50 protein-coding genes, 5 tRNA genes and 1 riboswitch (2 of these 56 running past the window's edge) are annotated in these 56,387 nt (G+C 67.5%); of the genes, 26 read left to right on the top strand and 29 right to left on the bottom strand.

The annotated features are described in order from the left end of the window. Both treS and ACT3S2_RS05135 read right to left on the bottom strand, forming a co-directional pair. Positions 1-1,735, bottom strand: the 5' portion of a protein-coding gene (gene treS / locus ACT3S2_RS05140) for a maltose alpha-D-glucosyltransferase (RefSeq protein ID WP_444554138.1). It extends 50 nt beyond the left edge of the window; 1,735 of the gene's 1,785 nt are visible here — the first part of the coding sequence; the start codon lies at positions 1,733-1,735; the stop codon falls past the left edge of the window. Then, the gene (locus ACT3S2_RS05135; protein ID WP_444561358.1) at positions 1,735-3,744 is read right to left on the bottom strand and encodes an alpha-1,4-glucan--maltose-1-phosphate maltosyltransferase; all 2,010 of its coding nucleotides are present in this window, start codon (positions 3,742-3,744) and stop codon (positions 1,735-1,737) included. The genes treS and ACT3S2_RS05135 overlap by 1 nt, the downstream gene beginning before the upstream one ends. Before the next feature lie 192 nt (positions 3,745-3,936). Between ACT3S2_RS05135 and glgP the strand changes: the two genes are divergently transcribed. Further along, positions 3,937-6,489, top strand: a complete 2,553-nt coding sequence (gene glgP, locus ACT3S2_RS05130; RefSeq protein ID WP_444554140.1) for an alpha-glucan family phosphorylase — start codon at positions 3,937-3,939, stop codon at positions 6,487-6,489. Here the strand turns inward: glgP and glgX are convergent. The 6 genes from glgX to ACT3S2_RS05100 form a co-directional block, all read right to left on the bottom strand. Then, positions 6,479-8,611, bottom strand: a complete 2,133-nt coding sequence (glgX, locus tag ACT3S2_RS05125; RefSeq protein WP_444554141.1) for a glycogen debranching protein GlgX — start codon at positions 8,609-8,611, stop codon at positions 6,479-6,481. The genes glgP and glgX overlap by 11 nt on opposite strands. A gap of 13 nt (positions 8,612-8,624) precedes the next feature. Beyond that, positions 8,625-9,614, bottom strand: coding sequence for a 23S rRNA (guanosine(2251)-2'-O)-methyltransferase RlmB (gene rlmB / locus ACT3S2_RS05120; protein ID WP_444554142.1), 990 nt, complete (start codon positions 9,612-9,614; stop codon positions 8,625-8,627). A 99-nt stretch (positions 9,615-9,713) separates the two neighbouring features. After that, entirely contained in the window at positions 9,714-11,177 is a 1,464-nt protein-coding gene (cysS, locus tag ACT3S2_RS05115) for a cysteine--tRNA ligase (RefSeq protein ID WP_444554143.1), read from the bottom strand. 9 nt (positions 11,178-11,186) lie between these two features. Further along, positions 11,187-11,684 carry a 2-C-methyl-D-erythritol 2,4-cyclodiphosphate synthase gene (gene ispF / locus ACT3S2_RS05110; RefSeq protein ID WP_444554144.1) on the bottom strand — a complete coding sequence of 166 codons (498 nt, stop codon included), beginning with the start codon at positions 11,682-11,684 and terminating at the stop codon, positions 11,187-11,189. Further along, positions 11,681-12,463 carry a 2-C-methyl-D-erythritol 4-phosphate cytidylyltransferase gene (gene ispD / locus ACT3S2_RS05105; RefSeq protein ID WP_444554145.1) on the bottom strand — a complete coding sequence of 261 codons (783 nt, stop codon included), beginning with the start codon at positions 12,461-12,463 and terminating at the stop codon, positions 11,681-11,683. The genes ispF and ispD overlap by 4 nt, the downstream gene beginning before the upstream one ends. Before the next feature lie 98 nt (positions 12,464-12,561). Next, a complete protein-coding gene (locus tag ACT3S2_RS05100) occupies positions 12,562-13,044 on the bottom strand; it encodes a CarD family transcriptional regulator (RefSeq protein WP_086995109.1) in 483 nt (160 codons plus the stop codon). A gap of 307 nt (positions 13,045-13,351) precedes the next feature. On the opposite strand from ACT3S2_RS05100, the gene ACT3S2_RS05095 reads away from it, so the two are divergent. Beyond that, a complete protein-coding gene (locus tag ACT3S2_RS05095; protein WP_444554146.1) occupies positions 13,352-13,885 on the top strand; it encodes a hypothetical protein in 534 nt (177 codons plus the stop codon). Positions 13,886-13,985: 100 nt separating this feature from the next. Here the strand turns inward: ACT3S2_RS05095 and ACT3S2_RS05090 are convergent, their stop codons facing one another. Together ACT3S2_RS05090 and ACT3S2_RS05085 are read right to left on the bottom strand one after the other, a co-directional pair. Beyond that, positions 13,986-14,666, bottom strand: a complete 681-nt coding sequence (locus tag ACT3S2_RS05090; RefSeq protein ID WP_444554147.1) for a response regulator — start codon at positions 14,664-14,666, stop codon at positions 13,986-13,988. Beyond that, positions 14,663-15,898: a sensor histidine kinase gene (locus ACT3S2_RS05085; protein ID WP_444554148.1), complete on the bottom strand. Its 1,236-nt coding sequence runs from the start codon at positions 15,896-15,898 to the stop codon at positions 14,663-14,665. Before ACT3S2_RS05085 ends, ACT3S2_RS05090 begins: the two co-directional genes overlap by 4 nt. Positions 15,899-16,076: 178 nt before the next feature. Here ACT3S2_RS05085 and phoU point away from each other — a divergent pair, with 178 nt between their 5' ends. Continuing rightward, positions 16,077-16,736, top strand: a complete 660-nt coding sequence (gene phoU, locus ACT3S2_RS05080) for a phosphate signaling complex protein PhoU (protein WP_444554149.1) — start codon at positions 16,077-16,079, stop codon at positions 16,734-16,736. 85 nt (positions 16,737-16,821) lie between these two features. Here the strand turns inward: phoU and ACT3S2_RS05075 are convergent, their stop codons facing one another. Then, complete coding sequence (locus ACT3S2_RS05075) at positions 16,822-17,568, bottom strand: phosphoglyceromutase (RefSeq protein ID WP_444554150.1); 747 nt, start codon at positions 17,566-17,568, stop codon at positions 16,822-16,824. 195 nt (positions 17,569-17,763) lie between these two features. On the opposite strand from ACT3S2_RS05075, the gene ACT3S2_RS05070 reads away from it, so the two are divergent. Beyond that, entirely contained in the window at positions 17,764-18,513 is a 750-nt protein-coding gene (locus ACT3S2_RS05070; RefSeq protein WP_444554151.1) for a class I SAM-dependent methyltransferase, read from the top strand. Here the strand turns inward: ACT3S2_RS05070 and ACT3S2_RS05065 are convergent. Beyond that, complete coding sequence (locus ACT3S2_RS05065; protein ID WP_444554152.1) at positions 18,510-18,821, bottom strand: DUF2516 family protein; 312 nt, start codon at positions 18,819-18,821, stop codon at positions 18,510-18,512. The genes ACT3S2_RS05070 and ACT3S2_RS05065 overlap by 4 nt on opposite strands. 36 nt (positions 18,822-18,857) lie before the next feature. Continuing rightward, positions 18,858-20,003 carry a trans-sulfuration enzyme family protein gene (locus ACT3S2_RS05060; RefSeq protein ID WP_444554153.1) on the bottom strand — a complete coding sequence of 382 codons (1,146 nt, stop codon included), beginning with the start codon at positions 20,001-20,003 and terminating at the stop codon, positions 18,858-18,860. 89 nt (positions 20,004-20,092) lie between these two features. Between ACT3S2_RS05060 and tmk the strand changes: the two genes are divergently transcribed. The 4 genes from tmk to ACT3S2_RS05040 all read left to right on the top strand — a co-directional run bounded on the left by tmk (position 20,093) and on the right by ACT3S2_RS05040 (position 23,613). Then, positions 20,093-20,746, top strand: coding sequence for a dTMP kinase (tmk, locus tag ACT3S2_RS05055; RefSeq protein ID WP_444554214.1), 654 nt, complete (start codon positions 20,093-20,095; stop codon positions 20,744-20,746). Next, positions 20,743-21,933 (top strand): DNA polymerase III subunit delta', encoded by a 1,191-nt coding sequence (locus tag ACT3S2_RS05050; protein WP_444554154.1) that lies wholly within the window; start codon positions 20,743-20,745, stop codon positions 21,931-21,933. Before tmk ends, ACT3S2_RS05050 begins: the two co-directional genes overlap by 4 nt. Further along, complete coding sequence (locus ACT3S2_RS05045; protein WP_444561354.1) at positions 21,930-23,453, top strand: alpha/beta hydrolase; 1,524 nt, start codon at positions 21,930-21,932, stop codon at positions 23,451-23,453. The genes ACT3S2_RS05050 and ACT3S2_RS05045 overlap by 4 nt, the downstream gene beginning before the upstream one ends. 84 nt (positions 23,454-23,537) lie before the next feature. Then, positions 23,538-23,613, top strand: a tRNA-Thr gene (locus ACT3S2_RS05040). A gap of 112 nt (positions 23,614-23,725) precedes the next feature. Here the strand turns inward: ACT3S2_RS05040 and ACT3S2_RS05035 are convergent. Both ACT3S2_RS05035 and ACT3S2_RS05030 read right to left on the bottom strand, forming a co-directional pair. Further along, complete coding sequence (locus ACT3S2_RS05035) at positions 23,726-23,950, bottom strand: hypothetical protein (RefSeq protein WP_444561353.1); 225 nt, start codon at positions 23,948-23,950, stop codon at positions 23,726-23,728. Between the two features lie 146 nt (positions 23,951-24,096). Then, positions 24,097-24,453: a GNAT family N-acetyltransferase gene (locus ACT3S2_RS05030; protein ID WP_444554157.1), complete on the bottom strand. Its 357-nt coding sequence runs from the start codon at positions 24,451-24,453 to the stop codon at positions 24,097-24,099. A gap of 340 nt (positions 24,454-24,793) precedes the next feature. Between ACT3S2_RS05030 and ACT3S2_RS05025 the strand changes: the two genes are divergently transcribed. Next, the gene (locus ACT3S2_RS05025) at positions 24,794-25,093 is read left to right on the top strand and encodes a DUF4193 family protein (RefSeq protein ID WP_444554158.1); all 300 of its coding nucleotides are present in this window, start codon (positions 24,794-24,796) and stop codon (positions 25,091-25,093) included. 89 nt (positions 25,094-25,182) lie between these two features. Here the strand turns inward: ACT3S2_RS05025 and ACT3S2_RS05020 are convergent, their stop codons facing one another. The 4 genes from ACT3S2_RS05020 to ACT3S2_RS05005 form a co-directional block, all read right to left on the bottom strand. Continuing rightward, the gene (locus ACT3S2_RS05020) at positions 25,183-26,028 is read right to left on the bottom strand and encodes an aldo/keto reductase (RefSeq protein WP_444561352.1); all 846 of its coding nucleotides are present in this window, start codon (positions 26,026-26,028) and stop codon (positions 25,183-25,185) included. A 75-nt stretch (positions 26,029-26,103) separates the two neighbouring features. Then, entirely contained in the window at positions 26,104-26,559 is a 456-nt protein-coding gene (locus tag ACT3S2_RS05015) for a hypothetical protein (protein ID WP_444554160.1), read from the bottom strand. Between the two features lie 2 nt (positions 26,560-26,561). Then, positions 26,562-27,137: a bacterial proteasome activator family protein gene (locus ACT3S2_RS05010; RefSeq protein ID WP_444554161.1), complete on the bottom strand. Its 576-nt coding sequence runs from the start codon at positions 27,135-27,137 to the stop codon at positions 26,562-26,564. Between the two features lie 52 nt (positions 27,138-27,189). After that, on the bottom strand, positions 27,190-28,167 hold the full coding sequence (locus tag ACT3S2_RS05005) for an NAD(P)H-quinone oxidoreductase (RefSeq protein ID WP_444561357.1): 978 nt from the start codon (positions 28,165-28,167) through the stop codon (positions 27,190-27,192). A gap of 132 nt (positions 28,168-28,299) precedes the next feature. On the opposite strand from ACT3S2_RS05005, the gene ACT3S2_RS05000 reads away from it, so the two are divergent. Next, a tRNA-Ser gene (locus tag ACT3S2_RS05000) sits at positions 28,300-28,387 on the top strand. A gap of 63 nt (positions 28,388-28,450) precedes the next feature. Here ACT3S2_RS05000 and ACT3S2_RS04995 read toward each other — a convergent pair. Then, the gene (locus tag ACT3S2_RS04995; protein ID WP_444554162.1) at positions 28,451-30,451 is read right to left on the bottom strand and encodes an FAD/NAD(P)-binding protein; all 2,001 of its coding nucleotides are present in this window, start codon (positions 30,449-30,451) and stop codon (positions 28,451-28,453) included. A 116-nt stretch (positions 30,452-30,567) separates the two neighbouring features. Between ACT3S2_RS04995 and ACT3S2_RS04990 the strand changes: the two genes are divergently transcribed. Further along, entirely contained in the window at positions 30,568-32,697 is a 2,130-nt protein-coding gene (locus ACT3S2_RS04990) for a prolyl oligopeptidase family serine peptidase (RefSeq protein ID WP_444554163.1), read from the top strand. A 49-nt stretch (positions 32,698-32,746) separates the two neighbouring features. After that, positions 32,747-32,835: transfer RNA gene (locus ACT3S2_RS04985), tRNA-Ser, on the top strand. Positions 32,836-32,872: 37 nt separating this feature from the next. Here the strand turns inward: ACT3S2_RS04985 and ACT3S2_RS04980 are convergent. Further along, positions 32,873-33,871, bottom strand: coding sequence for a hypothetical protein (locus ACT3S2_RS04980; RefSeq protein ID WP_444554164.1), 999 nt, complete (start codon positions 33,869-33,871; stop codon positions 32,873-32,875). A gap of 29 nt (positions 33,872-33,900) precedes the next feature. Then, a complete protein-coding gene (locus tag ACT3S2_RS04975) occupies positions 33,901-36,033 on the bottom strand; it encodes a RecQ family ATP-dependent DNA helicase (RefSeq protein WP_444561351.1) in 2,133 nt (710 codons plus the stop codon). A 98-nt stretch (positions 36,034-36,131) separates the two neighbouring features. On the opposite strand from ACT3S2_RS04975, the gene ACT3S2_RS04970 reads away from it, so the two are divergent. The 5 genes from ACT3S2_RS04970 (at position 36,132) to thiC (ending at position 41,753) form a co-directional block, all read left to right on the top strand. Next, positions 36,132-37,547: a phosphomannomutase/phosphoglucomutase gene (locus tag ACT3S2_RS04970; protein WP_444561350.1), complete on the top strand. Its 1,416-nt coding sequence runs from the start codon at positions 36,132-36,134 to the stop codon at positions 37,545-37,547. Beyond that, positions 37,544-38,026, top strand: a complete 483-nt coding sequence (locus ACT3S2_RS04965; RefSeq protein WP_444554167.1) for a hypothetical protein — start codon at positions 37,544-37,546, stop codon at positions 38,024-38,026. The genes ACT3S2_RS04970 and ACT3S2_RS04965 overlap by 4 nt, the downstream gene beginning before the upstream one ends. Before the next feature lie 25 nt (positions 38,027-38,051). Next, positions 38,052-38,492, top strand: coding sequence for an RrF2 family transcriptional regulator (locus ACT3S2_RS04960; protein WP_444561349.1), 441 nt, complete (start codon positions 38,052-38,054; stop codon positions 38,490-38,492). Positions 38,493-38,580: 88 nt separating this feature from the next. Then, the gene (locus ACT3S2_RS04955; RefSeq protein WP_444561348.1) at positions 38,581-39,762 is read left to right on the top strand and encodes a globin domain-containing protein; all 1,182 of its coding nucleotides are present in this window, start codon (positions 38,581-38,583) and stop codon (positions 39,760-39,762) included. 87 nt (positions 39,763-39,849) lie between these two features. Beyond that, positions 39,850-39,957: riboswitch (TPP riboswitch) on the top strand. Next, positions 39,954-41,753 (top strand): phosphomethylpyrimidine synthase ThiC, encoded by a 1,800-nt coding sequence (gene thiC, locus ACT3S2_RS04950; RefSeq protein WP_444561347.1) that lies wholly within the window; start codon positions 39,954-39,956, stop codon positions 41,751-41,753. It overlaps the preceding riboswitch by 4 nt. 218 nt (positions 41,754-41,971) lie before the next feature. On the opposite strand, the gene ACT3S2_RS04945 is transcribed toward thiC, so the two are convergent. From ACT3S2_RS04945 to ACT3S2_RS04935, 3 genes are all read right to left on the bottom strand, one after another. Continuing rightward, positions 41,972-42,847 (bottom strand): alpha/beta fold hydrolase, encoded by an 876-nt coding sequence (locus ACT3S2_RS04945; protein ID WP_444554171.1) that lies wholly within the window; start codon positions 42,845-42,847, stop codon positions 41,972-41,974. Further along, on the bottom strand, positions 42,844-43,371 hold the full coding sequence (locus ACT3S2_RS04940) for a PadR family transcriptional regulator (protein ID WP_444554172.1): 528 nt from the start codon (positions 43,369-43,371) through the stop codon (positions 42,844-42,846). Before ACT3S2_RS04940 ends, ACT3S2_RS04945 begins: the two co-directional genes overlap by 4 nt. Before the next feature lie 168 nt (positions 43,372-43,539). Beyond that, the gene (locus ACT3S2_RS04935; protein ID WP_444554173.1) at positions 43,540-45,384 is read right to left on the bottom strand and encodes a phosphoenolpyruvate carboxykinase (GTP); all 1,845 of its coding nucleotides are present in this window, start codon (positions 45,382-45,384) and stop codon (positions 43,540-43,542) included. A gap of 284 nt (positions 45,385-45,668) precedes the next feature. Here ACT3S2_RS04935 and ACT3S2_RS04930 point away from each other — a divergent pair. From ACT3S2_RS04930 to ACT3S2_RS04915, 4 genes are all read left to right on the top strand, one after another. Then, positions 45,669-45,745 (top strand) — tRNA-Arg (locus ACT3S2_RS04930). 109 nt (positions 45,746-45,854) lie between these two features. Next, complete coding sequence (locus tag ACT3S2_RS04925) at positions 45,855-46,502, top strand: ABC transporter ATP-binding protein (protein WP_444561346.1); 648 nt, start codon at positions 45,855-45,857, stop codon at positions 46,500-46,502. After that, a complete protein-coding gene (locus ACT3S2_RS04920; RefSeq protein ID WP_444554175.1) occupies positions 46,499-48,754 on the top strand; it encodes a YhgE/Pip family protein in 2,256 nt (751 codons plus the stop codon). The genes ACT3S2_RS04925 and ACT3S2_RS04920 overlap by 4 nt, the downstream gene beginning before the upstream one ends. Continuing rightward, positions 48,751-49,389: a TetR/AcrR family transcriptional regulator gene (locus ACT3S2_RS04915; protein WP_444554176.1), complete on the top strand. Its 639-nt coding sequence runs from the start codon at positions 48,751-48,753 to the stop codon at positions 49,387-49,389. Before ACT3S2_RS04920 ends, ACT3S2_RS04915 begins: the two co-directional genes overlap by 4 nt. Before the next feature lie 10 nt (positions 49,390-49,399). On the opposite strand, the gene ACT3S2_RS04910 is transcribed toward ACT3S2_RS04915, so the two are convergent. Then, positions 49,400-49,924: a SixA phosphatase family protein gene (locus ACT3S2_RS04910; RefSeq protein WP_444554177.1), complete on the bottom strand. Its 525-nt coding sequence runs from the start codon at positions 49,922-49,924 to the stop codon at positions 49,400-49,402. 80 nt (positions 49,925-50,004) lie between these two features. Next, a complete protein-coding gene (locus ACT3S2_RS04905; protein ID WP_444561345.1) occupies positions 50,005-50,817 on the bottom strand; it encodes a winged helix-turn-helix domain-containing protein in 813 nt (270 codons plus the stop codon). Between the two features lie 601 nt (positions 50,818-51,418). Here ACT3S2_RS04905 and ACT3S2_RS04900 point away from each other — a divergent pair. Both ACT3S2_RS04900 and ACT3S2_RS04895 read left to right on the top strand, forming a co-directional pair. Next, complete coding sequence (locus ACT3S2_RS04900) at positions 51,419-52,159, top strand: response regulator transcription factor (RefSeq protein WP_444554179.1); 741 nt, start codon at positions 51,419-51,421, stop codon at positions 52,157-52,159. Continuing rightward, on the top strand, positions 52,156-53,748 hold the full coding sequence (locus ACT3S2_RS04895) for a sensor histidine kinase (RefSeq protein WP_444561344.1): 1,593 nt from the start codon (positions 52,156-52,158) through the stop codon (positions 53,746-53,748). Before ACT3S2_RS04900 ends, ACT3S2_RS04895 begins: the two co-directional genes overlap by 4 nt. Before the next feature lie 25 nt (positions 53,749-53,773). Here the strand turns inward: ACT3S2_RS04895 and upp are convergent, their stop codons facing one another. After that, a complete protein-coding gene (gene upp / locus ACT3S2_RS04890) occupies positions 53,774-54,412 on the bottom strand; it encodes a uracil phosphoribosyltransferase (RefSeq protein WP_444554181.1) in 639 nt (212 codons plus the stop codon). Positions 54,413-54,459: 47 nt separating this feature from the next. Here upp and tadA point away from each other — a divergent pair, with 47 nt between their 5' ends. The 3 genes from tadA to ACT3S2_RS04875 all read left to right on the top strand — a co-directional run bounded on the left by tadA (position 54,460) and on the right by ACT3S2_RS04875 (position 56,004). After that, positions 54,460-54,942: a tRNA adenosine(34) deaminase TadA gene (gene tadA, locus ACT3S2_RS04885; RefSeq protein ID WP_444561343.1), complete on the top strand. Its 483-nt coding sequence runs from the start codon at positions 54,460-54,462 to the stop codon at positions 54,940-54,942. Between the two features lie 54 nt (positions 54,943-54,996). Then, positions 54,997-55,084, top strand: a tRNA-Ser gene (locus ACT3S2_RS04880). Positions 55,085-55,257: 173 nt separating this feature from the next. Then, positions 55,258-56,004 (top strand): Crp/Fnr family transcriptional regulator, encoded by a 747-nt coding sequence (locus ACT3S2_RS04875; RefSeq protein ID WP_444561342.1) that lies wholly within the window; start codon positions 55,258-55,260, stop codon positions 56,002-56,004. A 10-nt stretch (positions 56,005-56,014) separates the two neighbouring features. On the opposite strand, the gene ACT3S2_RS04870 is transcribed toward ACT3S2_RS04875, so the two are convergent. Further along, positions 56,015-56,387, bottom strand: partial view of a LuxR family transcriptional regulator gene (locus tag ACT3S2_RS04870; RefSeq protein WP_444561341.1) — the 3' portion only. It continues 89 nt past the right edge of the window; only the last 373 of its 462 coding nucleotides appear in the window; the start codon falls outside the window, past its right edge; the stop codon is at positions 56,015-56,017.

The following is a 56,387-nucleotide window of genomic DNA, read 5'->3' as shown; positions in this document are numbered from 1 at the left end:
CATTGACGTCCGAGCGCACCGAGCGCAACCGCAACCAGTAGAACCCCTGCGAGCCCAAGGCCAGTGACAACCGCCCTTCGGGGGACACCGGAGGGAAGGGGGAGCCGCCGAAGATGTCCCGCAGGCCGCGCCCCGCATAGTCGGGCAGTTCCAGTTCGGTGGCCACCGGGTGTTGGGACAGGTTGTAGACGCAGAGCAGCGTCTCCATCTCCTGATCGGTCTCCTCGGGGGTGGATTTGTGGCCCCCCAGGTCCTCGGGGAAGCGCAGGAAGGCCAGCACGCTGGGGCTGGAGGCCGGGACGTTGCGGTAGTCCCCCAGGCCGAAGACCGGATGTTCGCGGCGCACCCCCAGGATCTGCCGCACCCAGTGCAGGAAGGACCCGCTGTGCTCGAGTTGCTGTTCGACGTTGATGCTCGTGTACCCGTAGACCAGGGATTGGACCACCGGAAGATAGAGCTGGCCGGGGTCGGCGACGGAGAACCCGGCATTGCGGTCGGGGTTCCATTGCATGGGGGTGCGCGAGGCGTCGCGGTCATCGAGCCAGATGTTGTCCCCCATCCCGATTTCGTCCCCGTAGTACAGGAACGGGCTGCCGGGCAGACCAAAGAGCAGGGCATGGATCAGTTCGAGTTCGGACCGCGAATTATCCAGCAACGGGGTCAGTCGGCGGCGGATGCCCACGTTGGCGCGCATCCGCGGGTCCGGGGCATACCAGCCGAGCATGGCTTCGCGTTCGGTGGGGGTCACCATTTCGAGCGTCAACTCGTCGTGGTTGCGCAGGAAGGTCCCCCATTGGGTGCCGGACGGGATGTCGGGGGTCTGGCCCAGGGCCTCGATGATCGGGGCGGCGACCTGGTCGCGGAGGGCATAGAACAGCCGCGGCATGATCGGGAAGTGGAAGCACATATGGCATTCCGGTTCCTCGGTGGTGCCGAAGTATTCGACCACTTCCTGCGGTGCCTGGTTCGCCTCGGCGATGATGATGCGCCCGGGGTATTCGGAATCCACGAGCTGTCTGAGCCGGCGCAGGAAGTCGTGCGTCGCCGGCAGGTTCTCGCAGTTGGTCCCCTCCTCCTCGAACAGGTAGGGGATCGCGTCGGCACGGAATCCGTCCACCCCCAGATCAAGCCAGAACCTCACGACGTCGAACATGGCCTCGTGCACCCGGGGGTTCTCGAAGTTCAGGTCCGGCTGGTGGTCGAAGAAGCGGTGCCAGTAGAACTGGCGGCGCACCGGGTCGAAGGCCCAGTTCGATTCCTCGGTGTCCACGAAGATGATGCGGGCCTCGGAGTACTTCTCGTCGGTATCGGACCAGACGTAGAAATCCCCGTATTCGCCTTCCGGGTCCCGGCGGGAGGCCTGGAACCACGGGTGTTCATCGGAGGTGTGGTTCATCGGCAGGTCGATGATGATGCGCAGCCCGCGCTCGTGCGCTTCGGCGACCAGGCGGCGGAAATCGCCGATGGTGCCGAATTCGTCAAGCACGTCGTAGTAGTCGGAGATGTCGTAGCCGCCGTCACGCAGCGGGGATTCGTAGAACGGGGGAACCCAGAGGCAATCCACCCCCAACCATTGCAGGTAGTCGAGCTTGTCGATCAACCCGGCGAAATCCCCGCTCCCGTCGCCGTTGGCGTCGGAGAAGGCCCGGACCAGCACCTCGTAGAACACCGACTTGCGATGCCATTGCGGATCATGGGTCAGACCCGGAACGTTGAGCTGGTACGGGTTGGCCATCAGGTGCCCCGGCGGATGTGCAGGATATGGGCCGGTTCCTGGTGCGGATCCAGCCGGACGTAGTTATGGGCCGACCACTTCCAGCTTCCCCCGGTGAGCAGGTCGTCCACGGTGAACCTACCGTCCTCGTCCAGGTCCTGCTCTCGCAGGTCCAGCGCCTCCAGGTCCAGGCTCACGGTGCATTCGCGGGCGCCATGGGGGTCCGTATTGACCACGATGATGAGGGTGTCGATCTCCTGGCCCTCTTCCTGTGGGGGCTCGACCGGCGCTGCCGCGGAGGTCCCCGGGGCGGGCAGGCCCACGGGGTGGGTCCGTCGGGATTTGGAATAGGCGATGGTGGCGTCGTCGCTGGTGGGGTGGATCACGAGGTTCTGCAATTCGCCCAAGGCCGGGTGGTCGGCGCGGATGGCGTTGAGCCGACGCAGGTAAGGGGCCAGGGAACGGCCCTCGACCTCGGCGCTGTCGAAGTCGCGGATCTTGTATTGGAACTTCTCATTGTCGATGTACTCCTCGGCTCCGGGCCGGGCGACGTGTTCATAGAGTTCGTATCCCGCGTAGACCCCCCAGAGCGGGGACGCCGTCGCGGCGAGGGCGGCCCGGATCCTGAAGGCCGCAGGTCCCCCGAACTGCAGGTACTCGGTGAGGATGTCGGGGGTGTTCACGAAGAAGTTCGGACGGAAGAACGCCGAGGTCCCGGTGGAGACCTGCGGGAGGTACTCCTCCAGCTCCTCCTTCGTGTTCCGCCAGGTGAAATACGTGTAGGACTGCTGGAACCCGGCCCGCCCCAACGCATGCATCATGGCCGGCCGGGTGAACGCCTCGGCCAGGAACACGGTGCCTGGGTGATCCTCGGTGACCTCGGCGATGAGCCACTCCCAGAACCCGACGGGTTTGGTATGGGGGTTGTCCACCCGGAAGATCCGCACCCCGCGTTCGATCCACACGGTGACGATGCGCAGCACCTCGGCGCTGAGACCCTGCGGGTCGTTGTCGAAGTTCAGCGGGTAGATGTCCTGGTATTTCTTCGGCGGGTTCTCGGCGTAGGCGATGCTCCCGTCGGCCCGGGTGGTGAACCATTCGGGGTGCTCAGCCACCCAGGGATGATCGGGAGAGGCCTGCAGGGCCAGATCCAGGGCCACTTCCAGCCCCAGTGCCTCGGCGCGTTCCACGAACGCGGCGAAATCGGCTTCCGTGCCCAGATCCGGGTGGATGGCGTCGTGGCCGCCGGCGGCGGAACCGATGGCCCAGGGTGAACCGGGGTCGTGGTCCCCTGCGGTCAACGTGTTGTTCGGGCCCTTCCTGAAGGTCCTGCCGATCGGGTGGATCGGCGGCAGGTAGATGACGTCGAAGCCCATCCCGGCCACCGCTTCCAGCCGGTCGGCGGCCGTGGCGAAGGTCCCCGAGGTGTAGGTCCCCGTGGCAGGGTCGAAGCGGGCCCCCTCGGAGCGGGGGAAGAATTCGTACCAGGCGCCCCGGCCGGCCAGGACGCGTTCGACCAGCAACGGGAACCGGCCGCTGCCGGTGACCATGCGCCGCAGCGGACGCTGGAACAGTTCGGCGCGGACCTCCCCGCTGGAGGCGGCGGCCATCCGGGTGGCGTCGGGCAACGAGGTATCGGCCGCGGTGGCCGCGGCGGTTTCCAGTATCCGGGCGTTCGGGGATGCGGCGGCGGCCTCGCGCAACAGCAACACCCCTTCGGCGAACATCAGTTCGGTGTCGAGGCCCGCGGCGACCTTGATTCCGGCGTCGTGCCACCAGGTGCCCAGCGGGTCGTCCCAGGCTTCGACCTCGAAAGTCCAGTCGCCCTCGGTGGTGGGGCGCAGGCTGCCGAGCCATTCATCGAGCCCGGGGGCCCCGGGACGCATCCTCACGCGGTGGGCTTCGCGGTCCTGAGGGTCGTAGAGGACCGCCTCCACGGCGAGGGCGTCATGGCCTTCGCGGAAGGCCGTCGACCGGATCAGGACATCCTGGCCGGTGATGGCCTTCGCAGGGAACCGTCCGCCCTCCATGACCGGGAAGACGTCGGTAACGGGTATGCGGCCGAATCTGGACCTGCGCCTGGTGCTCACGTCATAGACGCTAGTCAGTCCGGGCGGTAAAGCCAAGGACTCTGTGCCGCCCGCCGTCCTGTGGTGGCTGCCGCGGCGCAATATGACGGCCGGCCGTCCACATTGGCGACTTTCTAGGCTAGCGTTCAGCACGTGAAGGCCATTCGAGGTTTTACCGTCCATACCGTCCTGCCGGAGAAGATTTCCGGGCTGGAACGCCTTGCTGCGAATCTTCGGTGGTCGTGGCACCGACCCACCGCCGAGCTGTTCCGTGATCTCGACCCGCTCGGCTGGGAGGCCGTGGGGCAGAATCCGCGGGCCCTGTTGAGGCGTTTCGATCGGGCCGGACTGGCTCGCCTGGCCGACGATGCCCCGCTGGTGGCCCGGATCCGGGAGCAGGCCGGGGAACTCGAAGAGTATCTTCGGGCCCCGCGCTGGTATCAGGCCCTGGAATCCCCACCGCCGGCGGCCATCGCCTATTTCTCCCCCGAGTACGGGATCAGTGCCATGTTGCCGCAGTATTCGGGCGGCCTGGGGATCCTGGCCGGCGACCATCTCAAGGCGGCCAGCGATCTGGGGGTTCCGCTGGTGGCCGTCGGGCTGCTCTACCAGGCCGGCTATTTCAGGCAATCACTCTCCCGCGAAGCCTGGCAGCAGGAAACCTACCCGGTCCTGGAACCGGCGGGGCTGCCCCTGTCCGTCGTGCGTGAGGCCGACGGCTCCGAGGTGACGGTGACCCTGCCCTTGCCCGACGGCCGGCAGTTGCACGCCCGGATCTGGCGGGCCGATGTCGGCCGCGTGCCGTTGCTCCTGTTGGATTCGAACGTCCCGGCCAACGACGAGGCGGCCCGGGCCATCACCGACCGGCTGTACGGCGGAGGCGGGGACTACCGGTTGCAGCAGGAACTGCTCCTGGGCATGGGCGGGGTCAAGGCCCTGCGCGCCCATGCGCGTCTGACCGGGACGGCCGCCCCCGAAGTCTTCCACACCAATGAAGGCCATGCGGGATTCCTGGGCATCGAACGCCTCCGCGAACTGATGGGTGACGGCCTCGATTTCGAGACGGCCTTGGCCGCGGTGCGGGCCAGCACCCTGTTCACCACCCATACCCCGGTCCCGGCGGGGATCGACCGGTTCGAGGCCGACCGGGTCGCCCGTTTCCTGGACGCGGGCCTGGCCCCCGGGGTGCCGACGGCTTCGGTGCTGGCCCTCGGCTCAGATACGGCGTTGGGCGGTGGGCAGGACGTCTTCAACATGGCCGCCATGGGTTTGCGGTTGGCCCAACGGGCCAATGGGGTCTCGAAGTTGCATGGGCAGGTCTCCCGCGACATGTTCTCGGGTCTGTACCCCGGATTCGAGGCGGAAGAGACACCGATCGGGTCGATCACCAACGGCGTCCACGAATCCACCTGGGTCGACCCGCGGATCACCCGGCTCACCGCAGCCCGGCAGTTCACCGACGAGGAGCTGTGGGCGGTGCGCCGGGAACTGCGCGTCCAACTCATCGAGGAGGTCCGGGCCCGGCTGAAGGCCTCCTGGCTCGACCGTGGTGCCGGTGCCGCGGAGCTGGGATGGACCGATGCGGTGCTGGATCCCGACGTGCTGACCCTGGGCTTCGCCCGCCGGGTGCCGACCTATAAGCGCCTGACCCTCATGTTGCGCGATCCGGCCCGCCTGAAGGCTGCCCTGCTGCATCCGACCCGGCCCATCCAACTGGTCATCGCCGGCAAATCGCATCCGGCCGACGAGGCCGGAAAGCAGATGATCCAGGAACTCGTGCAGTTCACCGACGATCCCGAGGTCCGCCACCGGATCGTCTTTTTGCCCAACTACGACATGGCCATGGCCGGGACGCTCTTCCCCGGCTGCGATGTCTGGTTGAACAACCCGTTGCGCCCGCTCGAAGCGTGCGGCACCTCGGGGATGAAGGCCGCGCTGAACGGCGGGCTGAACCTCTCGGTCCTGGACGGCTGGTGGGACGAGATGTACGACGGCGACAACGGCTGGGCCATTCCCACGGCGCCCGAGGGCTCCGCCGCCGAGGACCGCGACGATTTCGAGGCCACCGCACTGTACGAGCTGATCGAGGCCACCGTGGCCCCGCGTTTCTACGCCCACCAGCCCGGGCAGTCCGTCGACGATGGTTCGGCCCCCGGTCACGGGCCGGTGCCGCGGAAGTGGTTGGCGATGATCCGCCATACCCTGGCGAGCCTGGGACCGCAGGTCTCGGCCGAACGCATGGTCCGGGACTATGTGGAGACCCTGTACCTGCCGGCGGCCCGTTCGGGGCGCGTTGCCGGGGCCGAGGACTTCGCCGGGGCCCGTTCGGTGGCTTCCTTCATCCGGGAGGTCACCGCCGCCTGGCCGGAGGTTGTCATCGAACACGTCGAGGCTCCGGGGCTGGGACCCGACCCCTCCCTGGGGGATGTCTTCCGGCTCGAGGCCTACCTGCGGCTCGGCGGGCTCTCTCCCGCGGCGGTGCAGGTCGAGGCCGTCCAGGGTCGAATCGACGCCGACGGCCAGCTGACCGAGTCCACGAGGCACCCCTTGGAGGTGGCCGGGGATCTGGGCCACGGCCGGTTCCGCTTCCGGGGCAGCTGGTCCCTGGAGCGCGCCGGTGAATTCGGGTACGCGGTCCGGGTGGTTCCGGGACACCCGTTGCTGGCCTCGTCCGCCGAACTGGGGCTGGTGGCCACTACGGGGTAGTGGTCCCCCGGCTCCGGGGCGCCTCACAGCGATAGATGCTGATCGTATTGGCTTCCACGGTGTCCTGGTCCCCGGCGGTGAAGACGGTGCCCTGGCGTGACCGCAGGCCCGTCCCGGTGCCGTAGCGCAGTTCGAAGGTCGTTTCGGCGGCTTCGGAGGGGCGGAAATCCTTCAGGGAGTCCGCGGCGGGAAGGCGGATCCCCTGATCGTCCAGATGCCCGTTGAACACGACCAGCCCGTCGATGCTGCCCGAGGCGGAACCCATCAGCAGTTGCACCAGCCGGGTGCCGCCGTCGGTCCACTCCTCCTGGCGCATGGGCACGCCCTCGGCGTTGAGCCACAGCAGGTAGGAGCTCTCGGCGATGGTCGGATAGACGAACGGCTGATGCTGCAGGAATTCCTTGCGGATCCGGGAGAAGGCCTTGGTGCGGCGCAGGATCTTCTCGCCGAAGTCATCCGGGTCCCAGTCCAACCAGGACAGTTCGTTGTCCTGGCAGTAGGCGTTGTTGTTGCCCCGCTGCGTCTTGCCGAACTCGTCACCCGCGGTGATCATCGGGACCCCCAGCGAGAGCAGCAGCGTACCCATGACATTCGAGGCCGTCTGCAGGCGGGCCTCGTCGATGGTTTCGTCGGCGCTCATGCCCTCGATGCCGTGGTTGTAGCTGCGGTTATCGTCGGACCCGTCCCGGTTGGATTCGCCGTTGGCCTCATTATGTTTGCGGTCGTGGCTGACCAGGTCCCGCAGTGTGAAACCGTCGTGGGCGGTGACCAGGTTGATCGACGCCAGCGGGCCCCTCCCCGAGGCGGCAAAGGTCTCCCGGGAGCCCGCCAGCACGCTGGCCAGCCGGGCGACGTTCGGCGCCTGTCCTCCGCCGTCGAGGGCCCCGCGGCCGGCGACCCAGAATTCCCTGACCGTGTCGCGGTATCCGTCGTTCCAGTCGGCGAAGTCCGCGTTGAAGCGGCCGGTCTGCCAGCCGTCGTAGCCCACATCCCACGGTTCGGCGATCAGCTTCACGCGCGAAAGTAACGGATCGGTGGACAGGGCCTCCAGGAACGGGTGGTGCGGGGTGAAACGGTTCTCCTCGTCACGGCCCAGGGTGACCGCCAGATCGAAGCGGAAACCGTCGATATGGTAGTCGGCCACCCAGTGCCGCAGCGAGGCCAGGGCCATCTCGATCACCGGCAGAGTGGAGAAGTCCAGGGTGTTCCCGCACCCGGTGGTGTCCACATAGTTGCCTGCGTCGTCGTGCCGGTAGTAGGCCAGGTTCCCCAGCCCCCGCCACGAATACGTCTTCTGGTCGGCCCCGCCTTCGGCGGTGTGGTTGTAGACGACGTCCAGGATGACTTCCAGCCCCGCCTGGTGCAGCAGCCGGATCATGCCCTTGAGCTCGTCACGGACCGCCGCCGGTCCTGCCTCACGGGCGGCGGCGCTGGCATAGTCGGGGTGCGGGGCGAAGAAGCCCAGGGTGTTGTATCCCCAGTAGTTGGGCAGCCCGAGCTCCTGGAGGTGGGGTTCGTCCAGGTGGAAGTGGATCGGCAGCAGTTCCACCGCCGTGACGCCCAGGGACAACAGGTGGTCGATGACGGAAGGGTGGGCCATCCCGGCATAGGTGCCGCGCAGTTCCTCCGGCACCTCGGGGTGCAGCATGGACTGCCCGCGCACATGGGCTTCGTAGATGACGGTGTTGCGCCAGGGAACCATCGGCGGGGCGTCCCCGCCCCAGTCGAAGTCTTCGCTGACATGGACCCCCCACAGGACCCCGTCGTCGTCCTCGGTGATGGCGCGGGCGTAGGGATCCAGCAGGAGCTGCCCGTCCTGCGGCAGCTCGGCCCCGTGGGCCCAGAAGGCATAGCTGGCGCCGGGGCGCAGGCCCTTGACCAGACCATGATGCGTCTGTCCGGTATGCCCGGTCAGCACGGTGAGGACCGGTTGCCCCGAGGGGTCCGTGTAATGGACGTCCACGGAATCCAGGTCCGGGGCGAAGACGGCGACGTTCACGGCGTCGTCCACCGTTTCGCCCCCCGGGCCCGGAACCGCCGCGGAGATCCCGGAGATCACGGCCGTGGATCCACCCGTCGGGGGGTCCAGGCGTGTGCTTCCGGCCTCGGGATTGTGCTTCATCTGCTCGTCCAGCTCAGTCGTTGCGCAGGCGCGCGATCTCGTAGAGCGTGATACCCACCGCCATGGAGGCGTTCAGCGATTCCATCGCGGATTCGATGGGGATCGAAACGATCTGGTCGCAGTTCTCCTTCACCAGACGCGACAGGCCCTTGCCCTCGGATCCGACGACGATGCACAGCGGTTCGGTGGCCAACGGCAGGCCGGTCAGGTCCACGTCCCCGTCCCCGTCGAGTCCGACGACATACACCCCGGCCTGCTTCATGGCCTTGAGCGTGTTCGTCAGGTTGGTGGCGCGGGCCACGGGGACCCGGGCCGCTGCCCCGGCGCTGGTCTTCCATGCCGAGGCGGTCAGTCCGGCGGAACGGCGTTCCGGGACGATGACCGCGTGGGCGCCGAAGGCCGAGGCCGACCGGATGATGGCCCCGAGGTTGCGCGGATCGGTGATCCCGTCCAGGGCGATGAACAGCGGGGTGTTGGCCAGATGGCCCTTGGCCACCTTCGCCAGTGTCGCCTTCACCGTTTCCAGTGCGTCCGGGTAGTCGTAGGGAGGCACCTGCAGGGCCAGGCCCTGGTGGATGGATTCGTCGGTCATCCGGTCCAGCTCGGGTTTGCCGGTTTCCATGACGGCCAGTCCCCGGTCGGCGGCCAGCTTCAGGATCTCCCGCACCCGGTCGTCCACATCGATGCGGATGGCCAGGTAGAGCGCCTTGGCCGGGATGTCGGCGCGCAGCGCCTCGAGCACCGAGTTGCGTCCGCTGACCATTTCCTCGGCGTTCCTGCTGCGGCCACCGCCGCGGCCGGCGGGGCGTTGGCGGGTCGCGCCGGGCTTGGCCGCCGCCCGCTCGGCGAGCTGGCGGCTGCGGTAGGCCTGATGGTAGGTCCGCTCCTCGGCCTTGGGCGTGGGGCCCTTGCCTTCGAGTGACTTGCGGCCGTGGCCGCCGGTGCCCACGGTGGGGCCCTTCTTCTTCTTCGGTGCGCCGCCGTGACGCTTGGGTGTTGCCATGGGATGAAATCCTCGATGTTGGTGGGGTCGGGGTCCGCGCGGTCGCAATACCCGCCAACCTTCCATTTTACAGGTGGAACGGCAGGTTTTTGACGAACCCTATTTCAGCGTCCACCGGGCCCCGTCCGCGGAGTCCTCGACCACGACGCCGGCGGCGGACAACGTATCGCGGATGGTGTCCGCCCTCGCCCAGTCCTTGGAGGCGCGGGCCTGGTCGCGTTCGGCCAGTTGGGCCCGCACCAGATCGTCCAGGACGGCATTGCCGGGGACGGCCCCGTCGCCGGCGCCGACGGCGTCGTCGAGCCCGAGCGTGGAGGTCATGGCCATGACCTGTTGCAGCGCCCGGTCGGCGGTGGACAGATCATTATCGGCCAACGCCGTGTTCCCCGCCCGGACCACCTCGTGCAGTGCGGCGAGGGCCTGCGGGACGTTGAGGTCCTCGTCCATGGCCGCGGCGAAATCGTCGGTGACCGCGAAATGCTCCAGCTCCAGGTCGAAGTCGGCCCCGGCGTCGACCGCGTAGAGACGGTGCAGCGCGTGGGAGACGAAGCTGTCGATGCGTTCCAGGGCCGCACCGGCTTCCTGCAGCGAGCTGGGCTTGTAGTCCAGCTGTGAACGGTAGTGGGCCTGGCCCAGGAAGTAGCGGACCACGCGGGCCGGAGCCTGCTCGAGCATCTCCTCGGGGGAGATGGTGTTGCCGATCGATTTCGACATCTTCTCCCCCTCGTAGGTGACCATCCCGTTGTGCATCCAGAAGTTCGCGAAACCGTCGCCGGCCGCCGTGGACTGGGCCAGTTCGTTTTCGTGGTGCGGGAAGCGCAGGTCCAGGCCGCCGCCATGGATGTCGAAGGAGGCCCCCAGGTATTTGCGGGCCATGGCCGAGCATTCCAGGTGCCAGCCGGGGCGTCCGCGACCCCACGGGCCGGGCCAGGAGGCGCTGGCCGGGTCGGTGGATTTGCTGCCTTTCCACAACGCGAAGTCGCGGGGGTCGCGTTTACCGCGCGGGTCGGCATCGGCGGCGTCCTGCAGGTCCTCGAGCCGTTGCCGGGTCAGGGCCCCGTAGTCGGGGAAGGACCTCACGTCGAAGTAGACGTCGCCGGAATCGTCGTCCGCGGGGTAGGCGTGCCCGGCGTCGATGAGGCGGGTGATGAGTTCATGCATTTCGGTCACATGGCCGGTGGCCCGCGGTTCGTAGGTGGGCCTGCGGACACCGAGTCCGTCGTAGGCCCGGGTGAAGGCCTGCTCGAACCGGTAGGCCAGGGCGAACCATTCCTCCTCGGGGAGGTAGTGGTCGTCTCCCTCGAAGTCCCCGGCGAAGGAGGCGGCTGACTTGTCGAGGATCTTGTCGTCGATGTCGGTGACGTTGCGGACCACATCGACCCGCAGGCCGCGGTATTCGAGCCAGCGCACGAGGATGTCGAAGGCGATGGCCGACCGGACGTGCCCGACATGCGGGACGCCCTGGACCGTGGCACCGCAGTAGTAGAGGCCCACCCGTCCCGGTGTCAGCGGGACGAAGTCGCGGACCTGTGCTTGCCTGGTGTCATAAAAACGGATGCTCACCGCACCAGATTAGCTGACGGGCGGGTGGACCAATGCCGTGGCGTAGACGGTCAGCCCCTCACCGGCCCCCTCGTAGCCGAGCCCGTCCGAGGTGGTGGCGGTGACGGTGATGCTGGCCCCTGCCGCCGCGGAGAGCACCGCGTTGGCCTCTTCGCGGCGTGCGGCGAATTTGGGTCGCCGGGAGACGAACTGGATGGAGACGTTGCCGATCTCCCAGCCCGCCTGACGCACCAGCCGGGCCGCTTCGGCCAGCAGTCGGGGGCCTGAGGCGCCGGCGAATTCCGGCCGGTCGGTCCCGAAATGGGTGCCCAGGTCCCCGATCCCTGCGGCGGAGAACAGGGCATCGCAGGCGGCGTGGGCCACGGCGTCGCCGTCCGAGTGGCCGCTGAGCCCGCGTTCGCCGGGCCAGTGGAGCCCGGCCAGCCGGAGTTCGCGCGTCCCGGTCTCGTCGAAGGCGTGCACATCCACACCGATGCCGGTGCGCGGGATGAGGGGGCGGGGGGTCATGGCTGCTCCTGGGAGGGGGTCGACGGGGTGCGGCTGGCCAGCAGGGCCTCGGCCAGTAGGAGGTCCAGCCCGGTGGTGATCTTGAAGGCGTCGGCGGCCCCGGGGACCACGAGCACCTCCGATCCAGTGGCTTCCATCAACCGGGCATCATCGGTGATCGCTTCGGCTTCGGCCGCGCCCAGCGTCGCGGCCCCGGCATGGGCGGCGTCCAGGGCCCTGGCGTCGAAGCCCTGGGGGGTCTGGATGGCGCGCAGCCCCGAGCGGTCGGGGGTTCCGGTGACCCGGTGGGCCCCGGGGATCCCGGCGGTTGCCGGGGCCTTCGGGTCGATCGATTTGATGGTGTCGGATACGGCGACACCGGGGACGACGGCGGTGGCCCCCGCGGCGAGGGCCGCGGCGACCCGGACGAAGACGTCGGCAGGGGTCAGGCAGCGGGCGGCGTCGTGGACCAGCACGTGGTCGACGTCGCCCAGTTCCGCCAGGCCGGCCCGGACGGAGTCGTTGCGTGAGGAGCCGCCCGTCGCCGTGGACAGCGGAATAGCCGCCTTCCGGGCGGCCTCCGCGCAGAGCTCGAGCAGCCGCTCCTCCCCCGGCGGGAGCACCACGACCATTTCGTGGGCGGTCCGGGAGGTCAGGGCGGCCCGGAGGGCGTGTTCGAGCAAGGTCGTCCCGGCCACTTCGACCAGGGCCTTGGGGATCCCGTGGCCCAGCCGGGTGCCGGAGCCGGCGGCCACGAGGATGATGCCGACACGGGGCCCGGTGGAGGTGGTTGCAGTCACGGGTCCAGCTTAGCGGCGGGCAGCAGAAAGGCCCGTCCACCCGGGTGGGTGGACGGGCCTTTCGACGTACGTGGACGGCCGTGCTGGACGGCCTTCCCTTAGGAGGCCAGCACCTCGTCGAGGACGATTTCCGCCTTCTCCTCATCGAGCTTCTTGGCCAGGGCCAATTCGCTGATCAGGATCTGGCGCGCCTTCGCGAGCATGCGCTTTTCGCCGGCCGAAAGTCCGCGGTCGTTGTCCCGGCGCCACAGGTCGCGTACGACCTCCGCCACCTTGACGACGTCCCCGGAGGCCAACTTCTCCAAGTTGGCCTTATAACGGCGGGACCAGTTCGTCGGTTCCTCCGTGAATTCGGCACGTAGGACATCAAATACGTGATCCAGGCCTTCCTGATCAACGACGTCCCTCACGCCGACCAGGTCTACATTCTCTGCCGGAACCTCGATTGTCAGATCGCCTTGCGCCACCTTGAGCTTGAGATACATCTTCTCTTCGCCCTTGATGGTGCGCATTTTGATCTCTTCGATCTTCGCCGCACCGTGGTGAGGGTAAACAACCGTCTCGCCAACCTCAAAAACCATCTGGATAAACCCCTTTCCCACCATCAAGTTTACCATGAAATACCCCTGCCCTCGGCGAGTTGCCGGTCTTCCTCGGGAAAGGGGACCATAATCAGCCCTTGTCATTTCGGGGATTGATGTTATGTGCGCGCGGTCGGCCGCGGTCCGCTTTAAAACAGGGTTGCTTCATCCGGGGTGCGGCCGAGTCATACTTTTGCTGCGATACCGATTAGGCTGGGGCCAACGCTTATTCACGCCCTGACGCGGGATCACTCGTCCGCAGGGGTGCGACAACACCAGAGATGAACCTTATAGAGGAGTTTGTGCCGTGATCACCGCACAGAAGTTCCGCGGCCGCCGAACCGCATCCGTTGCTGCCGCCGCCCTGCTGGCGGTCGGCCTGACCGGTTGTGGCGCAGTGAACCAGCAAGCCACCACGATGCACTACGCGGCCTCGGATGGCATCGTCTTCGACGTCGCCGATGTCGAGGTGCGCAACCTGCTGCTGGTCACCAACACCGCCGATGAGCCGGCCCGCGCCATCGGCAGCCTGATCAACGACACCTCCGAGCCCGCTTCGGTTGAGCTGGTGGTCGACGGTACCTCCACCAAGATCAAGGTTCCGGCGAAGACTTCGCTCAAGCTCGAGGACGACGAGAACAAGACCGTCATCCCCCAGGCCGGCGCCGAACCCGGATCCCATGTGGACGCCACCCTGAAGGTCGGCTCCAACAGCGTCCAGGAATCGATCCCCGTGGTCAACGGTGCCCTGCCCGAGTACCGCCCGTTCCTTCCGGAGGGCTACAACAAGGACACGGTCAAGCATCTGGAGCCCACCAAGCCGATTCTCGACAGCGAGTAATCCTCCACCACGGCTGGAGATGGCCGGGGCCCGTGGAAGTTCTTCCACGGGCCCCGGCCATTGCTCTCTGGTCCTGCTGCCGGGGCGCCCCGGCAGCTGCTCAGGACTCGAACTTATAGCCCAGCCCGCGCACCGTCACCAGATGCACCGGGGCCGCGGAGTCGGGTTCGATCTTTGAGCGCAGCCGTTTGACGTGCACATCGAGCGTCTTGGTGTCCCCGACGTAGTCCGAGCCCCAGACCCGGTCGATCAGCTGGCCCCGGGTGAGCACGCGCCCGGCATTGCGCAGCAGCATCTCCAAGAGCTCGAACTCCTTCAACGGGAACGACACCGCCTCGCCGTGCACGCTGACGGTATGCCGTTCCACATCCATCCGCACCGGCCCGGCCTGGATGGTGGAGGCCACCAGTTCCTCCGGTTCGCCCTGCCGGCGCAGCACGGCCCGGATCCGCGCAATCAGCTCCCGCGCCGAATAGGGTTTGGTCACGTAGTCGTCGGCGCCGATCTCCAGACCCACGACCTTGTCGATTTCCGCGTCCTTGGCCGTCAGCATGATCACCGGGACCGATGAGCGCTGGCGCAGCTGCCGGCAGACCTCGGTGCCGGATTGGCCCGGGAGCATGAGGTCCAGCAGGACCAGATCGGCCCCGTTGCGGTCGAATTCGGTGACGGCATCGAGGCCGTTGTCGACGACCTGGATCTCGAATCCCTCCTTGGTCAGCAGGTATTCCAGCGGGTCGCTGAGCGACTCCTCGTCTTCGACCACCAGGATGCGGGTCAAGTTCGGTCTCCTTCTGCAATCGCCCGGCGCGCCTCGGCGTCGCCGGTCGGATGGTCGGTGGCGGTCTCCACGCCCGGGGTCGGCCCCTGGTCGCGTGCCGCCCCGTGGGCGTCTTCGTGCCGGGGCATGCGCACCGTGAAGGTGGAGCCCTGCCCCGGGCGGGACCACAGCGTGACTTCGCCGCCGTGGTTGGAAATGACGTGCTTGACGATGCTCAGTCCCAGGCCGGTGCCGCCGGTCTGGCGCGAGCGGGCGGCATCGACGCGGTAGAAGCGCTCAAAGATGCGTTCCTGTTCCTCGGGGGCGATGCCGGGGCCCTGGTCGGTCACCGAAACCTGCACCAGCCCGTCGCGGGAGCGCACGCCCACCCCGACGTTGGTGCCCTCGGGCGAATAGCGGATGGCGTTGTCGATGAGGTTGCGGAAGGCGGTCATCAGCAGATCACGCTCCCCGAAGATCCGGTCCCGGGTCTCCCCGCCGACGGTGATCGTGATGGCCTTGCCCTCGGCGGTGAGCCGGTTGCGGTCCACGGCTTCGGCCACGATCCGGTTCACATCCACCGGTTGGCCCTGCAGGACGACGTCGGTGCCCTGCAGGCGGGACAGTTCGATGATGTCCTGCACCAGGGCCGCGAGCCGATGGGCTTCCTTATACAGCCGGGTGGAAAAGCGTTTGACCGCCACTTCGTCATCCGCGGCCCCGTCGATGGCCTCGGAGAGCAGCTGGATGGCCCCCACCGGCGTCTTCAACTCGTGGGAGACGTTGGCGACGAAGTCATTGCGGATGGCCTCGGTGCGGGTGATCTCGGTCCGGTCGTCGGCCAGCAACAGGATGTATTCCTCGCCCAGCGGAGCCACGCGCACATGCACCACGATCGTCCCCTGGCCCAGCGGGCCCAGGGGCAGTTCGAACTGGCGTTCCTCGATGACCCCGTCCGAACGCACCCTGCGGGCCAGGGCCAGCAGTTCCGCATGGACCACGGTGTGCCCGCGGACCAGCCCGTAGGCATAGGCGGCCGGATTGGCCCGGACGACCCCGTCGATGTCATCGACCACGACGAAGGCCCGTCCGACGACGGAGAGGATCTCCGCGGCGCCGTCGGGCAGTGTCGGCTCTCCGACGTCGGTCACCGCCTCGCGCTGCAGGCGGCTGTAACGGTAGGCCAACAGACCCACGACGCCCAGCGCCAGCCCCACGAGCCCGGCGATCACTATGATCAGTGCATCATCCACGATCCCACCCTAACCGGGCCGCTGTCCGGCTCCTGCCCCTCGGGACGGGCCCCGGCGCCCATTCACCGAATGTTCATGCGCGAGGGCCCGGAGGTTAACGTTGGGGTGGCAGTGTTGATGACTACAGTGCCCGTCCCCTGCCTGACCGTGGGGGAACACCATGATGAAAGGACACCCCATGCGCAAGGTCTTCCAGGCGGAACTCCTGACGATCGGTGAGGAACTGACCCAGATGGCCGGACTCGTGGCCGATGCCATGGAACGCGCCTACACGGCGTATGCCGAGGCCGATACCGAGATCGCCCAGGAGGTCATCGCCGCGGACGCCCGGGTGGACTTCATGCAGACCCAGCTCGATGAGCGGGCCATCGACGTCCTGGCCCTGCAGGGACCGGTGGCCTCGGATCTGCGCATGATCGTCGGTTCGCTGCGCATGAGCGCCTCGCTCGAGCGTATGGGCGATCTGGCCCGCCACGTCGCCCAGCTCACCCGGCTCCGTTTCCCGGTCCCCGTGGCCCCGGCCTCGGTGACCCCCGTCTTCGCGGAGATGGCCGGACTCGATGTGCAGATCGCCCGGAAGCTGATCACCCTGCTCGAAACACGGGATCTGGAGATCGCCCGGGAGATCGTGGCGCTCAACGCCCGGATCGACGACCTGCACGCCAGCGTCTTCAAGACCGTCGCCGGCCCCGAGTGGAACGAGTCGGGGCCCCGCACCGCCGATGTGACCCTGACCAGCCGCTATCTGGAACGCTACGGCGACCACGGGGTCTCCGTGGCCCGCAAGGTCAACTACCTGGTCACCGGGGAATGGGAGCCCGGGAGCGCGGCACTCTGATCCACCTCTGACACAGCCGGGGCCGGTCCGCGTCGATACGCGGGCCGGCCCCGGCTGTGTGGTCTGGATTCCTCCCGGGAACGGGCTATTTGCGTCCCTGGTTGGCAACGGCCTGGATGGCGTCGGCCGCCGCGTCCGCGTCGAGGTAGCGTCCGCCGGGGGTGACGGGGGTGAAGTCCTCGTCCAGTTCGTAGACCAGCGGGATGCCCGTGGGGATGTTCAGCGAGGCGATGTCCTCGTCCGAAATGCCGTCGAGATGCTTGACCATGGCCCGCAACGAGTTGCCGTGCGCGGTGACCAGGACCGTTTTGCCGGCCTCCAGATCGGGGCGGATGGCACTGTTCCAGTAGGGCAGCATCCGCTCGAGCACGTCCTTGAGGCATTCGGTGCGCGGCGCGTCATCGCCCAGGTCCGCGTAGCGGCGGTCCCCGATCTGGGAGAACTCGGAGTCGTCGTCCAGCGGCGGCGGCGGGGTGTCATAGGAGCGACGCCATTCCATGAACTGCTCCTCTCCGAACTCGGCCAGGGTCTGGGCCTTGTCCTTGCCCTGCAGGGCCCCGTAGTGGCGCTCGTTCAGCCGCCAGTCACGCCGGACCGGGATCCATGAGAGATCCGCGGCTTCCAGGGCGAGGTTGGCCGTGATGGTCGCGCGTTTGAGCAGCGAGGTGTGCAGCACGTCGGGGACGAGGCCGGCCTCGGTGAGCAACTCACCGCCGCGGATGGCCTCCGCGCGTCCCTTCTCGGTCAGCGGCACGTCGTACCAGCCGGTGAAGAGGTTCTTTTCGTTCCATTCGCTCTGCCCGTGGCGGAGCAGGATCAGGGTGTGCGTCATGACTTCATCCTATCGGGCGTGAAGTCGGTTACTTTCACCGGCTTCTGGTCATGACGGGGCCCGGGGCGGGTCTATATTTTTTTCGTGGTGCAAAAGTCTCGAAGACTCGGCGGCCGGCATCAGGCCGGACGCCCTGTGGGCAACCCCACCCGCGGGACGACGAATCCGAACAGGATGCGTCGGGTGGACCGCTGGATGACCGGCACGCAGAACTTCCGGCTCCGCCCCGATGTCACCGGCGCACCCCCGATCTGCGTGGATCTGGGCTACGGGGCCTCCCCGCGCACCGCCGTCGAATATTTTCAACGTCTGCGTGCGGTGAACCCCCTGGTCTGCGTCGTCGGACTGGAAATCGATCCCGGCCGGGTGCTGGCGGCGAAGCTGTTGGAGGTCGAGGGGCTTTCCTTCGCCGTCGGTGGTTTCGAGATCCCCACGGACCGCAACCCCCTGCTCATCCGGGCCTTCAATGTCCTGCGTCAATACACCGAGGACGATGTGGCGGCCATCTGGTCTTCGCTGGCCGCCCGGCTGGATCCTGCGGGGCTGCTCATCGAGGGGACCTGCGACGAGATCGGTCGGGTGAGCACCTGGGTGGGCATCTCCCCCGAGGGTCCGCTGACCTTGAGCATCTCGATTCGTTTCGGTGCCGTCCAACGCCCCAGCGAGGTGGCCGAACGCCTGCCGAAGGCGCTGATCCACCGCAACCATCCCGGCGAGCGGGTCCACGATTTCCTGGCCGCGGCCGATGCCGCCTGGCTGGCTACGGCGCCTTGGTCCACGTTCGGGCAGCGGCAACGCTGGATGGCCATGTGCCGGGCCCTGCGGGCGGCGGGCTGGCCGGTCCGTGATGGCCCCTCACGGTGGCGATTGGGCGAATTGACCGTGGACTGGGCGTGTGTGGCCCCGCGGACGGGGTCGTTGGCGCTCCAGGAGCCGGGGCTCTAGTAGTTGTAGTATCCCGGGGCGCCCCTGCCGCCCACGGCAGGCCGCACGTCGGCGAGGTAGACGCAGCTGATACAGGCGGCGATCAATTGCAGGAAACCGGCGCCACCGGGGCCGAGGAAGCTGAAGACGCAGACCACGGCGGCCACGCCGGTCATGCCCATCCAGAAGCCCTTGGTGCGCTTGTTTTCGCGTTCGTAGTTCTGCGCCGGGTGGCGCAGGGCATCGATGAAGGCCCACAGCCCCAGGACCAGGGCCACCAGGCTCAGGGCCTTGAAGAGATAGATCTCGAACAACAATGCGGTTTCCACGTCTGCCAGTCTAGGGGAACCGCAGCCGATCCGTCTTTAGCGCGTGCTCTCCAGCGCGGCGCTCAGATCGTTCCACAAGTCCTCGACGTTCTCGATGCCCGCGCTGAGCCGGATCAGGTTCGCCGGCACGGTATCCGGCTCCCCCGGGTGGCGCCGCCGGCGTTCGGCCAGGGACTCGACCCCGCCCAGGCTCGTGGCCGGGGTCCACAACCGCAGGGCGGCCAGGACCGCCTCGGCGGCCGCTTCTCCCCCGGCGACGGTGAGGCACAGGATCGAGCCGAATCCCTCCATCTGGGCCGCGGCCCGGGTGTGCCCGGGGTCCGCTTCCAACCCGGGGTAGCGCACGGCCTCCACCGCCGGATGGGCGTCGAGGCGGCGGGCCAGCTCCCCGGCGTTGGCCTGGGCGCGTTCGACCCGCAGAGCCATGGTCCGCAAGCCGCGCAGGGTCAGCCAGGTTTCGAAGGGTCCCGGGACCGCCCCGTGCAGCGAACGGTAGGCATGGAGCGTGCTGCGCAGCTCGGCATTGCCGGTGATGACGGCCCCGAGGACGACGTCGGAATGCCCGCCCATGTACTTGGTCGCCGAATGCACCACGACGTCGGCGCCGAGCTCCAGCGGACGCTGCAACAACGGCGTGGAGAAGGTGTTGTCCACGACGCAGAGCACCGAGGCGGCGCGGGCCCCGGCAGCCAGTGCGGCGACGTCGGCGACCTCGAGCATCGGGTTGGTCGGGCTTTCGAGCCAGAGCATGTCGGCGCCCTCGAGCAGGGCCAGGGTGGCTTCGGTGTCCTCGACATCGGCCAACCGGACCTGCAGTCCGATGCGGGCCTGCAGATCGGCCACCAATGACAGCGACCCGTTGTAGCTGTGCCGGGGGATGACGATGGTGCCGTTGCGGGGCAGCAGCGACATGGCCGAGGCGACGGCGGCCATGCCGGAGGCGTAGACCAGCCCGGGCAGCGGGCAGGATTCCAGTTGGGCCAGGGCCTCTTCCAGCGGGTCCCAGGTGGGGTTGGAGAACCGCGCGTACGTCCGCTCCCCCTGGCCCGGGGTCCCGGTGCCCACGAAGGTGGAGGAGAGCACGATCGGTGGATTCACCGGCGCATCGGGTTCGCGCGGGGGCCGTCCTGCGGCGACGACGACGGTATCCGGGGCAAGATCCTGCGGGTGTGAAGTGGGCATGTCAGCATCGTAGACCGCCGGATCGGGCCCCTTCGAAGTCGCGACCGCGTATTACCGGCCCGGGCCGATAGGCTGAACGGGTGAATGAAATGCAGCGCGCGCCCGGAGCCCTGTTCGTCGTCCTCGAAGGCGGCGATGGTGCCGGCAAATCCACCCAGGCCGCCCTGCTGGCCCGCAGGCTCCAGGACGGCGGCCGCGAAGTCGTCCGTACCCGTGAGCCGGGAGGCACCGTCATCGGCGAGGAACTGCGTTCCCTCGTGCTCGAACACGACCGCGGCGAGGTCGATGCCCGCACCGAGGCCCTGATGTTCGCCGCCGCCCGCGCCGCCCATGTCCAGCAGCTCATCCTTCCTGCCCTGGGGCGCGGGGCCACGATCATTTGCGATCGCTTCATCGACTCATCGGTCGCCTATCAGGGGGTCGGACGCGGGTTGGGGGCCGGCGAGGTGCTGCGGCTGAACCGTTGGGCCACCGACGGGCTCCGCCCGGATCTGACCATCCTGCTCGACGTCGATCCGTTGGCCGGCCGGCAACGCCGCACGCAGGGCCACGGGGCCGAGGACCGGCTCGAATCCGAGCCCGACGACTTCCATGCCCGAATCCGTCGAGCCTTCCTGGAGCGGGCCCGGAACGACGACGGCGCCTACGTGGTCCTCGATGCCTCCTTGGAGGTCGAGGACCTGGCCGCCCGCATCGCCACGGCCGTGGACACCGCGATCCAGGCTGCCGGGGCCTCGTCGTGAGCGCCCCCGCCGAACTGACCGGGGTCTGGGCCGACCTGCCGGGACAGGATGCGGCCATCGGCGCCCTGCAGCGGGCCGCGGCCCTGGGCGCCCCCTCCCATGCGTGGCTGTTCACGGGCCCTCCGGGGTCGGGTCGTTCGAATGCCGCCCGGGCCTTTGCCGCTGCCCTGCAATGCGATGCCCCCGATCCGCACGACCGGGGGTGCGGGCAGTGCCACGCCTGCCGCACCGTCATGGCGGGCACCCACCCCGACGTCTCGCTGATCGCCACGGAGAAGGTCAACTACCAGATCGTGGATGTCCGCGAGCTGATCACCCGGGCCCAGGACCGGCCCTCGGCGGGTAAATGGCGGGTCATCATCGTCGAGGACGCCGACCGGATGACCGAACGGACCACCAACGTCCTGCTCAAGTCCATCGAGGAGCCCCCACCGCAGACCGTGTGGATCCTGTGCGCCCCGAGCCCGGCCGACGTGCTGGTGACCATCCGTTCACGCTGCCGACCCATCTCCCTCGGCGTCCCCTCCCGCCAGGCGGTGGCCGAACTGCTGGTCCGCCGCGACGGACTCTCTGCCCACGACGCCGATTTCGCGGCCCGGGTGTCCCAAAGCCATATCGGCATCGCCCGCCGGCTCGCCCGCGATGACGGCGCACGACGGCGCCGCGATCAGACCGTCCGCATGCCCCTGCGGTTGAATTCGGTTTCCGATGCGGTGGTCGCCGCCGGGGAGTTGGTGAAGCTCTCCACCGAGGAGTCCACCGCCTCGGCGGAGGCCCGGGCCCTCGCGGACACCGCCGCCCTGCGCGAAACCCTGGGCCTGGAGGCCGACTCCCCCGTCCCCCCGCAGCTCCGTAGCCAATTCAAGGCCCTCGAAGAGCTCAATAAGCGTCGGGCCAAACGGGGGGTCAACGACTCCCTGGACCGCGCGCTGATCGACCTGACCACCGTCTACCGCGATGTGCTGACCCTGCAGCTGGCCAGCGGGAGCGAACTGGTCAATGACTACCTGTCCCGCGAACTCACGGCGGTGGCCCACCGCACCACCGCCGAAGAAACACTGGCGCGCATCGACTACATCTCCGAGGCCCGCCGTCGCATCACCGCCAACGTCCAACCGCTGCTGGCCATGGAGGCCATGATGGCCGGGCTGCTGCCGGCCAGGAACCAAGGAGACACCACCGCATGATTCCCACCCGACGACGGCTGCGCTGGGCGGCCGCTGCGGCCGCCTCGTTGTTGCTCCTGACCGCCTGCAGCAGCCAACCCGCCGACGACGCCGCGCAGCAGTCCGAGGCGGCCATGCCTTCGGCTCCGGCGGACCTGGGGAAGTACTACTCCCAGGACGTGGACTGGACGAGTTGTTCAACACAGTTCGAATGCGCCGAGGTGGAAGTGCCCCTGGACTACGAGCAGCCGGATCAGAAGTCCATCGACCTCTCCGTCATCAAGCTCAAGGCCAGCGGGAAGAAGCAGGGGACCCTGCTGGTGAACCCCGGCGGCCCCGGCGGCTCCGGGGTGGATCTGGTCGAGGATGCCGGGACGTTGATCTTCTCCGCGGATCTGCGCTCCGGCTACGACCTGGTGGGCTTCGACCCCCGCGGGGTCAGCCGGTCGGCGCCGGTGAGCTGCCGGACCGATGCCCAGCGCGATGCCGATCGCACCCTGGAGATCGACCCCGACACCAAGGCCGGGTTGAAGGAGCTCGAGGAGGAAAGCAAGGAGTACGCCCGGGATTGTGCCGAACGCTCCGGTGCGTCCTTGGGCCATGTCGACACGATCAGCTCCGCGAAGGACCTGGACATCCTGCGGGCCATCAGCGATGCCCCGAAGTTGGACTACCTGGGCTTCTCCTACGGAACGAAGCTCGGTGCCACCTACGCCGATCTCTTCCCCTCCCACGTCGGGCACATGGTCCTGGATGGGGCGATGGACCCTTCGCTGACCAACGAGGAAGTCACCCTGGGCCAGGCTGAAGCCTTCGAGAAGGCGATCACCAGCTACCTCGAGGAGTGCCTCCGCACGCAGGACTGCCCCTTCGACGGGGATGTCGACCAGGCCCGCGACCAGCTCCGGGACCTCTTCGATTCCGTCGAGGAGTATCCGTTGACCGCCGAGGACGGGCGGGAGGTCGGCATCAACGACTTCGTCAGCGGCTTCCTGGTGGCCTTCTACGAGGACGCGTACTGGCCGCAACTGACCGACGCGCTGAACTCCGCGGTGGCGGGGAACCCCACCGCGATGCTCGAGTTGGCGGATATGAGTGCCAGCCGCAACGAGGACGGCTCCTACACCGGCAATGCCGAAGCCGCATTCACCGCGATCAACTGCCTGGACTACCAGGTGGACACGAGCATCGACGGACAGCGCCAGGACGAGAAGGACCTCATCGAGGCCTCCCCGACGATCGGCAAATACCTGGCCTTCGGCGGTTTGGCCTGCAAGGACTGGAAGTTCGAACCCACCGGGGAGGCCGCCCCGGTCTCGGCGCCCGACGCCGCCCCGATCGTCGTCATCGGCACCACCGGCGACCCGGCCACCCCCTACCAGTGGTCCAAGGCGCTGAACCAGCAACTCGACTCCTCCGTGCTGGTGACCTTCGCTGGCCGCGGGCACACCGCCTACGGTCGCAGCAACGAGTGCATCGGCGACGCCGTCGACGACTATTTCCTGGACTCCACCGTCCCCGAGGATGGTTTGAAGTGCTGACGAAGAGGCCGGCGGCAGCGCCCGTTTTGACCGCTGGCGAAATGCTCCTATAAACTATCGGCTGGTGGCCCTCCAGGCCACCGTGCCTCCTTAGCTCAGTCGGTAGAGCGTTTCACTCGTAATGAAAAGGTCGCCAGTTCGATTCTGGCAGGGGGCTCCACCACGAAGAACGCCATATGCCTTGACCACCCAAGGAAATGGCGTTTTTTCATGCGCTGGTTGACCGCGCGAACCTCCCGGGCCCTGATCGATGGGCCCACCCGGGCCTGCTTCTACCGAAAGTTGCTGCCGGGGCCTGGCCCGCCGAATGTTTCCCATTCGGGCTCCTGCTCGTTCCGGCGCGTGGTGCGGATCGCCAGAACGATGCTGAGCAGCACGGAAATACCGATGGAAACGAGCAGACGGTGTGCCGTCGACAGATCCGTGTAGACGTCCACAATGATGTTGGATCCCACCGCGGTCAACGCGACCATGATTCCGTTTCGAGTCGCCTTCATGCACCCCAGCATGGCAGGGAAACGCCCTGACCTGGGCAGTTACCCCGAATCACTCCACATCATGGATCCCTACGGAGCATCCCGTGACAGTGTTCACGCCCCCGGCACGGGCGGTGAGGGTGGGCGCCGAGCACTCGCAGGCGTCCCTAGTTCATGGGCCGGTAGGTGGTGTCGTCTTCGTGGAGTTCGAAGATTTTCGGCGCCCCCTCCTCCCCGGCCACGGCCTCCATGAACATCCGGCCCAGGTTGCCCGTGAGCGAGACGATGTACTGCCGGTCCCGCCCCAGATGGTCGAACACGGTGCTCATCATGTCCTTGGCGATACCGTGCTTGCGGTATTCGGGGGCGACGATGAAGTCGCCCAGATAGGTCAGCCGGGAATCCTCTTCCCAACTCCGGTAGGCGGCTTCCCCGACGTTCGTGCCGTCTTCGGTGAAGGCTGCCAACCAGCCCGATGATTCTGTTGGTGGGTCGCCGACCCAGCGGATGCTAATCGTCGTCATCCCTACATCTTGGCAGGTTGTGGCTCCTCCGCAATACCGTAGACTTCGAGATTTCTTCCGGAAACCTCCATCCGGGCCGGCCGCGGGAAGCACGGTCTTCCAGTTCGGCCCCCCGATACGGTGCGTCCGGCACGGGCCAGTGGCAGCTCTGCGATCGGTTGGTCCTGCCCACTGGGTTCAGCGGGGCACCGCGGCCCTGGGGGGTTGTTCATTGGCCGGTATCGACGCCCCTGGCATCGAAGGCTGTGAGTTGAAACACCTTTCAAAAAATCGATTGGCTTTGAGGCCGATGTTGGCCTAATATGTCGCTTCCTACCACACGAAATACCAGGAGTACCGCATGGCTGTCGACTACGACGAAGTCCGCCCCGATGTCGCTGAACGAAGCGAAGAAACCCTCAAGCAGGTCAAGGCGATGGACGCGCCGAACCAGAAGACTGCCGTCCAGCAATTGGACGAGGACGAGCCGCTTGATGGCGGTGAACTGCCCGGAGCCATCATTGATGACGAGTTGGTCGTCCAGGTCCGGCCGCAGGGCCAGGACGAGTTCACGTGCGGCGAGTGCTTCCTGGTGCGCTACCGCTCGCAGCTGTCCCGCGAAAAGAACGGCGTGAAGATCTGCCGCGAATGCGACGGCTGATCAGCCCCGACCCATCGTCGCCTTGCACAGGAAAGGCCCGTCACCCCACGGTGACGGGCCTTTCCTGTTTCAGGGGTGGATCCGAGCGGTTACTCGAAATCGCTCTCTGCGGGGTCCGGGCCGATACGCCCTTCCTCGCCCCGATCCAGTCCGTTGATCGCGGCGATGTCCTCCTCGTCCAGCGTCACGCCCAGGGACTCCCAGTTCTCCACGATCCGTGACGGGGTCTCCGACTTGGGGATCACCACGAGTCCGAGCGCCAGATGCCAGGCGATCACGATCTGGGCGGGGGTGGCGTCGTGCTTGACGGCGATATCGGTCAGCACCTGGTGCCCGAGCAGTTCCGAGCCCAGGCCCAGCGGGGACCACGACTGGTGGAGGATGCCCCGAGAGGCCTCGTACTGACGCAGTGCGGTCTGGGGGAAGAACGGGTGGGTCTCCACCTGGTGGACGGCCGGGACCACCCCGGTGGCATCCTCGAGCTCCTGCAACGCCTCGGCGGTGAAGTTGCAGACGCCGATGGACCCCACGCGACCTGACTTCTGCAACTCGATCAGGGCCTTCCACGTGTCGACGTGCTTGCCCTGCTTCGGCTGCAGCCAGTGGATGAGGAAGAGGTCGACGAAGTCCATCCCCATGCGCTCCAACGACGCGTCGAAGGCGTCGAGGGTCTGCTGGTAGCCCTGGTCGGCGTTCCAGACCTTGGTGGTGACGAACAGCTCGGACCGGTCCAGGCCGGAGGCGGCAACGGCGCGGCCCACCCCTGCCTCGTTGCCGTAGATGCGGGCGGTATCCACATGGCGGTATCCGGCGTCGAAGGCCAGGGAGACGACCTTCTCCGCGACGTCGTCCTTCACCTTCCAGACCCCGTAGCCGAGCTGGGGGATGGTCCTGCCATCGTTGAACGTGAGTTTCGGTGATTCGTAGGTGGTCATCGGCCCATCCTGCCACCGCCATCCGCGGGGGAGGGAAGCGTGCCTCGGCTCTCCGCGTTCGGCGAACGCCCGGCCTCAACCGGCGTCGGCGAGCGCCTCTTCGGCGAGGCGGACCCCCTCGACCACCAGATCGGCACGGAAGGCCACGTTCTCCAGACCCGCGGAGTTGTATCCCCACCGTTCCCCATCCAGTCGCGACATGGCGGCGGCTTGGGCTGCCGCCGCCAGGTCGTTGGCCGCCTTGGACAGGGCCCGGTGGACCGAGGCATGGCTTCCCGGGATGTCCTGTCCGGTGCTGGGCCGCTGGGTCTGGGCTGCCATGCATACGGCGCGGACCCTCGGTTGCAGGTCCGCCAGGTGGTTGGCGATCATCACCAGGGCATTGTGCAGGTCATCGGCTTCGATGCCTTCGAGGACCTGGTGGAAACGGTCCAGTCCCCGCCCGAAACGGTCGTTGGCCCGACGCCAGACACCATCGCCGAGCTCCTGGTCATCGCGGCGGGCACCGCGCATCCGAGCAACCCATCCCATGCTCAGAGGTACTGTCCCGGTCCGCCGTCGGTGTCCTCGTCCGGCGCCTCCCCGGCGCCCGGCCGGCCCGGGGCCACCCGTTCGGGTTCCCCGCGTTCGTTGATGACGATGCCGGGGGCCACCGGGGTCCCCGGCGGCAGCTCGCGCAGCTGGATGCGCCGGGCCAGCTGTTCGCTGGCGACCTGTTGGGCGGCCAGAGCGGTCTGGATCCCGTGGAAGACCCCCTCGAGCCAGCCCACCAGTTGCGCCTGGGCGATGCGCAATTCGGCTTCGGTGGGGGTCTGGTCCTCGGTGAAGGGCAGGCGGATCCGGTGGAGTTCCCCGACCAGTTCGGCGGAGAGCCCGGATTCGAGTTCGGCGACCGAGCGTTCATGGATATCCGCCAGGGTGGCCCTGGCGCCGTCGTCGAGCGGGGCGGTCCTGACCTCTTCGAGGAGCTGCTTGATCATCGAACCGATGCGCATGACCTTCGCTGGTTCCTCCACCAGCCCCTGGACCCTGAAGGAAGACGGGGCGGCGTCCGTCCCGGCCCCGTCGGCCGGGGCGGGCGGAGACTGCGGCTTCTCGTGTTCGTTCATGCTTCCATCTTGCCACGACGCGCTCGGGCCCGTCCCGGTCCCCCGGGCGCCCCTAGACGGTCAGCAGGATCTTGCCCCGGTGTTCCCCGGAGTCGAAGTATTCGTGGGCGGCGGCTGCTTCGGCCAACGGGAAGGTCTTCTCCACCACCGGACGGACCGTACCCTCCTCGACCAGCGGCCAGACCCCGGTCCGCACCCCCTCCACGACCCGGCCCTTGGCCTGAAGGCTGCGGGCCCGCAGGGTGGTGCCGATGACGCGCAGGCGTCGGGTCATCAGCCGGGCCAGGTTGAGCTCGGCCTTGGCCCCGCCCTGCAGGGCGATGACCACCAGCCGGCCGTCGGGGGCGAGGACCTCCAGATTCCGTGCGAGGTACTTCGCTCCCATGATGTCCAGGACGACGTCGGCCCCGTGGCCATCGCTGATCGTGCGCATCCGTTCGACGAAGTCCTCCTCGCGGTAGTTGATCCCGTCCACGGCACCGAACCCCCGGCAGTAGTCGATCTTCCCGGCACTGCCGGCGGTGACCACCACCTGGGCGCCGTAGGCGGTGGCGAGCTGGGTGGCCATGGTGCCGATGCCCCCGGCCCCACCGTGGATCAGGGCCCACTGCCCCGCGGACAGCCCGGCCTCCATGAACAGGTTCGACCACACGGTCGACGCCACCTCCGGCAGCCCGGCGGCTTCGACCAGACCGATGCCCTGCGGGACCGGCAGGACCTGGACGGCCGGGACCGCGACGTACTCGGCGTACCCGCCGCCGGCCAGCAGCGCACAGACACGGTCACCGGCGTCGTACCCCTCCACATCGGGGCCGCTGGCGGCGATGGTTCCCGAAACCTCCAGGCCAGGGACGTCGGAGGCCCCCTCCGGCGGCGGGTAGTTTCCCTGCCGTTGGGCGACATCGGCGCGGTTCAGGCCGGCCGCGGCGACCCGGATCAGCACTTCCCCGGCCCCCGGGGTCGGGACCGGGCGTTCGGCCAGGCGGATGACCTCGCTGCCCCCGGGTCCGGAATACTCCACGGCGCGCATGGTGGTGGGCAGATCGGCTGCGGTGTTCGGGCTCAATGGCTGGATCCCTTCAACATGGAAATCGGTGTCCACCCCGAGCCTATCGCCCACGGTTTTCCTGCCCGGGGCCGCTCGCGTATAGTTCTCATGTCTGGAAGGTTGTCCGAGCGGCCTATGGAGCTGGTCTTGAAAACCAGTGTGCGGCAACCCCGCACCAAGGGTTCAAATCCCTTACCTTCCGCGTCGAGGCAGGGAAGCCGGTCCATCATGGACCGGCTTCCCTGCCGTCGTTGACGCCCGGAACTCAGATCCGGGCGGCCATCCTCAGCACCTCGGAAGCCACGGCATCCGCATCCCCCAGCGTCCGGGCCCCTTCGGTGAAACCGGCGCCGGCTTCCGCGGCGATCGCGGTCCCCCATTGCACGCTGGACAGTTGCAGCCCCAACACGAAGATCCCGCGGTGGGCGATCCCTGCCTGGTCGACGAGCCGGTAGGGCTGTCCGACGACGTCGAGCCCCGACCCGTACACCCCCTCGCCTTCGGGGTTGAGCATCAGGCGGGGCCGGGCCATCCCCTCGGCCCACAACTGTTCCAGCAGGGGCGAGGCGCTCTGGGCGACCCGGTTGGCGGGCATCATCGCCTCGACCATGTACCGGGCGGTGATCGGTTCGTCCTGCACCCACGGTGAGGAGGCGGCAAAGCAGGCGGCCTCCTCGTCCAACGAGAACACCGGGTCGGGGCCGATGAACTGCACGATGCCGGCACGCGCCAACGCCGCCAGTTCCTCGATCCGTTGCAGGGGCGGACCACTGGCCAGTCCTTCGACCAGGGGTTCGAACCAGCGGCCGAGCTCGTCGAGCCGGCTGGCATCATCGACCATCCCCTCGGCGACGAGTCGTTTGATGATCCCACGGCCGGCATTCAACGCACCGATCGCCATCTTCAACGGGTCCTCCTCCCCGCGGGCCGAGGTTTCGGCGTCGTGTTCCAGATAGGCCAGCACCGCCCCCTGGTAGGCGGAGTGGCCCACGAATCCCCGGTCGGCGAAGGGGTGCCCCAGTCCGGCGACGTCGAGCCAGCGGACCCCGGGGGCCGCCCGTTCGACGAGTTCGCGGGCCACCGTGCGCCAGACTTCCTGGCCGTTCACATGCGGGGCGTCGAGGATCTCGTCGAGTTCGGCAAGGAAGGGGCCGGGCTCCTCGAACAGTTCGGGTGAGACGCGGGCCAGCGTCGCATAGTAGGTATGCAGCACGTCGCGGTGCAGCAGCGGCCAGACATGGGCGTTGAAACCGACCTTGCCCCTCGGTTCGCCCGGCGCCCCGTCGGCGGCGAGGGCATGGACGGCCTCGAAGCTCAGATGGCGCAGGGACACCGAGGCCGGAAGATAGGAGTCGATGCACGCCTTCGCGCGGTAGGGGGCCCCGCGTCGCGAGGCGGCATGCAGGATTGGTTCGCTGCCGCTGCCCCGGTATTCGAGGGCATGGCCCGGGCCGTCACCGGTGGAAACATAGGATCCGCCGCGGCCGACGGTCATCGCGGTCATCGCATCGAAGAAGTTCAGCCCGAGCCCACGCACCAGCACCGGTTCCCCGGCCGGGTAGAGCCCCCAATCCACGTCGGCAGGCACATTCGGGCCTTGGTAGTGCAAACCCACGGCGGTGGCGCGTTCCCCGGCGGTGCGCTGCAGCGGGTTCGGGTGCGCCGGAACATGTCCGACGGCGAGCACAACGGCTTCGGCCACCAGCTCGGTCACTGCGGGCCCCGACCCCGCTCCCCCGTCCAGGGTCAGGCGGTAGCCGTTGGCTTCGCGGCGGAGGCAGGTGGCTTCGGCACGGATCACGGTGAATGAGGCGACGGCCGGATGGGCCTGGAGCCGGGCCCGTACCCGGCAGAACACATGGCGCAGGTACCTCCCGTAGATCGCCCGGCTCGGGAATCCGCTGGCGGACAGTCCAGCCAGTTCGGCCCGTTCCGCCGGATCCAGGTCGGCGCCGTCGCCGCCCCCGACCCGGAATTCCTCGAACGTCAGTCCCGCCGCGTTCCCGGTCCCGCGTGGCGGGGCGACCGTGGGGTAGAGCGCCGGGGTGTTCATCAAGTAGTAGCGCGGCTGTTCGGGGGCCCAGACGTGCCCGGGCCCGGGTTCGCAAGGGTCCACGACCGTGATCTCCAGGCTCCGGGCCGGAGGCGTGTCCTCGGCTCCGCGCCGCTGGTCGGCGGCTTCAAGCCGGGCCAACACCCGTTCCAGGGTCGAGGTCCCGCGGGGTCCGGAACCGACGATCACCAGGGTGAACGGGGGTGCTGCCACGTGCTGCTCCTTCGCTTCGGCCGTGCGGATGCCCCGCCTGCTTCCCCGCCGATCCGCAGGAGGCCGGGGTTCCCAGCGTACCGCCCGGCCGGGCGGCCACTCGTAGACTGGGGGCCATGGACAGCACCTCAGCAGCCCCGATGGCGGGGCCGACCACTGATTCCGAGACCGACGACCGCTTTGCCTGGCTGGAGGAGATCCACGGGGAAACGGCCCTGGACTGGGTGAGGGCCCGCAATGCCGCGACCGGGAGCATGCTGCACGATCAGGCCTACCAGAGGCTGGAATCCTCGGTGCTGGAGGTCCTGGATGCGCAGGATCGGATCCCGATGGCCACCAAACGCGGGAGCTACTACTACAACTTCTGGCGCGATGCCTCCCACCCGAAGGGCCTGTGGCGGCGGACCACCTGGCAGTCCTACGCCAGTGAAGACCCCGACTGGCAGATCCTGCTCGACGTCGATGCCCTGGCCGCTGCGGAAGGCACCGACTGGGTCTTCGCCGGCGCGGCGCTGCTGCGTCCCGAGACCGGCGGGGACTACCACCGCGCCCTGCTGCGCCTGTCCCCCGATGGCGGGGATGCCGTGGAAGTGCGTGAATTCGATCTGCAGGCCGCCCGGTTCGTCCCCGACGGGTTCTCGCTGCCGGTCGGGAAGACCCAGGTCAGCTGGGACGGCCCCGACGCCTGGTACGTGGCCACCGGGTTCGGCGCGGATTCGCTGACCCGTTCGGGCTATGCTCGCACCGTCCGCCGGGTCGAACGCGGCATGGACCCCGCGCAGGCCCTGGAGGTCTTCGCCGTCGAGGCCTCCCATGTGATGGCCCATGTCTCGGTGGACCAGACCCCCGGCTACCGGCATGTCACCGCCACCGACGTCATCGATTTCTTCAACACCTCCACCTCGATCCTGCGCGAGGGGCACTGGGTGCCGATCGAGGCCCCCACCCATGTGCGGATCGGACTGCACCGCCAATGGGTGATGTTCAGCCCACAGCAGGATTGGGAGCTCGACGGCCAGGCCCTTCCCTCCGGTTGCCTGGCCGTGGCCGATCTGGACGCCTTCCTGTCCGGGGACCGCACCGTGACCCGGGTCTTCACCCCGGATGCCGACACCTCGTTGCAGTCCTCCTCCTTCACCGCCGACCACCTGTTGCTGACCGTGCTGCATCACGTCTCCTCGAAGATCCTGGTGGCGGATCCGGCCGATGGCTGGCGGTTGCGTCCCCTCGAGGTCGGCGGGGAGGAACACCAGGACCTGTCCATCGGGCCGGTCGACGACGAGGACCCGGAGACGGCGAACGACTACTGGTTGGTCTCCACCGGGTTCCTGACCCCGGCCACCCTGTCGCGCGGGACCATCGGTGCGGGGCTCCCGCAAACGGTCAAGTCCTCCCCGGCCCGCTTCGACGCGACCGGTCTGGAGGTCCAGCAGCACTTCGCAACCAGCGACGACGGAACGGCGGTCCCCTACTTCCAGGTCGGCCCGGCGGATCTGGTCCACGACGGGGCCAACCCGGTGTTGATGAACGGCTACGGCGGATTCGAAACCAGCCTGACGCCGTCGTACTCCGGGGTGGTGGGCCGTGCCTGGCTCCGCCGCGGTTCCGCCCCCGGCCGGGACGGGGTCTACGTGCTGGCCAACATCCGCGGCGGCGGCGAATACGGTCCCGCCTGGCATCGGGCGGCACTGCGGGAGAACCGGCCGCGGGCATACGAGGACTTCGCGGCCATCGCCCGGGACCTGGTGCGCCGCGGGATCACCCGCCCCGACCATCTGGCGGCCACCGGACGCAGCAACGGCGGCCTGCTGGTGGGGAACATGCTCACCGTTCATCCCGAACTCTTCGGGGCGATCTCCTGCGGCGTTCCGCTGTTGGACATGCGCCGCTACACCCGGCTCTCGGCCGGGCATTCGTGGATCGCCGAATACGGGGACCCGGATCTCCCCGAGGAGTGGGAATTCATCCGCGGGTTCTCCCCCTACCATCTGCTCGATGAGGCCCTGGAGGCCGGGAAGACCTTCCCCGCCACGCTTTTCTGGAGTGCCACCAGTGACGACCGGGTGGGACCGGTGCAGGCGCGCAAGATGGCCGCGAAGATGCTCGAGGCGAAGGTTCCTCGGATCTGGTACAGCGAGTCGCTGGAGGGCGGCCATGCCGGGGCCTCGGACAACCGTCAGAGCGCCCGGATGCTGGCGACCAGCTACGAATTCCTGTGGCGGTCGGTGAACCGGGAGGCATTTTGAATTTGGGGGCCACTGTTCGGTAGTCTTGGGGGGCTGCCACGGCAGCGCTGGAGACGTGCCAGAGCGGCCGAATGGACTTCACTGCTAATGAAGGGTCGGGGTTAAACTCGACCGGGGGTTCAAATCCCCCCGTCTCCGCTGAAAAACCCCTACCCAGGTAGGGGTTTTTTTGTGCCTACTTCTTTCCGAAGGCCGTCAGCAGTTGTTCGACCATCTCGGCGGGAAGACCCGTATGCCGGTGGACGATCTCCGCGGCCTGCCCCAGTTCCCCGGCCCGGACGAAACCCAGGAAACGGTCCTTGTCCTCCCCCGGGAGGTCGCTGGCACTGAATTGCACGTGGCCTTCGGGGCCGTCCCCCTCGAAGCTGAAGTCCGCGATATCCTCACCCATCGATGCCGGATCCCCATCGACGGGGGCCGTGTCCAACAGTTCCCTGATGGAATCCCGGTCCAGGCCCGAGAACTTGGCCAACAGGTCGGCGGCACCGTCGAGGTCATGGTCCCGCAGCAGCGACTGGAACTGGTCGAATTCCGCCGGGGGAAGCTCATCGGTGCCGAATTCGCGTTTGACGCCGTCTTCTTCAGCGGAGATCCGGAAGTTGGAGGTCTTGCGGCTGGCCCCGCTACCGAATTTCTCGGTCCATTCCTCCGGGATGGTGAAATCGTCGAGGTCCTGGCCCGGGGCGGGATCCGCCAGCGGGGCGGCAGCGGCATCCGCCGCGGGCTCCGGTACCGGTGCCTCGGCGTCGACCGCTTCTCCGGCCACCGGATCGGTGGCCGGCTCGGTGGCCGGACCGCCGGATGGTTCGCTCTCGCCGTTCCCCTCCGGGGGCTCGGTCTGGGGCCCCGGCCCCTGCGGGGCGATCCGCGGGCCGCCCTCCTGATGGACCTGCGGGTGGGCTTCGAGGCTGCGCACGGCGATGATGCTGGCCTTGACCCCAACACCTGTGGCGGCACGGTAGGCCTGCACGGCGCCCATGAAGTTGCCCTGGGCGAGTTGGCGGTACACATCGCGATGGGCTTCAGCCCCCAGCTGCCCGGCGGCCTCGCGTGCCGATTCGGGCCCGACGGAGCCGTTGACCTCCGCAGAGGTCTTCCGACGCAGTCGAGTGACCCACCACCAACCGGCGGCAAGGACCAGCAAGGGGACCAGAACCCATAACAACAACTCCATGCCCCAAGTCTAGGGCGTGGGTCCAATCCCTAGGCGGAGACCGCCAGGACGAAGGGCAGGACGGCGTCGGCCCCTGCCGCGCGCAACACCCGGGTGGCCTCGGTGATGGTCCACCGGCTATCGACGTAGTCGTCGATGAGCAGGACCGGGCCGTCCAGTGCCGCCAGTTCCCCGGCGAGTTCGTCCCCGACGGCAAACTGCCCCCAGACGGCGGCGAGCCGGAAGGCACTGTTGCCTCCCGAAGCCCCCCGAGGTCCGCCGTGCGGATAATCCAGGGCCCCGAGATAGGGAAGCCTGCCGATTCCGGCGATCCCGCGGGCGAAGGAGCCGACGAGTTCACCGCGGGTGCGTGAGGGCAGGCTGACCACCGCCACCGGCCGTTCGGCCCAATCCCATTCGGAGAGCACCTGCACGCAGGCGCGCAGCATCGCGTCCTCGATGGCTGCGTCGGGGGCCTCGTCGACGGGGGTCGAGAGCAGGGTCCGCAATTTGGCCCCCCAGCCCAGATCGGTCAGCCGGGCCAGGGCCCGGCCGGGACGGGCCTGGTCCGCGGGCTTGATCTTTCCCTTCAGCGGGACCCCGAGGCGGTCCATGCCGCCGGGCCACATCGCCCGGGGATCGACCTGGACCCCCACCCGGCCCAGGGCCGCCTGGGAGCGGTCCCGGGCCTCGTCACCGATCGAGTCCTGGTACCAGGGGCCCGCGCAGTTGTCGCAGCGGCCGCAGGGTGCCGCCGCAGGGTCGTCCAGGACGCGGGAGAGGAACTCCATCCGGCACCCGGTGGTGCGTTCGTACTCCAACATCGAATTCTGTTCGTCCACGCGGGCGGCGGCGACCCGGGCATACCGGGCGGCGTCGTACGCCCAGGGTTCGCGGGTGCGCGCCCATCCCCCGGCGACCCGTTCGACGGCCCCGTCCACGGCCAGGACCTTGAGCAGCAGTTCCAGCGGGGAACGGCGCAGGTTCACCCGGGCCTCCAGGGCCGGGACCGAGACCGCCGTTCCGGCCGCCTCCAATTCGGACAACACGGCATGGGCCCGTTCCTCGTCCGGCATGGAGGAGGTGGCGAAGTACCGCCAGATCTCCCGGTCCTCCGGCCCCGGCAGCAACAGCACATCGGCGTTGTCGGTTCCACGGCCGGCACGACCGACCTGCTGGTAGTAGGCGACCGGGGAACTGGGGGCGCCCACGTGGACGACGAATCCGAGGTCGGGTTTGTCGAAGCCCATCCCCAGCGCACTGGTGGCGATCAGCGCCTTGACCTGGTTCTCCTTCAGCGCCTGTTCGGAGGCGGCGCGTTCCTCCGGGTCGGTCCGCCCGGTATAGGAGCGCACGTCGTGCCCCGCCTCCCGGAGCAGTCGGGTGATGTCCTCGGCCGCCGAGACGGTCAGGGTGTAGATGATGCCGCTGCCGGGCAGATCGGCCAGATGGGTCAGCAACCAGGCCAGTTGCGAACGCGGGCTCGGCAACCGCAGGACCCCGAGCCGCAGCGATTTGCGGGCCAACGGTCCGCGCAGGGTGAAGACCTCCGCGCCTCCGACGGCCAGCTGTTCCTGCACGTCGTGGACCACCCGTTCGTTGGCCGTCGCGGTGGTGGCCAGCACCGGCACGTTTCCCGGAAGGGCGGCGATGAGATCGCGGATCCGCCGGTAGTCGGGCCGGAAGTCATGGCCCCAGTCGGAGATGCAGTGGGCTTCGTCGATCACCAGCAGGCCCATCCGGCGGATCAGTTCGGGGAGCTGCTGTTCGCGGAAGGAAGGGTTGTTCAGCCGTTCGGGCGAGACCAGCAGGACGTCGACTTCATCGGCTTCGAGCTTGGCGATGACCTCCTGCCATTGGACCGCGTTGGCCGAGTTGATCGCTTCGGCCCGCACCCCGGCCCGCGCCGCGGCGGCGACCTGGTCGCGCATCAGGGCCAGCAGCGGGGAGACGATCAGCGTCGGCCCCGCGCCGCGGGCACGCAGCAGCAGGCTGGCCACGAAATACACCGCGGATTTGCCCCAGCCGGTGCGCTGGACCACCAGGGCCCGACGGCCGCCCTCGACGAGGGCCTCGATCGCTTCGAACTGCCCCTCGTGGAATCGGGCCCCGTCGTTTCCGACCAGCCGGCGCAGGACCGCAGTGGCGTCGTCATGCAATTGTGAGTTCCGCGTTTCAACCATGGACCCAGTATCCCAGCGACCACCCACGCATGGGCACCGACCCGGTGGAGTGGTTGGATGATCGCGTGGATACGCCCCGAACGGCTAAGCTCGACCCCGTGAGCAGCGAGATTGATCTTTCCCTTTCCTTCAAGGCCTACGACGTCCGCGGCATCGTCGGCGAAACCATCAATGAGGAGATCGTCGAGGCCGTGGGCGCCGCCTTCGTCGACGTCCTGTCCCTGGCCGGCAAACAGGTCCTCGTCGGCGGTGACATGCGCCCCTCCTCCCCCGCCTTCAGCGCCGCCTTCGCCCGCGGGGCCTCCTACCGCGGGGCCGAGGTCTGCCTGCTCGGGTTGATCTCCACCGATGAGCTCTACTTCGCCTGCGGCCAACTCGATGCCGCCGGCGTCGTGTTCACCGCCAGCCACAACCCCGCGGCCTATAACGGCATGAAGATGGCCCAGGCCGGTGCCGTGCCGGTCTCCTCGGATACGGGCCTGTATGAGATCCGCGATCTGGCCCAGACCTACCTCGCCGAAGGCCTGCCGGTCTCCGGGGACGCGCCCCAGGGGGACATCAGCACCCGGGACGTGCTGGAGGACTACGCCGCCTACCTGCGCTCCCTGGTCGACCTCTTGGGCATCCGCCCGCTGAAGGTCGTCGTCGACGCCGCCAACGGGATGGCCGGCATGACCACTCCCGCGGTCCTGGGCGATGACCTGTTGCCGGCCCTTCCACTGGAGATCGTGCCGCTGTATTTCGAATTGGACGGGACCTTCCCCAACCACCCGGCGAACCCGCTGGAACCGGAGAACCTCAAGGACCTGCAGGCCGCCGTCCTCGAACACGGCGCCGATATCGGTCTGGCCTTCGACGGCGACGCGGATCGCTGCTTCGTCATCGACGAAGCAGGTCTGCCGGTGTCCCCCTCGGCGGTGACCGCATTGGTGGCCCGACGTGAAATCGCCCGGGCGCAGGCCGCCGGCGAGCAGACCCCGGTGATCATCCACAACCTCATCACCTCCCGCGCGGTCCCCGAACTGGTGGAACACGACGGCGGACGGCCGGTGGTCACCCGGGTGGGCCACTCCTTCATCAAGGCGGTCATGGCCGCCGAGGGGGCCGTCTTCGGTGGCGAACACAGCGCCCACTACTACTTCCGCGATTTCTACAACGCGGACACCGGCATGCTCGCCGCGATGCATGTGCTGGCCGCCCTCGGCTCCCAGGACCGTGCCCTGGGAGATCTGGCCGCCGAATACGAACCGTATTTCTCCTCGGGCGAGATCAACTCCGAGGTCGAGGACAAGGACGCGGCCGTGGCCCGGGTGCTGGAGAGCTTTTCGACCCCGGAGACGGTGGTCGATAGGCTGGACGGCACCACGGTGAAGGCCACGGACGGATCCTTCTGGTTCAACCTCCGCCCCTCCAACACCGAACCCTTCCTCCGTTATAACGGGGAAGCCGTAGACACCCCGACCATGGAACGCGTCCGCGACGCGGTCCTCACCCTTGTCAGGAGCAATGCATGAGCGAAAACCCCACGGAAAACCGGCTGGCCGAACTCGGTGAGGCCGCCCACCAGGACTTGAACAAGGTGCTCGGCACCGCCTTGGGCGTCGCCCGCGAACAGCTTGAAACCAACGGGGTCTTCCTGCCCTTCGCCATCGGCCTGGAGCCCGACGGCGAGGCCGAAGGGGAACTGCGCCTGCTGGCGGTCCAACCCGATGAGGACGACGAGGATCCCGAAGCGGATATCGATGCCGAAGTCATGATGGATGACCTGGTCACCTTGCTGATCGGTCAGCGTGAGAACTTCGTGGCCGTGGCCCTGGTCTCCGATGTGACCCTGCTGCAGGAGGATGTCGACGCCGTCCATGCCCTGGCGGAGCACAGCCTCGGCGGGGCAGTGGCCATCATCCAGCCCTATGCCTCCCCCGCCGCCGAAGGCAGCGAGTGGACCTTCCAGGAGCCCACCCCCGAACCAGCTGATTTGAGGATCTGGGCCTGATCCGTGGGGACCGGGCGTCGACATCATGAAGATCAACGCCTTTTCCGATGTGTGCCTGCGCATCCTGATGCTGCTCGCCGCCCGGTCCGATCCCCTGCTGAGGACCCGGGAGATCGCCGAGGCAATCGACATCCCCTACAACCAGGTCTCCAAGGCCGTGCACAAGCTCGGCCAGTTGAAACACATCGACGTCAAACGCGGGCGCACCGGTGGCGTGCAGATCAACGAATCGGGGCTGTCCCTCGGCGCCGGCACGTTGCTGCGCAGCCTCGAGGGGCAGGGCGATCTCGCCCAGTGCACCACCGACGACGGCACGGCCGCCTGCCCATTGATCGCCGGTTGCCGGCTCCGCACAGCCCTGGCGCGCGCCCAGGAGGCCTTCTACCAGGAGCTGGACCACTGGTCGATCCGCGATCTGGCGTCCTCCCCGGCGCTGGTCACCCTTCCTTTTCCCATCTCGCGATAGCCGATTTGCCCCAGTTTTCTACAAGGTGTAGAAATGTATCATAATACTTGCGGATCAGACGCAAGTAATTCGACCTCGAGGAGATTCGATGCTCTCAGAAACGTCCCGCCCCGTCGTCCAGGCGACACTTCCCGTGATTGGCGAACGGATCGGTGAGATCACCAAGAAGTTCTATGCCGGGATGTTTGCGGCACGTCCTGAACTCCTGGACGGCTTGTTCAGTCGCGCCAACCAGAAGAACGGAGCCCAGCAACAGGCCCTGGCCGGCAGCATTGCCGCCTTCGCCTCCCACCTGATCGAACACCCCGAATCGCTGCCCGAATCAGTGCTGTCCCGCATCGCCCATAAGCACACGTCGCTGGGCATCCAGCCCGACCAGTACCAGATCGTCTTCGACCACCTGTTCGCGGCCATCGCCGAGGATCTGGGCGAAGCAGCCACCGAAGAGGTCGTCGCCGCCTGGTCCGAGGTCTACTGGCTGATGGCCGACGCCCTGGTCAAGATCGAAAAGGGCCTCTACGCCGAACAGGCCAACGACCGGATCTACGCCCCATGGAAGGTCACCTCCACGGAGGCTTCCGGCCAGGATTGCATGACGTTCCGCTTCGAGCCGGCCGATGACACCGCCGTCACGGTGGCCAAGCCCGGCCAGTTCGTGAGCATCCGCGTGCCGCTGGCCGACGGGCTGCGCCAGTGCCGCCGGTACTCCCTCTCCGACAACGTCGAATCCACCACCGAGCGGGTGTTGACCACCAAGCTGGATGAAGGCGGGGAGGTCTCCCCCTTCATGCACCGCAATCTCGAGGTCGGCGACGTCGTGGAACTGTCCAACCCCTACGGTGACATCACCCTGGACATGGAGGGCGGGCCGATCATCATCGCCACCGCCGGCATCGGGTGCACCCCGAGCGCCTCGGCCCTGCAGTCGCTGGTCTCCACCGGGTCGGACCGCCAGGTGCTGGTGCTCCACGCCGAGGCCATGGAATCGAACTGGGCGCTGAAGGACCAGATGCTCGCCGCCGTGGAGCAGCTGCCCAACGTCGAGATGCGCCTGTGGCTCGAGGACACCACCGGCACCACCGCGGACCTGCAGGCCGTCGAGGGGTTCATGAACCTGACCGGCGTCGAGCTGCCCGAGGATGCCCGGATGTACCTCTGCGGTCCGCTGCCATTCATGCGTGCGGTGCGCAGCCAGGCCATCGCCGCCGGCGTGGCCCCGCGGAACATCCACTACGAGGTCTTCGGTCCCGACCTCTGGCTTGCCGCCTAGGCACGAGCCCGCTGCCCCGGAGGGGCGCCACACCGGAGCGGCCCGCGAACTGGATTAGCCAGATCGCGGGCCGCTCCGTTACGCTCGCAACGTCCACACGGGTGCCCCAGGAGGGGCTGAGATCGAGCTGCCACCGCTCGCGACCGTCGAACCTGTCCGGGTCATGCCGGCGTAGGAAGTTGAGGGCTCAAATGAGCGATTCCACAGTAAAACCCACCACCCCGTCCGCCACCGCGTGGGAACAGCACCCACAGCACCGGTTGCAGTGGATCGAGGATCCGGAACACGGCCTGCGGGTCCCGGTCACCGCGATCTGCCTGGCGGATTCCCCCGACGGCAGCGCCAACGAGCCCCATCTGGCGTATCGGACCGCCGGTCCGGGCTCCGAACCGACCGTCGGCCTCCCGCGTCCGCGCACCCGATGGATCACCGCCCGGGGTGACACCGCCGAATACACCGGTCGCCAACGCACCCTGCACGACGACGGCCGGTCCGCCGTGCGTCGCGGGGCCGCCTCGGCAGAATGGAGCGGCACGACCCCGGTACCGAGGCGCTCGCACCAGGGGCGTACCGTCACGCAGATGCATTACGCCCGACAGGGCACCCTCACCGACGAGATGCGCTATGTGGCGCTGCGCGAGAACTGCGACGTCGAATTGGTCCGCCGCGAAGTCGCCGCCGGACGGGCGATCATCCCGGTGAACATCAACCATCCCGAATCCGAGCCGATGATCATCGGCAAGGCCTTCCTGGTCAAGATCAACGCCAACATCGGCAACTCGGCCATCACCTCCTCGATCGCCCAGGAGGTCGACAAGCTCACCTGGGCCACCCAATGGGGCGCCGATACGGTGATGGACCTGTCCACCGGCGATGACATCCACACCACCCGCGAATGGCTGATCCGCAATTCCCCGGTGCCCATCGGCACCGTGCCGATCTACCAGGCGCTGGAGAAGGTCGATGGGGATGCATCGAAACTGACCTGGGAGATCTTCCGCGACACCGTCATCGAGCAATGCGAACAGGGCGTGGACTACATGACCATTCATGCCGGGGTGCTGCTGCGCCATGTGCCCTTGAGCGCCGACCGGGTCACCGGCATCGTCTCCCGCGGTGGATCGATCATGGCCGGGTGGTGCCTGGCCCACCACCAGGAGAACTTCCTCTACACCCATTACGACGAGCTCTGCGCCATTTTCGCCCGCTACGACGTCGCCTTCTCCCTCGGTGACGGGCTGCGCCCCGGCTCCCTGGCCGATGCCAACGACGCCGCCCAGTTCGCTGAGCTCGATACCCTGGCCGAGTTGACCCGCAGGGCCTGGCAGTTCGACGTGCAGGTGATGGTGGAAGGACCCGGACATATCCCGCTGCATCTGGTCCGCGAGAACGTCGAGCGTCAGCAGGAGCTCTGCGACGGGGCGCCGTTCTACACCCTGGGTCCGCTGGTGACCGATACGGCCCCCGGCTACGACCACATCACCAGCGCCATCGGGGCCACCGAGATCGCCCGTTACGGCACGGCGATGCTCTGCTATGTGACCCCGAAGGAGCATCTGGGGCTGCCGGATAAGGACGACGTGAAGACCGGGGTGATCACCTATAAGATCGCCGCGCATGCCGCCGATGTGGCCAAGGGGCATCCCGGGGCGACGGCCCGCGACGATGCCCTGTCGGCCGCGCGCTTCGAGTTCCGCTGGAACGACCAGTTCGCCCTGGGTCTGGATCCGGCCACGGCCCAGCGGTTCCACGACCAGACGCTGCCTGCGGAGCCGGCCAAGACCGCGCACTTCTGTTCCATGTGCGGGCCGAAGTTCTGTTCGATGCGGATCTCCCAGGACATCCGCGAGGAGTTCGGGGGAACCGAACGCCAACGGGCACTGGCCGATGACATCGAAGCCGGTTTGCAGGCGAAGAGCCGTGAATTCGCGGATTCGGGGTCCAGCATCTACCTCCAGGCGACGATCCCCGTCGGCAACGGCACCGACTGATCCACCGGGTACGACGACGGCGTCCGCACGGGAGGCAACGGGCGCCTCCAACGTTCCGGGCAACTTCTGCAGCTGCTCCCCTGGCAGGAACGCAGGCGGTTGCCCGGAGCGGTCGTCGGTATATGGACTATGTCATGTAGCCGTCCACGGCCCGGAGGTGATACGGCGCGTCCGCACCTGACGCAGCGAAGCCTTGCGGAGACCGCGATCCAGACCAATCAGTCTCCAGCGGGATCCGGGTCTGCCTGGTGGAGCCCGGGAACCCGCCCGAGCCGGGGGTGGACCTCACCGCGTTCGATCCAGGCGCGGACCATCGCGTTGAAGAACAACGGATCCTCGACGCTCCATTGATGGTGCAGCCCCGGGGCCAGACGGAAGACCGTGTCCCGGCGAACCGCGGCCACATCGGCGAATCCCTTGCGCACCAGGGCCGGTTCACGGGCCCCGGCGACCATCATCAGGCGTTCGGTGTAGTCCCCCAGCCCGTCGGGCAGGCCGCCCGCCTGGACCTCGTCCAGCATCGCCTTCATGTTGTCCGGACGCAGGGTCAGCCCATGTTCGGAGTAGAGCCTGCGGGAGTTCGCGGGAATCCCGAAGGCCCCGGCCTGGACCTTCCAGAACCATTCGGCGTCCCCTAATCGCAGTTGCGCCGCCGTGGATAACCGCGTTCCCGCCCCCACCGGCCGGATCCCTGCCCCGGTGAACAGGGCACTGGCGAAGAGCTCGGGATGCCGGGCCAGTACACGCAGGCCCACGACGCCGCCCAGGGACTGGCCAACCAGGTGGACCCGGCCGTCCTCGATCTCTTCGGCGATGAAGGCCGCGACGTCATCCGCGGCGCTATCGAGCCCGCGCCAGTCCTCATCGGCCCGGCCGCCGAACCCGGGCAGATGCGGGGTGAAGATCCGATAGGCAGGGAAGGCCTTGACCTGGGGATCCCACATCCAGTTGGCCACGTTGCCGCCATGGAGAAAGACCAGCGTCTGGGCTGGTTTGCCGTCCGTGCGGGGACGCACCGGGGGGTGGATCTCCGGGTAGCCGGCCGGATCGGGGCGTTCCCCGACGGAGGGAGGCACCGTGGGCTTTTCGTTCATGGCAGATTCCCTTCGACGGAGTCGAGCCAGTTCAGTTCGGCACCGACGTGGGCGATGCCGTGGTCCAGCGTGGCGGCCATCAGGTAGCCGCGTCGGTCGGCCAGGGCGGCCTCGTCCAATTCCGCGCGCAGGGCCCGGTAGGACCGCTGCAGGTCCTCGTCCTCGGTGCGACGTGCCGCAAGCAGTTCCAGGACCTCGTGGCGCTCGAGCTCCCCGGAGAAGAAGATCCGGCCCAGGAAGGGCTCACGGGCGGGCTGCCGGTCCAGCGTTCCGGTCAGCCAGTCCTGCAAAGCCGCCCGCCCCGCCTCGGTGATGTGGTGCTCCTGGCGCGCCGGGTAGTTCTCCTGCGGAACGGTCCGGACCGTGGCCAGGCCCTGGTCCACCAGTTGGGCCAGGGTGCGGTAGATCTGTGCCTTATCGGCATTCCAGAAGTGGTTGATGCTCGAGTCGAAATGCTTCTTCAGGTCGTAGCCGGTCATCGGCGACAAGCTCAGGAGCCCGAGGATCAAACGTGCGAGGATCATGTGTCCATCATGCCAGCCTGCTAGGTGAACTATCGCCTATCGGCCCAGCGTGTGCCTCCGCGCCACCGGGCGGTCCCGCTGAGGGATATGGGGCGGGAACGTCCAGCGGGCCATCCTTGATGGTCCGCTGGACGTTCCCGCCCCTGATGCTCCTCGCGGTGGAACCGGCTAGGCGCCCAGGCGCTGCTTCAGCCCGTCCAGCTCATCCTGCAGGGACTGCGGCAGGGAGGGCCCGAATTTGGCGTACCACTCCTCGATATCCGCCAGTTCGCGCTTCCACTCCTCCGGGTCGACCGTCACGGCCACCTCGAGGTCCTCGGCGGTGAACGAGTCCAGGCCGCTGAGATCCATCGAGTCGCCGGTGGGCACCATGCCGATCGGCGTCTCCTGGGCGTCCGCAGTGCCTTCGATGCGCTCGACGATCCACTTCAGCACGCGGGAGTTGTCGCTGAACCCGGGCCAGGCGAATCCGCCCTCGGGGGTGCGGCGGAACCAGTTGACCAGGAAGATCCGCGGCAAACGCGCCGGATCGGCCTTGGATTCAATGGAGTCCCAGTGCTTGAGGTAGTCACCGGCGTCGTACCCGATGAAGGGCAGCATCGCCATCGGGTCCCGACGCACCCGGCCCACGGCACCGGCCGCGGCCGCCGTGGTCTCCGAGGAGAGCGTGGAGCCCATGAAGACGCCATTGGTCCACGAGCTGGCCTCGGTCACCAGGGGAATGGTGGTCTTGCGCCGTCCACCGAAGAGGATGGCGTGGATCTCCACGCCCTCGGGGTTGTAGAACTCCTTCGAGAGCATGTCGAGCTGGTCGATCGGGGTGCAGAACCGCGAGTTCGGGTGCGCCGCCTTCGTCCCGGAGCCCGGGGTCCAGTCGTTGCCGAGCCAATCGGTCAGGTGCTCGGGCACCTCGTCGGTCATCCCTTCCCACCAGACCCCGCCGTCATCGGTCAATGCGACGTTGGTGAAGATGGAGTTGCCCTTGGTGATCGCGCGCATGGCGTTGGGGTTGGTGCTCCACCCGGTCCCCGGTGCGACGCCGAACAGCCCGTATTCGGGATTGACCCCGCGCAATTCGCCTTCCTTGCCGATGCGCATCCAGTTGATGTCATCGCCCAGGGTCTCGGCGGTCCAGCCTTCGATGCTCGGCTCCAGCAGGGCGAGGTTCGTCTTGCCGCAGGCGGAGGGGAATGCCCCCGCCACGTTGTAGCTCCTGCCCTCGGGGCTGGTGAGCTTGAGGATGAGCATATGCTCGGCCAGCCACCCCTCGTCCCGCCCCATGACCGAGGCGATACGCAGCGAAAAGCACTTCTTGCCCAGCAGGGCGTTGCCGCCGTACCCGGAGCCGTAGGACCAGATGGCCCGCTCCTCGGGGAAGTGCACGATCCACTTCTCCGGGTTGCACGGCCAGGCGACATCGGCCTCTCCGGCTGCCAGCGGGGCTCCGACGGAGTGCACGGCCGGGACGAAGAAGGCATCGGTGGCTTCCATCTTGGCCAGCACGTCATCACCGATGCGTGCCATGACCCGCATCGAGGCCACCACATAGGCGGAGTCGGTGATCTCCACGCCGAATTGCGGGTGCTCGGCATCAAGGGGACCCATGACGAAGGGGATGACATACATGGTCCGTCCCCGCATCGAACCGCTGAAGCGGTCATTGAGGATCGACTTCATCTCCTGCGGGTCCATCCAGTTGTTGGTGAACCCCGCATCCTGCTCGTCCTGGGAACAGATGAAGGTCCGCTCTTCGACCCGGGCCACATCCTTGGGGTCCGAGAAGGCGGCGAAGGAATTGGGGAACTTCGCCTCATCCAGTCGTACGAGAGTCCCGGCGTCGACCAGCTCGCCAGTGAGGCGGTCGACCTCCCCTTGGCTCCCGTCGACCCAGTGGACACTCTCCGGCTGCGTGAGCTCCACAATGTCGCCGACCCAGGCCAGTAGCTTTGCGTGGGTCGTCGGTGCGGTCTGACGCTCTGCGTCGAGGACCGTTTGATCGGAGCGCTCGCTCATGTCCATTCCCTCCATTGGGCTTGTACTGGTCCCTCGATGCTAGGACGGGGCCGCTCCGCTCCGGAGGTGACGCGGATCGCTTCCCTCCCCGGTCGGGGACTCGACCGCCGTCCATCCGCGGATTCTCGGGGTTTCACCATACCCTATTGTGACTAAGATCACGTAGACCGGTATAGTTGGCTTGAGGCTCCCCGGGGGCCACCCGGTCGAGGCCGGCCCCGATTTTGCGACGCCGCCAACTGTCTGTATAGTTATTCGAGGTCAGCGGCGGTGTCGCAGACCAAGCGCCCATAGCTCAGCTGGATAGAGCGTCTGTCTACGGAACAGAAGGTCAGGGGTTCGAATCCCTTTGGGCGCACCATACGAAAAAACCCCGTTTCGACGGGGTTTTTTTGTGCCCGCCCCCTCATGCGACGAGAACCACGACGCCTCTAATTGAACTGACCGGTCAGTTCGATTAGCATGGTGAAGTGCTCATCGCCGACGAACTATCCATCAAGGGCCGCCACGCGCCGCTCCTGGACCCCACCAGCCTCAAGGTCGCCTCCGGCGAACTGCTGCTGGTCCACGCCGAACCACAGACCACCCGCACCGCCCTGGCCCTGGCCCTCAGCGCCCGCATGCGCCCCGACGCCGGCACGGTGGCCTGGGAAGGCGACCCCGCCCTGGACACGGTCCGTGGCATCAGCATGCTCGTCGACTCCCCCGAGATCAACGAACCCGAGGCCCACCTGAAGGTCAGGGATCTGGTCTCCGAGGACCTGGCCCTGCACCCCGGACCCTTTTGGCGCCGCAGCAGCATCGATTCATGGCTCGAACGCCACCGCATCACCCACCTGGCCGGTGAATTCGTCGACGCCATCGATCCCCTGGACCGCCAGAGGATCCTCACGCATCTGGCCCTGGAGGGGCACGACATCTCCTTGCTGATCTTCGACACCCCCGATCGCCATGGCATCAACGACGGTGAATGGGTCGCCCATCTGGAACAGACCGCAGCCGGCCGCCGCCAACCGGCGATCGTCGCCGTCGTCCGCACCGTCCCCGATGAATGGACCGGACCGGTGGCCGAAGCCGGCGCCAACAACCTCCCCCACCCCACGGAGTCCCCCGAATGACCACCCTTCGCCTGGCCCTGTCCGAGCTCAAGCGCATGACCAGCGGCGTCCTGCCGTGGATGGCGATCATCGCCATGACCCTGGTCCCCCTGCTCTATGGCGCCCTGTACCTGTACGCGAACTGGGATCCGTACTCCAACCTGGACAACGTCAAGGTGGCACTGGTCAACGAGGACCAGGGCTCCCAGCAGGACGGCAAGGACCTGCACGTCGGGGACGAGGTCGTGGAGTCCCTGCTGGAGGACGCGACCTTCGGATGGAACGTCGTGGACTCCGAGGAAGCCGCCGAAGAAGGGGTGCGGACCGGCGAATACGCCTTCGCCATGACCATCCCCGCCGACTTCTCCAAGAACCTCGCCTCCCCCGAGGACTTCGACGCCGCGAAACAGGCGATCCTGGAGGTCACCACCAACGACGCCAACAACTACATGGTCGGCACCTTCGCCGATAAGCTCGCCGGGGAGGTCCACAACACGGTCGCCCAGGAGGTCGGCACCGAAACCGCGGACACCCTGCTGACCGGCTTCGGGCGCATCCACTCCCAGATGGCCAAGGCGGCCGACGGGGCGGATGAACTCCACGATGGCACCGTCAAGCTCGACGAGGGCGTGGGAACCCTCGCCGACGGGGCCAAGCAGTTGGATTCCGGCGCGAATAAGCTCGACGACGGGGCCCGTCAGCTCAAGAGCGGGACCTCCTCCCTGATCGACGGGCAGCAGAAGCTGGTCGCCGGGACCGGGAAGCTGGCCAACGGGGCGGGCCAGCTCCAGGGAGGCGCCGACGAGCTTGCCTCGGGGCTGGGCACCATGAAGTCCAAGACCGCCCAATTGCCACAGAAGACCCGCCAACTCGCCGATGGTGCCGCCTCGGCCAATAGTGCCGGCAAGGAACTGGCGGCCGGCGCGGAACAGGTCGCCGACGGCAATGAACAGCTCAGCGCCAAGGTCGACAACGCTGCGGATACCATCACCGCCCTGGAGAAGGACGCCCAGTCCCGCCTGGACGGCACCGTGGACCAGCTGATCAAGGACGACGTCATCACGAAGGAAGACGCCGCGGAGGCCCGCAAATCCGTGAAGAAACTGGGCGCCGATACCGGAGTGACCGCGGAGGCGGAGAAGACCAGGAAGGATCTGGCCAACGCCAAGGCAAATATCGACAAACTGGGCACCGGCTCCCGCCAGGTCGCCGACGGCGCCAAGAAACTCAGTGGCGGACTGGGCTCCCTGGCCTCGGGCACCGATACCCTCGCGGACTCCTCACAGGCCCTGGCCAACGGGGTCTCCGACGCCGCGGACGGCGCCCAGCAGCTCTCCGCCGCTTCCGGGAAGCTCGCCAGCGGGGCCAACACCCTGCTGGACGGGCAGCGGGACGCCCTGGCCGGGGCCCAGAAGCTCGACGGCGGTGCGGCCTCGCTCGTGGAGGGGACCGGGACCCTGACCGGTGGCACCGCGGATCTGCGCGAGGGCGTCAACGATCTGGGATCCGGTGCCGACCAACTGGTCGACGGTTCCGGGACCCTGGCCGGGAAGCTGAGCGACGGGACGAAGGAGGTCCCCAACCCCACCGACGAGCAAAAGACGCAGGTCTCCAACGTCATCGGCGACCCGGTCTCGGTGGATCGGGCGGACCAGGCCAGCGCAGGAACCTACGGCGAGGGCCTGGCCCCCTTCTTCATGACGCTCGCCGTCTGGATCGGCGCCTTCATCCTGGTCCAGATCATGCGCCCGGTCACCCAACGCGCCCTGGCCTCCAATGCGGCGTCCTGGAAGATCGCGATCGGCGGGTGGCTCCCCTTCGTGTTCCTGTCGATGCTGCAGGCGACGGTGCTCTACGGCGTGGTGCTCTTCGGACTCGGCCTGCAAACGGCCCACCCCTGGCTGACCTGGGGGTTGTTCCTGATGGCGAGCATCGCCTTCACCGCCATCGTCCAGGGCATCTGTGCCCTGCTGGGCACCCCCGGCAAGCTCGTGGTGCTCGTGCTGCTGGTCCTCCAACTGGTCTCCGCGGGAGGCACCTTCCCCTGGGAGACCACCCCCGAGCCACTGCATGTGGCCCATAACCTGCTGCCCATGGGACATGTGATCACCGGGCTGCGCCACCTGATGTACGGGGCCTCGCTCGAGGGACTCGCCCCGCTGGTGCTGGCCCTGCTGGGCTACGCGGCCATCGGACTGCTCATGAGCTTCCTCGCGGTCCACCGGGGCAAGACGTGGACGCTGAAGACCTTGCATCCGGAGCTCTCGGCATGAGCGCCGCCTTCAGCGAGCCCCTGCAGGAGGCCGCGGACTTCGCCGAAACCACTCGCCGGCGGGTGCGGGCCACCGATTCCAAGCACCGGCTCTTCGAAGCCTCGATGAACCTGATCGGCGACCGGGGACACCACCGGGTGACGGTCGACGAGATCGCCGCCGCCGCCGGGGTCTCCAAGGGAACGGTCTACTATAATTTCGGGTCGAAGGCCCAATTGATCGGCCAGCTGATGCGCTTCGGCGCCGATGTGCTCTTCGAACGGCTGGAGAAGGGCACGGCCGACCCGGACCCGGCCTCGGGCTTCCGGGACATGGTGGCCGCCTCCCTGGAATTCATGGACGAATACCCCTCCTTCGCCCAACTGTGGATCAGCGAGCAGTGGCAGTCCCCCAGCGATTGGGGCGAGACGCTGGCCACCTTGCGCGGGGAGATCATCGGGGTCATCCGGGAGGCACTGGACCGCCTGTACTCCACGGGGAACCACCCGGGACTGGGGGCCACCGACCGGGAGGCGATGGCCACCGCCGTCTTCGGGGCGGTCCTGATCATCGGACGCGACCGCCATGTATTCCACCCCGAACGGAGCATCGCCACCTGCGTGCAGGCCGTCAGCGCCTTCACCGGCGTGGCCTGAGCAGCGGGCCTCACTCCCGGGGAACGACGAACCCACTCACCCGGGCATCACGGCCATCGAGCTCGGCCCAGGGTGTGACCGTCTCCAGCAGGGTCAGCCCCAGCGTCGGGTACCGCGTGGCCAGCTCCATGACCGGTTCCTCCTCGGAATCCACCGAGGCCAGGGCCATGGCCACCTCCTGGACCGTGGGCAGATGCCCGATCACCAGCAAGGTGCCCACCGTCTCCGGCGTTTCGTTGATCACCGATACCAGCTGCGTGGCGGAGGCGCCGTAGACCCGTGAATCCAGATACGGCGTCGGGCCCTTCTCCCCCAGCTCACTGGACACCCAGGCGCAGGTCGACCGGGCACGGAGTGCATCCGAGCACAGGATGGAATCCGGAACCCAGCCGTTCTTCACCATCCAGGCCCCGGCGAACGGGGCTTGGCGGTTGCCCCGGGTGGCCAGGGGCCGATCATGGTCCTCGATGCCGAAGGGGAAATCGGATTTGGCGTGGCGCAGGAGCATCAGGCGTTTCAGGTGGTGCTGGCTCATGCCTCCAGCTTAGGGGCCACGCAGGAACGACGACGGCGGCGCCCCTCTAGCAGGCGCCGCCGTCGTGGATGGAGCAGGAATCAGATGCTGTATTCCGGTGCGGCCCAGACGATGACCTCGGGGTGCTCGTAGAAGCGGTAGCCCTGGCCACGGACGGTACGTACCGTATTGGCCAGACGTCCCAGCTTGGAGCGCAGGCGACGGATGTGCACGTCGATGGTGCGTTCATTCGGCACCTCCTCGGCATTGCGCCAGAGGCTGCTCAGCAGCTCGTCGCGGCCGACGGTGCGCGCCCCGTTCTCCACCAGATAGTTGAGCAGCTCGAATTCCTTGAACGTGAGGTTCAGCGTTTCCCCGTCCAGGTGGACCTCTCGGCGCGAGAGGTCGATCAACACGCCCGAGGGACGCGAGGCGGCCGGCTGGTGGCGGATGACCTCACCGCGCGGCCGGCGGGCGACCGTGGGGTCCCCCAGCGCCTGGCGCACGACGTCGATGCTCTCCCCGGGGGCGTTTGCCGGAGCCAGCGCGACGGCGGCATGGGTCTGGGCGTTGGGCGAGAGGGTCTGCAGGAAGGCACGGACCTGGGTGGCCAGCTTGCCCAGCGACGTGCCCTGTTCCTGGGCCGTCGCCTCGTCGAGACCGACATAGAGGACGAATCCACGGGCCTCGGTGTCCCGGTCCACCGACTGCGGTCCGGGGGTTCCGTTGCCGGCAACGACCGGGGTCGGGGCGGTCATCGGCGGGTGGTCCTGCGGGGAGGGGACGGCGTGCAGCTGGCGATATCCCTGGGGCGCCCCGTATTCACCGTGGCCGGCGCCCTGGCGCTGGGCAGCAGCGGCGCGGTTCTGGGCGTTGCGGATGGAGATGTGGACGTATCCGGACATAACGGACATTGGTGGAACCTCTAACTGTGCGAAAAGTCGGTGAACTGTCTGGTTCGGCTGGCCGACGCCATGGTCGTGGCGTGCGGTTCATCCGTGCTTCGGATCTTCTGGAGGTGGGAAGAAACTAGGCCGACATTCGACAACAGCTGCGCGCACGTCCGACACCATGGCCCCAACGGGGGCCGGGGGCCGCAAGTGCTGCTGGATCGATGTTCACGAGACCTAGTGTTGCCGTAATAATTCGAACCCGCAAGTAATATTCATCGCACTTGTCCACATACTGAGACAAATTCATGAATTTGTGAGGTGATTCACATTATGCACTTCTCTGAAGTGAGCGCTTTGGATCATGCGGTCTGGGCATGCACCCGTCATTCGACTGTTCGATCTGATCAATGGGCCACTCGATTGATGATCCTAAAACATGCAACGCATACTTATGCGTGACAGGGCCGAACCCGGGTCACACGCTTGACTATCCGCCCACCGGCGGAAGCTGCCGGCGTGCGGACAGCCGCCGCTTCCGCCGGTACTGTAGGAACCAGCGCTTCACAGCTCGGTCACAGCGGAATCCCAGCTTGGCCCTATAGGTGCAGAGGAGTATCGACATATGACGAACTCGCAGTTCTCCCCCAACCAGCTTCCGCGGCTGGAACACCCCGATGGCACCCCCATCAGGGCCCTGGTCGTCGATGACGAGCCGTCGCTGGCCGAACTGGTCAGCATGGGGGCACGCATGCTGGGGTGGGAGGTCAAGGTGGCCGGGGACGGCCCCTCGGCCGTCCAGGAGGCCCGTTCGTTCTCCCCCGACATCCTGGTCCTGGATTGGATGCTTCCGGGTTTCGAGGGCCCCGAGGTCCTCCGGAAGATCCGGGCTTTCCAACCCGAGGTCCCGGCCCTGTTCCTGACGGCCAAGGATGCGGTGGAGAACCGGATCGAGGGGTTGTCCCTGGGTGGGGACGACTACGTCACCAAACCCTTCAGCCTCGAGGAGGTGCTCCTGCGTCTGCACCGGCTGGTCGAACGCTCCGGTGCGGCGAAGGCCGATGCCGCCGAGCTCGTCGTCGGGGACCTGAGCATGAACATGGACATGCGTGAAGTCAGCCGAAGCGGCCAGGTCGTGAACCTGACCGCCACCGAATTCGACCTGCTGCGCTACCTGATGGAGAACGCCCGCCGGGTCATGTCCAAGAACCAGATCCTGGACAGCGTCTGGCAATACGACTTCGGTGGCCAGGCCAACATCGTCGAGCTGTACATCTCCTACCTGCGCAAGAAGATCGATGCCGGGCGGGAGCCCATGATCCACACCGTGCGTGGCGCCGGATATGTCCTGAAGCCCGCACCGTGACCCACCCCGCCGACCAGGCGCGCCCGACTCCCCCGGCACGACCGGACCATCCGGTTCCCACCCCGCCGACGACCCACGGATGGACCCTGCGCTCGCGCATCTCCGCCTCCTTGATCGGCCTGCTGGCACTGATCTGCCTGGTCATCGGTGTCTTCACCCATACGGTGATGAGCAACAGCCTCTACAGCCAGCTGGACGAACAACTCCACCAGGCCTCCAACCGGGCGGCGAGCTTCGATGGCAGCCAGGGAAGCCAGGGCGGCAAGGGCAGCCAGGGCAGCGAGATGCCCGACCCGCTGAACACCCCCGGCCAAGGTTCGGGGACGCTCAACGCCCGGATCGTCGGGACCACCATCCTCATTGGCGGTGTCCTGGACCAGCGCACGGGCGAGGGCCAGCAGTTGAACAAGGACGACGCCCAGCAGTTGGCCGCGGTCACCCCCGATGCGGCCCCGGTGACCGAGGACCTCTCCGTGGGCAAATACCGGCTCATGGCCGTCACAGCCGCCCCCTCCACGGCCGATGCCGATGGCAAGAGCGCCATCCTCATCACCGGCCTGCCCGTGGAGAGCACCCGGGACACGCTCTTCGCCCTGGACATGACGATCCTGCTGGTCGCCTCCTCCGGGCTCGTGGCCATCGGGCTGATCGGCTCGGTGATCGTGCGCCGGTCACTGCTGCAGTTCGAACGCGTATCGAAAGTTGCCGGTGCGGTCGCCGCACTTCCCCTGGACGCCGGAGAAGTCCGGCTCGCCCAACGTGTCGCCACTCCCGATGCCGACCCCGGCACCGAGGCGGGGAACATGGGCCACGCGCTGAATGCCCTGCTGGACAACGTGGAGTCGGCGCTCGAGGTACGACGCCGATCCGAAGCCAGGATGCGCCGCTTCGTCGCCGACGCCTCCCATGAGCTGCGCACCCCGCTGGCGTCCATCCGCGGATACTCGGAACTCGTCGCCGCCACCGAACACCTCAGCGACGACGGACGCACCTCACTGAACCGCGTGGTCGCGCAAAGCCACCGGATGGGCTCGCTGGTGGAGAACCTGCTCCTGCTGGCCCGGCTCGATGAAGGGCAGAAACCAACCCTGGCCGAGGTGGACCTGACCCGGTTGGCGGCGGAAACCTCCAGGGACTTCCAGGTGGCGGCGCCGAGCCACCAGTGGCGGCTCTCCCTGCCGGACGCACCGGTGCTCGTGCGCGGTGATGCTGGGCAGCTGGCCCGGGTGCTGAACAACCTGCTTTCGAACGCCCGCAAGCACACCGTCGAGGGCACCACCATCGAAACCGGGGTCTTCCGTTCCGCCGACGGACACCACGCGGTCCTCACCGTCACCGATGACGGACAGGGCATCGATCAGGAGTTCCTGCCCCATGTCTTCTCCCGGTTCACCCGGGGCGACGGGGCCCGCTCCGGCGCCGAGGGAACCGTGGGGCTGGGCCTGTCGATCGTGCGCGGCATCGTCGAATCCCATGGCGGCACCATCTCGGTGGCCAGCGAACCGGGGGCCACGGTCTTCGAGGTCAGTCTGCCCCTGATCGTGGAGGTGCCTCCGCGGCCGGAACAGCCACCGACCGTCGGGCCCTGAGCCGGGTCCGTTCGCGACGGAGCCGCTAGTGGGCCAACCCGTAGAGCCGGTCGCCGGCGTCGCCGAGGCCCGGGACGATGTAGGCGTTCTCATCCAGCTTCTCGTCCAAGGCCCCCAACACCAGGTGGACCCTCGGGTCATCCCCATAGATCTCTTCGAGCCGGTCCAGCCCCTCGGGGGCGGCGATCAGGCAGATGCAGGTGACATCAGAGGCACCGCGCTCGAACAGGAACTTGATGGATTCCACCAGGGTGCCCCCGGTGGCGAGCATCGGGTCCAGCACGAAGACCTGCCGGCCCGTGAGGTCATCGGGAAGTCGTTCCGCATAGGTGACGATGTCCAGCGTCGTGTCATTGCGGGCCATGCCCAGGAATCCGACCTCCGCGGTGGGAACCAGCCGGGTCATGCCTTCGAGCATGCCCAGGCCCGCCCGCAGGATCGGGACCACCAGGGGGGTGGGTTTGGCGAAGGCGGTGCCGGTGGTCGTGGCGACCGGGGTCTGGACTTCGATCTGCGTCGTCCTGACCTCACGGGTCGCCTCGTAGGCCAGCAGGGTCACCAGTTCATCGGTGAGCTGCCGGAAGACCGGGGACGGGGTGTTCTTATCCCGGAGCACCGAGACCTTATGGGCCACCAACGGGTGGTCGACTACCTGTACGCGCATGGAATAAAACTACCAGCACGAACCGCCTGCTCGGCTAGGGTTGGAGGGTGATCCGGGATGACGCGCACCACGCACGGTGGATGGAGCTGGCGCTGGATCAGGCCCGGGCGGCGCTTGCGACCGCCGACGTGCCCATCGGTGCCGTCGTCATCGGTCCCGACGGATCCATCGTGGCCACCGGCCGCAACGAACGCGAGGCCAGCGGGGATCCCACCGCCCATGCCGAGGTCCTGGCCATCCGTGCCGCGGCCGCGGCCCTGAAGGATTCGGGGCACGACGACGGCTGGCGGCTGGCGCACTGCACGTTGGTCGTGACCTTGGAGCCCTGTGCCATGTGTGCCGGGGCGATCGTGCTGGCCCGGATACCGCGGGTCGTCTTCGGCGCCTGGGATGAGAAGGCCGGGGCCTCGGGTTCCGTGTTCGAGGTGCTGCGCGAACCACGGTTGAACCACTGGGTCGAGGTCTTCCCCGGGGTGATGGAGGATGAATGCGCGTCCCTCCTGACCGGCTTCTTCCGCTCCATGCGCTGAGCCGAGCTGCCGGTTTGGGACTGCCGCGAACCGTCCGCTAGAGTAGTCCAGTCTGGTGACGTGTCCGAGCGGCCGATGGTGCAACACTCGAAATGTTGTTTGGTGAGAGCCAACGTGGGTTCAAATCCCACCGTCACCGCCAGTGGGAAGGCGTTTGCATCGTTGGAAAACAACGATGCAAACGCCTTTTTCATGCCCACCCCATGGTCTGATTCCCGAAGTCCATCTAGGCTGAAAACGTCCGATCCGTGGGAGTCGACCGCTGGCGGGGCCAACCAGTCCGCCGTGCGCTTCGGTGGGGGAAGGTTGAGTCATATGTTCAAGGAACAGGCGCCGCCGTCGTTCCCGACCGCGACGGCGGTCACCGACGACCGACAACGAACGAGTTTGCGGCTACTGCGCCGTACTCCCCTGGTGGGCAGCTTCTCCGATGCGGACCTGCTGGCCCTTGAAATCCATACACAAATGCTGCAGCGGTGGCCCGGGGATCTGGTCCACGGCCATGGAGACGATGCGGATTACTTGTTCATCCTGGCCACCGGAGCCGTCAAGATCAGTCGGCCCTCACGCCGAGGTCAGGACGTCGTATTCGATATCTTCGGCCCACCGGCGGTCTTCGGAGCCGTCAGCGGGTCCAGGGGAACCGGATACCCCGATACCGCGACGGCACTGACCCACAGCCAGCTGCTGGCCATACCGGCCGCTGCATTCAGGGCCATGCTGGAGACCCGTGCGGATCTGGCCCTCGGGGTGCTGGACGAGTTGGCCCACCGACACGAAAGAGCGCAACAACACATCCGCCGGCTCTCCAGTGAAGAAGCAGGAGTCCGGATCGCGGCCCGGCTCCTGGAACTTGCCGATACCTTCGGTGAGCCGCGGGAGGGATGCATCGATCTGCCCATCCCGCTGACACGCGCCGATCTTGCCGCCTTGACCGGGGTGACCCCGGAAACGGCCAGCAGGGTCATGAGCCGGTTGCGGGCCGATCACATCGTGGATTCCGGTCGTTGTTGGACCACGATCCTCGACCGGCGGCGACTGGCTGCCGCCGCCGGACACTGAAGCACCAGTTCTATTCGTGGGCCAGCGCCTCGGCCCCGACCGGGTCGGCATGCCGATCGGTGCGTGGCGTCGAAGCCGGACCCCTGCCCGCCTTGCCACGCGCCTTGTCCTGCCAGGACTGATCGGTGGCCATGGGCCCCCGGTCGGTTTTCGCCACGGTGAGGACCAACACCGAATCCTCCAGGGCCTCCACGGCGTAGAAACCCTGGGGCACGACCAACAGGTCCACGGCGCTGCCTTCCCAGCTGTCACCGCGCGAGGACAGCGACACCTTCCCGCTCATGACCAGGACGGTGGCCTCGCCCGGGTTCACGTGTTCGTTCAGTTCCTGTCCGGCCTTCAGGGCAATGACGGTTTGGCGCAGGACGTGCTCGTGTCCGCCG

The organism is Arthrobacter sp. AOP36-A1-22 (assembly GCF_052377615.1).
Lineage (GTDB): Bacteria > Actinomycetota > Actinomycetes > Actinomycetales > Micrococcaceae > Arthrobacter_H.
Note: the sequence above shows the minus strand (reverse complement) of the source record. Positions and strands in the feature narration are given on the sequence as shown.

Coding starts and splice junctions, on each gene's coding strand:
- ACT3S2_RS05135 (WP_444561358.1), bottom strand. CDS start 3,744: ATGGAGGGCGGACGGTTCCCTGCGAAGGCCATCACCGGCCAGGATGTC.
- glgX (WP_444554141.1), bottom strand. CDS start 8,611: ATGAAGCACAATCCCGAGGCCGGAAGCACACGCCTGGACCCCCCGACG.
- rlmB (WP_444554142.1), bottom strand. CDS start 9,614: ATGGCAACACCCAAGCGTCACGGCGGCGCACCGAAGAAGAAGAAGGGC.
- ispF (WP_444554144.1), bottom strand. CDS start 11,684: ATGACCCCCCGCCCCCTCATCCCGCGCACCGGCATCGGTGTGGATGTG.
- ACT3S2_RS05100 (WP_086995109.1), bottom strand. CDS start 13,044: ATGGTTTTTGAGGTTGGCGAGACGGTTGTTTACCCTCACCACGGTGCG.
- phoU (WP_444554149.1), top strand. CDS start 16,077: ATGCGCAAGGTCTTCCAGGCGGAACTCCTGACGATCGGTGAGGAACTG.
- ACT3S2_RS05075 (WP_444554150.1), bottom strand. CDS start 17,568: ATGACGCACACCCTGATCCTGCTCCGCCACGGGCAGAGCGAATGGAAC.
- ACT3S2_RS05070 (WP_444554151.1), top strand. CDS start 17,764: ATGACCGGCACGCAGAACTTCCGGCTCCGCCCCGATGTCACCGGCGCA.
- ACT3S2_RS05060 (WP_444554153.1), bottom strand. CDS start 20,003: ATGCCCACTTCACACCCGCAGGATCTTGCCCCGGATACCGTCGTCGTC.
- tmk (WP_444554214.1), top strand. CDS start 20,093: ATGCAGCGCGCGCCCGGAGCCCTGTTCGTCGTCCTCGAAGGCGGCGAT.
- ACT3S2_RS05045 (WP_444561354.1), top strand. CDS start 21,930: ATGATTCCCACCCGACGACGGCTGCGCTGGGCGGCCGCTGCGGCCGCC.
- ACT3S2_RS05035 (WP_444561353.1), bottom strand. CDS start 23,950: ATGAAGGCGACTCGAAACGGAATCATGGTCGCGTTGACCGCGGTGGGA.
- ACT3S2_RS05030 (WP_444554157.1), bottom strand. CDS start 24,453: ATGACGACGATTAGCATCCGCTGGGTCGGCGACCCACCAACAGAATCA.
- ACT3S2_RS05025 (WP_444554158.1), top strand. CDS start 24,794: ATGGCTGTCGACTACGACGAAGTCCGCCCCGATGTCGCTGAACGAAGC.
- ACT3S2_RS05020 (WP_444561352.1), bottom strand. CDS start 26,028: ATGACCACCTACGAATCACCGAAACTCACGTTCAACGATGGCAGGACC.
- ACT3S2_RS05015 (WP_444554160.1), bottom strand. CDS start 26,559: ATGGGATGGGTTGCTCGGATGCGCGGTGCCCGCCGCGATGACCAGGAG.
- ACT3S2_RS05010 (WP_444554161.1), bottom strand. CDS start 27,137: ATGAACGAACACGAGAAGCCGCAGTCTCCGCCCGCCCCGGCCGACGGG.
- ACT3S2_RS05005 (WP_444561357.1), bottom strand. CDS start 28,167: ATGCGCGCCGTGGAGTATTCCGGACCCGGGGGCAGCGAGGTCATCCGC.
- ACT3S2_RS04990 (WP_444554163.1), top strand. CDS start 30,568: ATGGACAGCACCTCAGCAGCCCCGATGGCGGGGCCGACCACTGATTCC.
- ACT3S2_RS04980 (WP_444554164.1), bottom strand. CDS start 33,871: ATGGAGTTGTTGTTATGGGTTCTGGTCCCCTTGCTGGTCCTTGCCGCC.
- ACT3S2_RS04975 (WP_444561351.1), bottom strand. CDS start 36,033: ATGGTTGAAACGCGGAACTCACAATTGCATGACGACGCCACTGCGGTC.
- ACT3S2_RS04965 (WP_444554167.1), top strand. CDS start 37,544: ATGAGCGAAAACCCCACGGAAAACCGGCTGGCCGAACTCGGTGAGGCC.
- ACT3S2_RS04960 (WP_444561349.1), top strand. CDS start 38,052: ATGAAGATCAACGCCTTTTCCGATGTGTGCCTGCGCATCCTGATGCTG.
- ACT3S2_RS04955 (WP_444561348.1), top strand. CDS start 38,581: ATGCTCTCAGAAACGTCCCGCCCCGTCGTCCAGGCGACACTTCCCGTG.
- thiC (WP_444561347.1), top strand. CDS start 39,954: ATGAGCGATTCCACAGTAAAACCCACCACCCCGTCCGCCACCGCGTGG.
- ACT3S2_RS04945 (WP_444554171.1), bottom strand. CDS start 42,847: ATGAACGAAAAGCCCACGGTGCCTCCCTCCGTCGGGGAACGCCCCGAT.
- ACT3S2_RS04940 (WP_444554172.1), bottom strand. CDS start 43,371: ATGATCCTCGCACGTTTGATCCTCGGGCTCCTGAGCTTGTCGCCGATG.
- ACT3S2_RS04935 (WP_444554173.1), bottom strand. CDS start 45,384: ATGAGCGAGCGCTCCGATCAAACGGTCCTCGACGCAGAGCGTCAGACC.
- ACT3S2_RS04920 (WP_444554175.1), top strand. CDS start 46,499: ATGACCACCCTTCGCCTGGCCCTGTCCGAGCTCAAGCGCATGACCAGC.
- ACT3S2_RS04915 (WP_444554176.1), top strand. CDS start 48,751: ATGAGCGCCGCCTTCAGCGAGCCCCTGCAGGAGGCCGCGGACTTCGCC.
- ACT3S2_RS04910 (WP_444554177.1), bottom strand. CDS start 49,924: ATGAGCCAGCACCACCTGAAACGCCTGATGCTCCTGCGCCACGCCAAA.
- ACT3S2_RS04905 (WP_444561345.1), bottom strand. CDS start 50,817: ATGTCCGTTATGTCCGGATACGTCCACATCTCCATCCGCAACGCCCAG.
- ACT3S2_RS04900 (WP_444554179.1), top strand. CDS start 51,419: ATGACGAACTCGCAGTTCTCCCCCAACCAGCTTCCGCGGCTGGAACAC.
- upp (WP_444554181.1), bottom strand. CDS start 54,412: ATGCGCGTACAGGTAGTCGACCACCCGTTGGTGGCCCATAAGGTCTCG.
- ACT3S2_RS04875 (WP_444561342.1), top strand. CDS start 55,258: ATGTTCAAGGAACAGGCGCCGCCGTCGTTCCCGACCGCGACGGCGGTC.